The following is a 44,473-nucleotide window of genomic DNA, read 5'->3' as shown; positions in this document are numbered from 1 at the left end:
TGCTTAATAGTAAGTTTATCACCCATTGAGGTAGTAGCAGACTCTTTTAAGCCCAAATCAATTCCAACGCTGCCCTTACCACTTGCTTGCTTAGGATGGTCTTTCACGGTGATACAGGCATACCAACGATTACGACTGTCTTGTACTATCTCAAGTGTGTTGATTTGATATAGGCTTAGGTTGTAGCTATCAAATACATCTATGATGAGCTTTTGACCTTTAGATAGCGATAGCTGTAGGGTTGATTTCAGTGCTTTTTTACCGCTTTGTCTTGTGCTTAGGTATTTAATGGCTGATTTTTTAAATGGTATCCAACCTAGGCTTTTACGTTTGGCATCAGCTCTATTGGTACGCCAGTTAAGTTTGGCTTTTTTAAATTGTTTACGTGATTTAGCGTGTGTCTCATTGATAGCCTGTAAGGTCTGACTGTGTAATCCTAAATACTCACCACTACCTTTGGTGTACTGATTTAAATCATAAGCATTAAAAAACTTACCGGTACGTTTTAGATGCTCAAAGCAAAGTGCATTGACATAGTTCCACACGAAGTTTACTGAACCGCTTAGCTGATTCAGCTCTTTTATGTGTTTGTCTTTAATGCGTAGCTTGAGTGTTTTCATATGCTTAGTATGGCAAGATTAATTTTAGCTTACAACCCTTTAACGACTTCTTACGACAGTGTGTGTCGCCTTATATCCACCCCCTGAAGTGGGTGGTTTTACGGCGACTGGTGATAAATTTATGACTAAAAAATAATTAAGATAGAAATATAAAGCCTTATCCTAACTAAATCATTTTCATAAAATTAAATTAAGGAACCACAGGGACATGATTTAAGCCTAAAGACTCATCAAATCCGAACATGACGTTCATACATTGAACGGCCTGCCCCGCTGCGCCTTTGACCAAGTTATCTTGTACCACCAGAATAGTGGCAGATTTAGTGTCATTATCTTGGTGAACTGCAATTCTAAGTCTATTGCTTGCTCTTACGCTACGTGTATCAGGGAACTCACCTGCTGGTAAGATATCAATGAATTTTTCATTTTGATAGGCTTGTTCATAGATTTGCTGCAAGTCCAGATCACATCCTGCGTCGGTTAAGCTTAAGTGAATGGTGGTAAACATACCTCGAATCATAGGCACTAAGTGAGGCACAAAACGAATATTATGGGTATATTTACTTTGCAGTAACTCATGAACCCCTTGCTCAATTTCAGGGAGATGACGGTGGCCAGTCACCCCATAAGCATTAAAGTTGTCCGTGGTTTCAGCATAGTTAAGATTCAACTTGGCCTGACGCCCTGCGCCTGAAACACCAGATTTTGCATCAATGATAATACGAGGCTCTATAACTGCTTCGCCCTTATCGTTTTGAGCTTCAATAATAGGTTTTAAACCTAAAATTGCGGTGGTCGGGTAGCAACCTGGATTGCCAATAACCTTTGCAGTTTTAATGGCCTCACGGCTAATCTCTGGCAAACCATACACAGCTTGTTTCAATAACTCTGGGCAAGCATGCTTATGCTTATACCACTGCTCAAACGACTGTAAGGACTGTAGTCTAAAATCAGCGGCCAAATCGATAACCTTCACACCAGCTGCTACTAATGCTTCAGCCTGCTGCATGGCCACACCATGAGGCGTTGCGAAAAACACAACATCACAAGAAGTAAGGGCTTCTAACGTCCCTTCTCCTAAGTCACTATAGGTTAGATCAGATATGCCTCTTAAGCTTGGGAAAATACTGGCGACAGGTTTGCCTGCTTCTGTTCTCGAAGTTAACCATTTGATGGTCACTTTTGGGTGAGAAGATAACAATCTTATAAGCTCAACGCCTGTATATCCCGTTCCACCAATAATGGCTGCTTGTAACATATCCCATCCTATCTGATTGATTAAAAGCCGATTAAATAAAATCCTTCTTACTATTTAATCTAACTTAGATAAATTAAATATAATCGTTATTTTGTAAATAGTCATGCAATTTATAAAGTTTACGTTATCCGCTTCAGCTATTCAATGCATTAAACCTGACTGCATTAGTCGTATTTATTTGAGTTTAATAGATTATTAAGTCGCTCATTATAAAATAGGCTTATATTAAATAAGCCTATTTTTTATCACTTCAATTTTAAATCAGAATGCGTTTTATAGTTTGTAGTCATGCACCGCATCAATAAATACTTTGGCGTTGTCTGGGTTTACCCACTGGGTAATACCATGACCTAAGTTAGCTATATAACCTGTTTTTACACCGCCGGCATAAGCATCATCGAGCATATTTTTTACTGCTTGACGGATTGACTCTGGAGTTCCATAAAGCGTAGCTGGGTCTAGGTTACCTTGTACCGCAATTTGCTTATTGCTTTCAGCTAAGATAGCTCTGGCTTTGTCTAATGGCATGGTCCAGTCTAACCCTAAGCAATCGGCTTCAGAATCTGCTTGAATGTCTAACCACAATCCGCCGCCTTTGGTAAATACCACCACAGGAACTTCAGGATGACGCTGTTTAAGCTCAGCAACCACACGCTTATTGTACTTATGAGAAAATTCCTCAAACTGACGGTGTGCTAATGCCCCACCCCAACTGTCAAATAGCTGAACAAGCTGGGCGCCTGCAACAATCTGTGCATCTAAATAATCGATGATAGCCGTAGTAACATGGACTAAGATTTGATGTAAGAACTCAGGCTGGCTGTATAGTAGACCTTTGGTATAACGATAGTCTTTAGAGCTCCCACCCTCAATCATATAGGTCGCCAAAGTCCAAGCACTACCTGAGAATCCAAATAAAGGAACCAAACCATTTAATTCTTTACGGATACTGGTAACGGCATCCATAACATAGCTTAATGAGTCAGTGGCTTTAAAGGGTTCAAGTTGATTAAAGTCCGCTTCGGTACGTAAGGTACGCTTAAACTTTGGACCTTCCCCAGTTTCGAAGTAAAGGCCTAAACCCATCGCATCTGGAATGGTTAAAATATCACTAAATAAAATGGCCGCATCTAAATCAAAACGTCGTAAAGGCTGCATCGTAACTTCTGTCGCACGCGCAGTGTCTTTACACAGACTCATGAAATCCCCAGCTTCTGCTCGCGTAGCCTTGTATTCTGGAAGATAACGACCGGCTTGGCGCATCATCCATACAGGCGTCATGTCCACTTCTTCAAAGCGCAAGGCTTTAAGTAAGCGATCATTCTTCAACGGAGCAAAGTTGTGAGTGTTGTTAACAGAATCAGAATTCATTATAGACATTATTATCTCTTTAAAGTCCTAGATTATAATCAAAATGGATAGATGGAACCGTTTCTTACCTATCAATGGTATCAGGTTATAGCACTCTCCACACCTTATGACGCTTATTTATTTAAAATAGCCATGTCATCGCGGTGTATCATTACCACACGTTCCTCAGACTCTCCCAAGATCTTGTCAAAGCTTTGGGTTCTTTTCCGAGCTACACGTCTGGCTTCTTCCGAAGAGAAGTTCACTTGACCTACTGCAATACGCTCTTTGGTGGTCTCATCGACTACTGCAACCACATCGCCTTCATCGAAATCACCATGAATATCCACCACACCCACAGGCAATAAGCTCTTGCCTTGTACGGTAATGGCATGCACAGCTCCTGAGTCAATAAATAAAGTACCGGCCATTCTTAAATGCGCCGCTAGCCACTGTTTACGGGCAATAATTTTGTCAGCTTGATTGGTCTGCAATAGCGTACCTACAGGCTCACCTTCAACAATACGGGTAATGACTTTATCAAGGCTACCATTAGCAATGACCGTTGGACAGCCACCCATGGCCGCTAATCTACCGGCTCTAATTTTGGTCAGCATACCTCCACTGCCAAGCTTACCGCCCTCTCCCGCAATATCAAACAAATAGTCTGCCATTGCGCGCTCTTGACGAATCATTTTTGCATTGGGGTTTTCGCGAGGGTTATCGGTAAATACGCCGTCCTGGTCGGTTAATATGATATAAAGATCGGCACTTACCATCGCTGCAGCCATTGCGCCTAAGGTATCATTGTCACCAAATTTAATCTCATCAACAGTAATAGTGTCATTCTCATTAATAACCGGCAACACTCGCCATGCTAAAAGCTTATGCAAAGTGTTAGCCGTATTCAGATAACGTTCACGATTGGACAAATCATCGTGGGTCAATAGGATCTGAGCACTGCGGACTCCGCTCTGGATCAAAGCTGATGACCAAGTCTCTATCAGCCCCATTTGTCCAATGGCCGCACAGGCCTGTAACGCTTCTAATTTTTTAGGGCGCTCATCAAGCCCCATTCTGACTAAGCCTTCTGCCACTGCACCCGATGAGACCAATATCACCTCTTTGCCTTCATTATGCAGCTTAGCAATCTGGCTAGCCCATTCATAGATTGCGGTACGATCTAATCCCTTACCATTGTTGGTCAGTAAAGAGGAGCCAATTTTTACAATGACTCGTTTTAGATTAAATGATCGATTTTTGCTAACAAATCGACTGTCCTCTGGATCTGATTCAATCGGCTTGGCTATACTGCTTTTTGCTTTACTAACTTTAGAGTTTTTCTGGTTATTATTAGCACTCATAATTCTTCCCAAAATCTAATGAATAGAATAGTAATATGCTGGGTTAACACTCTGAACTATTGCGAAATATAAAAAAGCTGCTGAAGGTTTAAGCCCCCTCTCATCCTCTACCTTATTACCGAAATACAACCCACAACTCGATATAAAAAGGTTACAGAGGATGAAGGGACTGCCTTAAGGGGCATAAATTACCTCTACGCCATCGTCATCATCATCTTCATTATTGGCATTGAAAGCCGCTTCACGGGCCGCTCGACGGGCAGCACGGTAAGCCTCTTTTTGTTCTTCTGTATTGAGTCGTACTTCAGCTTCAAGACGCTCAAACCTTTCTCTTTGCTCTTCGGCAAATAAAGGATCTTCTTCTTCGCGCTCTTTTTCACGCTCAATCTCATTCATCAGATGATATTTAACATCATCTACGCCCTCACCGGTCAAGGTTGAAGTTCTGAACACAGCTCCTGTCCAACCCAGCTCTGCCACAATATGTAAGCACAACTCATCAAGTTCATCAGCATCGGGAACTTGGTCAATTTTATTTAAAATCAAAATCTGCGGTAAATTGGCAAGCTCAGGTGAGAAGCGCTCAAGTTCATTTAAGATCACTTGGCCGTTTTCGACAGGGTCACTGCCATCAATGGGCTTAATATCTAAGATATGTAACAAACGACGGGTACGTGCCACATGCTTCAAGAAGCGAATCCCTAAACCGGCCCCTTCTGAAGCTCCTTCAATTAAACCTGGAATATCAGCCATAACAAATGAGCGATGTAGGCCAACATCCACCACCCCTAAGTTAGGTACTAAAGTGGTGAAAGGATAATCGGCTACTTTTGGTTTAGCTGAAGATACTTGTCTGATAAAGGTAGACTTACCCGCGTTTGGAAGACCAATTAAGCCCACATCGGCCACAACTTTTAGCTCAAACTTAAGTTCTTTTAATTCACCTTCAAATCCTGAGGTAGCTTTACGCGGTGCTTGGTTGGTAGAGCTTTTGAAATGGGTATTACCTAGGCCACCATCTCCGCCTTTGGCTACTAATACCTCTTGACCTATTTCAGTCAAGTCACCTACCACTTCACCAGTTTCATTGTTAACAATGGTGGTGCCAATAGGCACACGCAGATAGATATTGTCCGCCCCTTTACCAGAGCAGTTCTTACTTTGGCCATTTTGGCCACGACCCGCATCATAACGACGGGTATAACGATAGTCTACTAGGGTGTTGGTATTATCATCAGCAACCACAATCACGTCGCCTCCTTTACCCCCATCACCCCCATCTGGCCCGCCACGAGGCACATATTTTTCACGGCGAAAGCTCACAATGCCGTTACCACCATCGCCTGCTTTGACAGTAACAATTGCTTCATCAATAAATCGCATTGGGCTTGCTCCCTTAACTTCTTTTAAATTAGTCTAACGAAAATCGGCTAATTGCAGTCTTCTACTAATTATTGTAGAAGGTTTGCTTCTTAGAAATATAATGTTTTAAAGAAAAAATATTTTAAATAAATAGTATTTTAGAAAAATAATACTTCAAAAAAATAACTTTCTAGAAAATAGAGTTGTTTTATAACGCCGTATTCTACAGCATTATTTTAGATTACATAGAATTAATATAGCTGGCTACTTTAATAAAAATACCCGATAACCATAACGATTATCGGGTATCGTTGCAAATCGCCTCAGTCATTACGCTATTCTTTGCCCGCATGCAATAAGCTCTTTTTTATATATTAGCCCATTGTCTGAGTCAAAAACTAACCGAGTATTTACAACCGCATTATGTCTATTATAACTTATGACATTCAATGCTTAAGGCTATAAAACTTATCTTTTATAGCCCGCTACAGCTAAGCGAAAATTACGCAGTGATGTTGGTGTAATGAACGCCAGCCATTTGCGCAGCCACTCTTAATACCTGAGTGCTATAGCCTACTTCGTTATCATACCATACATAAACAGTCGCATGGTTGTCAGTAACGATAGTCGCCTGGGCATCAACAATACCCACTTGCTTAGTACCCACGAAGTCTGTTGATACCGCTTCAGTAGAATCAGTATAAGCAATTTGTGACTGCCAAGCATCGCTTTCAGAAACTTGCTTGAAGAAAGCATTTAAGGCTTCAGCACTTTCAGGCGCTTTTTCAAGGTTTAAGTTTAAGATAGCCATACTAACGTTTGGTGTTGGAACACGAATGGCATTACCTGTTAATTTACCATTTAACTCTGGTAAAGCTTTACCTACAGCTTTAGCAGCACCTGTACTGGTAATAACCATGTTTAACACAGCACTGCGACCACGACGATCCGCTTTGTGATAGTTATCGATTAGGTTTTGGTCGTTAGTGAAAGCGTGAATAGTCTCAACGTGACCATTTACGATACCAAACTCGTCATTAAGTACTTTTAATGAAGGAGTGATGGCGTTGGTAGTACAGCTAGCAGCACTTACAATAGTGTCATCGCCGATAGTATCATTGTTTACGCCGTATACAATGTTTTTAATCTCACCTTTTGAAGGTGCAGTTAATAACACTTTCTTCACACCTTTGGCTCTTAGGTGCTTACCTAGGCCATCTTCATCTTTCCAGATACCTGTGTTATCAATAACGATAGCATCATTGATACCATAGCTGGTGTAATCAATTTCGCTTGGATCATTGGCATAGATAACTTGAATGAAGCGACCATTGACAATAATACCTTGGTTTTCTTCGTCAACGACGATTGAGCCTGCAAAAGTGCCATGAACTGAGTCACGCTCTAACAAAGAAGCACGTTTAGCGATATCACCGTCTTTACCTGGGCGAACCACAAAAGCTTTCAGTTGCAAGCCTTTATCAGTAGCCGCTTCTTCTAATAATAAGCGAGTTAAAACACGACCAATACGACCAAAACCGTAAAGCACAACGTCAGTTGCTTCACTCGCAGCAGGAGTTGATTTATCAGCTTTGGCTAGCGCATCAGCAACGCTTACTTTATTTTTTAATAGTTGACCTGCATCTACTACTGCAGTTTTGATGTCTTGGTTATCTACCACTTCTTTAACAGTAGCAACGATATCATCGATGTCCAACGCTTGACCATTGTTACGGTCAGCAGTTTGCTGGACTTTAGTCAATAGATCCGCTGTTGAAAGCCCATTAAGTGTTTCACCAAATAAGTTAACTTTTACGTCTTTATCGTTATAAAGATTATGCAGTTGGTTCACTAGCTCATAAGCCTGGTTCTCTTGTTTTTGATATTTGGCTAAATGAACTTGATGCAACTCACGGCGCGTATTAGCATTACTCACGATAATTATCCTTTGGGTAAATGAAGTGAAGGGGTTAGTGAAATCAATATAATCGCTAAATGAAAAGAAATAGGGTAGATATGTGCAAAATCTGCTTTTGATGTTCAAAAGCAGATCTAAGTCGAATTCTCTACCGTTATATTTAAGGTAGATTCTAAATCATATTGACAATTTTAGCCAGTACATCAGGCAGTAATCCTTGTTCTGAACAAGAATTAGTTACAAGAATAAGTACCAGTTGTGATTAGGATTTTCCTAGCTTTTTAATAGGGTAACAAATTCTTGAGAGTTACTCTTATACATAGCTACAGCTAGTTAGATGTTAGTTATTTAGTAACTGTAATTTAGTCAGTAACTAATTTATTCACTAACTATAGTCTTTGGCGTGCGAGTATGGGTGGTAATTTCCAACTTATTAATATCATAGCCCTGCATTTTTGCTATCTTCTTATAATCTTCAAAGACCGCCTCAGATAAAGTAGGCTTACGTGACAATACCCATAAGTATTTATTGTCTGGTGTGCCCACTAATGCGCTTTGATAGTTCTCATCAAGCTGTAAGATCCAATAATCTGCTTTACCGACGGGCAACCATCTTAACCAACTGGGCATAAAGGTAACTTTTAGCTCACTACCAGTATCATTTGCAGGTTTTGCCAACCCCTCAGCCTTCATCATCGAACCATCTTGCTTACGGCATTGGTTAATAACATCAACTGAGGTCAACTTGCCAGCCTCGTCCTTATTTAAGTTATAAGTTGCGGTTACATCAGAGACACAGTTACGCTGAAAATACATAGGCATACGGGCTATTTCATACCACTGCCCTGCATATTTATTTAAATCTACTCGGTCTACAGAAGTAGGTGCTGTCACACTCATAGGTGCGTTAGTCGAAGCCGTACCTGTTTCTGCATGGGAGAAGGTTGAGTAAGCCGCTAAAGGGACTAGTAAAGCCAAAGCTATGCCTGTGTGCTTAAGCAAAGCTTTCATGAAGGCTCTTTCTGGGATATCGTGCTTAAATTTATTCATAATAGTATCAAGGTAGTTATAAGATTAATATAAAGTGCCAAGTCATTTAATAAAAGTCATCTTGCGCCAGTGACTTAATTTTTAACTGACTAAACTTTCATTAAAGTTCTCTGTATTTTTTACTGTATTATTCGACATAGCTATCATATTACTCGACTAACTTCTTCACTATCCAAAAAGTGTAGTAATACGCTACGGTTTGTAAATCCTTTGTTCTATTTTGATTTTTACGTGAGCTTACGGTAAAAACTTACTTATTCCTGCTACTTTATCTCCTTGATAATGTCGTACTTGTCCGATATCTTCTGGCGCTATACCACCTAAAGCAATGACGGGTACTTCACTATCCCCGGCCAAAATGGAGAACTCCTCCCAGCCCAGAGCAGTCGCTTCAGTGTGAGTGTTTGTTGCTTGCACAGGGGAAATAAAAACACCCACCACAGGGGATAAGTCATGATTCAATCGATATTGGGCCAACTTATTTACTTGTTGAATACTCATTGAACTGTGAGCACTTACAGTCAGTGGTAATCCAGACAACAGCTCAATATCTGTATCAGCACAAGCCTGCTGAGTTAAATGCTGCGCGATAATTTGATCTGCTATAGCCATATTATTACGGTCATATAAGTAATTGGCCAATTCATAATCTATAATTAGCTTGATATCTGGTCGAATGGCCATCAGGGCTAACACCTGCTCTTTACGTTGAGATAAGCTCGACTGCTTTAATCTGACATAGACACAGGCCTGATGAGGTAAATTTTGCTGATAATAGTTTAACCATTGCTGTGACGACTGATCTTTGACTGCACTCTGAGTATTACAGGCTGTGCTATCTTTAATTGCTTTTACAGAGCCAACCTCCTGGGTAATCACTATGGTACTCGGCAACCTCAGCCACTGTAATATGGTTTTATTAGCATCAGGCAGTGGGTAGTTATTATTGATCAAATCCTCTTGGCTCACCCACTGTAACTGTTGACCTTCACAGCCCTCTTTTTCATGAGCAAACTGTTTAAACTGCTGTTCACTTAAGTCAACTCGAAACACATGCAAACAAACCGTCTTTGATTTACTAGGCATCTCGGTATTTGCATAATTATGACGCAACACCCCCAAAGGATTAATGACACTATGGTTGGCTATATCTAACCCTATTTCCTCAAAAACTTCACGAATAAGGGCCTGTTTAGCGCTCTCATTGGCTTCGATTTTGCCTCCAACGAACTCATAACGGTTACCTTGATGCTGCTTAGCATTACGAAACCCCAATAAGTATTGCTCACCAAACTGAATTACCGCCACAGCCACATCAATCTTTATCACAGCACCATCCTTTCTTTATTAATCACTAAAAGTTATTTATGACTAAAGGCAGCAGACCAATGCCTAAGTTAGTCCTTGCTACGTTAGCTAACGTATAAATTTATTTTGATAAAACTCTTGCAATATCCAACATAATAAACAATAATAATTAAAGTTAATGATAATCATTATCAATTAGATAATTTCGATTCGTCTATATTTCATTATAGAAACTAAAAAAACTTCTAAACTTAAGGATTAAGCTTATGGCCACTATCATTTCTCGAGCACTGTACCTTCGTGACAACCAGCTGCCTATGTTACAGTCAGAGCATTTATTTGCTTTAACCAAAGAAGTAAGAATTCAGCATGAGGGAGAAGAATACCGTTTGCGTCTAACCCGAAATAATAGACTTATCCTAACCAAATAGAGCTGCAAAAAATAAGGGGTGACTTTTAAAAAGTTACCCCTTATTTTATTGACCTTACTTTTATTAGAAGTTGAAGCTATAAACCACATCTACTGCGTTTTCGACCGCCGACGTGGCTTCGATATAAATTCGACGCGTCAACTGATAACGTAACGATAAGCTGCTTTGTGCATTGAATACCCCGACCCCATAACGAATATATAGATCTGGGGTAATATAACCAGTAACGTTGACGTTAGTATCGCTGTCTGTCCCAGAGGCATCAATGGTCAAACGTTCTAGGCCAAAAGCATCTCCAATAGTATTGGTGAGACTTCGAGTCCCTGTTAACCCTAAGCTTAAACCGGCCGCTGCCAAGTTATTGGTAACCTCAGATTTAAACCCTTCTTCACTAATCTGAGTGGCGCCTGGATTAGAGATACGTCCTGTCACCAAAGCATTCATGGCTTGCTGCTGAGTTAAACCAGCATTATTAAAGACCACGATGTTAGGCTCTGAAACTCTACCTTTCACGCGTAAACCTACAGTACGGCCTTCAATTTCTTTAGCTGCTTCGATGCTTAAGCGAGGGTTAACCACATCGCCATTAAATCGAACTTGAGCGTAGTTTAATTCAAGGTTTTGGCCAAAGATATCCACGGTGCTGCGGCGACTGACTTGAACCACCCCTAGCGCATTCATTACGCCTTGGCCTTTTTGGGTAATATGCACCGCTCCTGCCAATGGCAATACTGCACCAAAGCCGCGGAAGTTAACATTTTCACCCAAATCCACCCCGATATCGGCATTAATCGACCAAGGTTTAGAGATTGCCAATACATCCTCGATTCTATTCACTAACTGTCTATCTAAAACCACAACATCTTCAGACTTAGTGATTACTTCTTCGTTAGCCTCAGGCGGTCTAATGGTCGCAGTAGGTACGGAGACTGCCCCTACAATATTGACATACTTCTGCATCGGTTTGACGATAATATTGAAATCTGGATTGACCTCTGCATACAACAGTGGTGGCTGAGTGAGCACCAAACCTTCGCCGGTAACCCGTAACTTGGCCTGTAGCTCTTGTTTCCAGTCTACCGTTCCTGTTAGTTCACCCGCTCCCTTACCACTTAAGAAGGTTCCTTCAAGCTCAGCACTCTGTCCTCTTATCTTGGCTTTAGCATTGATATTAGTCAAGTTCACTGGCAAGTCCAACATGGCCACAGTGGCGTTTCTTAAGTTAATATCTCCATAGAATACTGGGCTGGTCAGAGTTCCGCCTAACCCCCCTGCCATAGTGATGTTACCAGCAAGTTTTCGCATACCTGGGAAGAAAGGTTTCAAAATCGCTAAGTTCAGCTCGTTAAGCACCAACGCCCCTGATATAGGTTTGTCCTCTTTATAAGGATCAATCACAACATCAGCATAGCCTTTGGCGCCACTGCCATTATCGATATCAGTACGCAGCTTTAAGCCTTCTTCAAATGATCTAACAATGACCGACACGCGCTTATAAGGAATAGTCACCGCATCATCTAGGCCTTCTTGAACTAGGCCTAACTTACCATTGTCGGAATATAAAGTGGCATTAATTACCGGCTCAACTCCCTTACCCCATTCAACGACTGCCTTACCATTTAGACTGGCTTGCCAGCTAAGGTCTTTAGGCATAATAGGGGCAAATAAGGAGGTGTCAATTTGTTGGATGGCTACGTTAACCTGACCCTTATCAGCAGAAGCAATCAAGTTCTCTCGTAGACATAGCTTACCGGTCTGACCCACGGCCTCCCAACAGTGAGCTGCCAACTGGATTTCAGGCGTATTTCCTCCAAAAGAGGCGATAAGCTGCGCTGGCTGGCTTTGAGCTAACGTCACATACTCCGTTGATACTTCACCGTCACCGACCACTCCCTGCCATCTACCATTTTTACGATCTAAGCTCCCTTTAATAGTAGCTTGGATACCGACATCGGTATTGGCATTATTGGTATCGCCTTTTAAGGTTAAGGTGTGGTCTTGTTCGGTACCATTAAATACAGCATATATATTTTCAAATTTACTGCCGGAGGCCTGTAAGCCGTCTGCCATAACCACTAAGGTGCTTGGACGTTTGGCTAAATCAACAATCTTACCTTTAATCATACCTTGTGATAACAATACGCCTGGAAGCGCTAATTTATTGCCGGTCAAGTCGACATAAATGGTCGGTAAGGCTTGGCCTTTATTCTGCATTAAAGTAAAGCCGCCTAAGACAGAGCCTGAGAAGTCTTTACTGATCTGGCTTAGATTACGAATATTCACTTTGGCTTCTAAAAGCTCTGTATTACCATTGGCAACAATTTGGTTGTCGCCCCACTGCATCATCAAGTTATTGGCATTTAAGGTTTCAACCACACTCTTAACTTGTTGAACTTGGCCGCTGGCATCTGTCGCTTTTAATCTTTCAAAATACTGATTCATATCTTTGGGCAGATGCAAAGTAGTATTTAGACTACCTTGAGCCAATAGTGGCTCACCATCTATCTCGCCTCGCAGTGCCATTTGATCAATACTAATACGCTGTACTGAGTCTTTCCATAATCCTGTGCTAGACACACGTCCTGTAATGTTACTTGGCAAATCTTTGACAAAATAGCCCAGATTAAAATCATCCATAACGGCGTCTACATTCCAAGCTACGCCATTGGTAACGTCTAACTTCCCTTTGGCGACTAGACTGCCCGCCTCGCCAACGTGACTTAAATTACGAATAGTGATGGCTTGAGCATTACCTCCAGCATCGACAATCAACTTACCTTTTGGTAATTGCGGGGTATCAATTGACCCATTAAACTTCACATTGAAGTCACGCAAATCCCCAAGCTTGGTTTGGTTATTACGCCATTTGCCTGAGGTTTGTAGATCTCCGCTAATAATGCCTTCTGTCTGAGGCGCAAAGAAGCCCACATTAAATTTATTGGTATTGGCTTTAACATTCCACCCAATACCGTCACGTAAGTTTACGTTACCAGAGGCCGTTATATCGCCTGCCTCACCTTTATGACTGAAGTTTTTGATATTGATATTTTCAGTAGTCCCATTGGCATCAACAATGAAATTGCCTTTGGGCACTCCTTGAGTGGCCAACTTGCCATTAAATCTAGCATCAAAATTTTGTAGTGACCCATTTAAGACATCAACCACGCCATCCCCATAGCCCATAACATCGACTCGGCGATTTTCAGAAGTACTCTTTCCAGTTTTTGGGTCTGTGGAAGTAACTTGCGCAGTTAGGGTTGAAGATAAATCTGATGATTTAATAGTAAAGGCATGACGCTGGCCTTTGACAACCTTGCCATTAAGACGACGGGTAATGTCTATCATTTTACCTGAAGCCTTGATATCCCCTACCAATCTAGTCACTGGAATGGTGTCACTAAAGGCTTGAGGTTTTAGCCCTTTGGTCTTGGCATCTATATCCCAAGTCAATGGGGATTTATTGGTGGCCAATAAAATATTACCGTTGCCGGCAAGATTACCCATCACCCCATCATAGTTTAGGTTTTGCAGCGCAATTTTATTATTGTACTTATTGAGCTTAACCTTATAGTCACCAGCAGGGGCAACATTTAATTTGATAATCTCAGCATCCGCGGTTACCCATAATCTATCATCACGTAACATGACATTGGCCATACCGCTAGGGCTATCTATCTCCCCAACGTCAGGCACTCCTTTGCGGCGTAAATTCTGCCAGCTGGCATCGACATACCAGGGGGCGTTAAATCTAGGATTTTTAGGTTTAACCCCTTGCACGACCTTAGCTTTAATCTGCTCGCCGTCGCGTTGCTTGAGGTCGCCATTAATCTGCATTAAGCCCTCTTTATTGCGCAGATCAAATACCACTGCTAATTGGCCATCTAGATATTCTGGAGCATAAGGCGCGGCACTCTCTGGCAGCAAGCTGCGTACTTTATAATCCTTACTATAAAGCATGGCTTTGGTAGTGAAGTCGTCTTCCCAATCAAGCACTCCGACTGCCAACAAGCTACCTTCTGGGGTTTTAGCCGTTAAGCGATGCACCAGCATTTTGCTGGTATCAATAATGTTGGCTCGCCCTTGGTAATGACCACTTGGAATGTCATTGGCCAATAGTCGACTATTAATACGAAGCTCAATATCAGAGAGCACCCCTGAAGCTGTCGCTAAACCGTTTTGCAAACGAATGTCCTGACCTTCAGCATAAGGCAGGTCAATCTCATCCCAGTTTAATTTGGCCTCAAAAGGAGCGTTGTCATCTAAGCCCTGAACGGTAAACACACCTCTGAAATTGTTATCATTATACTTACTGCGTATTTTGCCATAAGTGCGTTTAACACTCCCCACAGCCTCAACTTCAATGGGATCGATATAAACTTTATCTAAGCTTTTGACTGTGACTACCCCAGATAAATCTAAGGGATAGTTGCCCTCTAAGGTCACTATACCTTTTAAATCCTCAATCTTGACAAGATCACTATATTGTAGATTGCCTCGACCCAACTTAACTTGAGTGCCTACCCAATACAAATCATCAGCTTTGATATCAGTTACTTCTACAGGTTCTCTACCAGCCTGGTTATAGATAATTCGATTAATACGGGCTTTATCAAAGCGTAAATTAACCGGTAACTCGTACTCTTTGTATTCAAACGGATCGCCTGAGGGCGGTAAACGGTTTTCAATAACAATGGTTTCGATATCAGCATCGCGTAAATGCACTTCTTTAGAAAACAAGGCGCGCCAGCCAATCTTGACATAAGTATTTACGAAGTGTATGTCCACATCTTCTGAGGCACTCATGGTGATGTCTTTCACCTTAAGCCCGTCGCGCAGATTACCTTCTGAGTACTCTAATTTAACCCCAGTTTCTGAAATGATTCTTTCGAGTATGAACTTAGTACCCCTCTCCGTACCTGCCATTATATAAAAAGTGATACATATAATTAAAAATAGAATCAATAGTAACGCTAGAAGCTTTATCAGAAATGACAAAGGATAATGGTGCTTAACCCGCTCAGCATCACGCTGAGTAGGGTCTTTTTTTGGATTAGGCTCAGGGGTTTGCGAAGTGGTCATGGGTTAAGTAGCTTGTTTTCAATAAGGGAAGTTAAAATAAAAAATTAATAGTTAACTCAGAGCTAATCGCTAATAGTTGAAAATGTCTATTTCACTAGCGATTAACTCCTATTAAAGTTAATAACAACTTCACATATTTAAGATTAGAATGGCCTGTTTTCACAAGAGAATCGAAGTCAAGTCATAGTAAATGATATTCAATATAACGGCAACATCACAAGCTGCTTTTATTTCCCTCAGTCATTTAGATCAGGGTGTTACTGAAGGGGTGACCCAATAAAGAAGTGCAAGCGAACAGGAATGCTGTCTTCTAAAACCCCTGCTGCTAGGTCAACTCGGACCATGCCTACCGGTGAAGCCCAACGTACCCCAAAGCCCAAACCTAGCTTGGTATCAGCTTCAAAGTTAGTATCATAAGCATTCCCCACATCGGCAAATACTGCCCCTCTTAGACCCGGCTTAAATTCATAGTTGTATTCAGTACTACCGACGGCCAACACTTGACCCCCGACCAAATAGCCTTTTTCGGTGGCAGACAAACTATTGTAATCATAACCGCGGATACTGCGATCGCCCCCAGCAAAGAAGCGAAGCTTATAAGGCACATCTTCAAAATCTTTGGCCCAGATATATCCGCCATCTAGGCTGGCTACCACTTGGTGTTTATTTTGTTCCCCAAAGCTATATACTCCGCTCACACCCGCTCTAGCAATGGCCATGTCTGTGTCAGATAACACGCTGTCAGTACCCGCTTCAACTGAGTAGTATTGATGCCAACCTTTGGTCGGATTGGTAACATTGTCAGTAACCGTTTTGTCTATCTGATAACCCAGCAAGAAGGCTTCTTGATTAAACTGTGCCCCTTCTCGGTTAAAAGGAACCGGTAAGTTTTCACGATCAGGACCGGTCACACCACTTTCCAATTGATCTTGACGATAGCGTACCGAATAAGTTCTATTCCAGCCCCCTTCATTACGAATATTGCGTGTCACACCGCCTTTAATGGTGTTGGTTTCTAAATCCAAGGTACCCTCACCTTGGTTAATGGTTTCTTGCTCATAACTAATATTGGCATTAAGCGTGTCATCTAACGGATGCTTCCAAGGGCGGCTGGCATGAAGGTTCACTGATTTGTTAATCTTCGAGGCCCCCACACTAATACCGGCTTGATAACCATCACGATTAATCAAGTTGTGCTCCATACGCGCCACAGCTCGTACCCCAGTATCTGTACCATAACCAATACCTAAATCGACATCTCTAGGCCTATCTGCAGTAACGAAAACATAGAGAGGGACTGACTTACTTTCAGCCACCTCTTGTGGGGTTTTACGATTTGCCAATACGGTCTTACTCAAATCATCAGGCAAAGCGCTGGTATCGGAATAAGGATCTCTTTCATCCGGGAAAACTTGCTTTACTACATCACTAACAGCATTGGATATTTTACCCAACAAGCTTTTTGCTTTCTCTTCAGATTCATCTAAAACCCTATCATCCGGCAATCTCGATAATCGCTCAGCTTTTGTAGTGATATTCTCCAGCTTGGCTGAAGTCTCTTGATCCACTGTGTATTCAATGGGAGCAAACTCATCATCCCAAGCAGGGTTAGTCATGGCTTTAGTATCTAAAGGCTTGCCGTTTTCATCAAACTGTATGGCATCTGAGCTCTGGCCATTGGCTTGTCCATTTAATTGAGCTTCATCACCGTTTGTTAGGAGATCTTCCTCATCATCGTTTTCAAAACCCAAGGTAGCCCCAGTGGTGTTGGGTCTAATTGTCTCAACGTTTACTGAGTTAAAGTAGCGCGTGGCAGATAAGTCGTTGGTAAACCTTGTAACATCAGGGGCATAGAAGTCATCACCCACCTCAAACCTGTGTAATTGATGGAGCAGCTCTGCTTTAACAGGCAGTTTGTCAGGATCTGTGGTGAGCTGACCGGTCTCTTTGTCCACGGTGAAAAATACTACTTTGTCAAAATGATAACGCTCCCCAGTATCGTAGACCAAATCCACGTCTGCAGTGTTATCGGGTAAGATAATATCTACTGATTTATTCAGCCACTGTCCATCAAAGAAACCAAACTGATCTCTTGTGGTTTCAATTCTTTGTTTGGTTTGTTTATATTCGCCGTGGTTAAAAATCTCACCTTCTTTAAGCGGTGAGTCTTCTTGAATGACTTTAAACTCTGGCAGATCTTCGCCTCCGCCCCGTATATCAATAATGGGGGACGTATTGATTCTTACAGGATCACCTAGACGTTCGATGATTACCGCTATCTCATCAGAGTCAACCCGCTTAAAGCTTAGCTTAATGTCATAGTAGCCCACGGCTTGAGCTGCATTTAAAGCTTCTTGATGTAGCTTTGGCGTAACTGCTGTGAAATCTGAGATAGACTCAACGGTAATGTTTTCCATCGCCGCCTTAATATTAGTGGCAGGCTGAGTCCCTTTGTCGACTTTAACCAGTTGTGGCTCAGACCCTGCTGTGGCGGGTGATTGTTGTAAATAAATTTTTGCCTTAATTCTTGGTAATGCGGCATAACCATCATTAAAAAAACGGTTATAAAGACCTTTGATGAAACCAGGCTTGGCTTTAGAGTCATCCTCGTCTTGATACTGCTCCTCAATAACCGTAGCTGTTAAATCATTATTAGGGTCCTCTTGATATTCTGGTAAATAATCCTCTGGATTAATACCGGAGTCTGCAGCACCGTTTTGTTGTGCCTCAGCCACCATATCACCAGTGACTTCTGTATCAGCGTTTTTAACTTTATTATCAACCTTACCGATAGTTGTGTTTTTAACCGCCTGATGCGCAGCATTTTCCGCCGACTTTGCCTGTTCGCTATCAGGATTTACCGTAACATCCTTTGCCTCATATACTGGCTTGGTACCCTCTAATTGTTCTTCAGTAACCCCCTCATCAATAATACCTAAAGTCTCTTTATTGGAAGGATTAATCTGAGCTGAAGCATCTAAGGCGGTATCAAAGCCTAAAGGAGGCTCTGTGGCGTCTAAGCGAGCCACGGGTTTATTAAAATCGCGAGAAACTTGGGGAGTGATTTGCGATAAGGCCTGTTCAATCTGCTGTGGGGATTGCATGACGGGTGCATTGGCCAAGCGGTTACCGGCATCTTCATTGGTTTGTAAGCTTCTGTCAGAGAAGACCCTATCAAAGACAGCCTCACTGCTCTCATTCGCTTCACGGTTGGGTGTCTCTTGGCTACTAGCTACCTTGTCCACTTGACTCTGCGTTCCAGGTCGGGGCACAGGAGAGTTGAGCGTTTCGCGTTGGTAATCTTCAAGCACACTGGGATCAATCATCCCCTGCTCAACTGCTCTTTTTAGTTTAAGCGCAATAAGCGCTTCTTCTAATTCATCTTGCGACTGTATTTGAGACCTGCCTAGGTTGGGATCATACGACTGACTGTCTTTAGTCAGCCCTTCAGGCTTAGTCGGCTCAATAGCATGGGCTGCTGTTGTCATAAAAGCTTGAGCCATCAAACATACTGATAATCCACACGCAAGTTTAGAGGGGCGAAAAGGCAACTTTCGACCTCCGCAGCGACTGTCAAAGAAATGACCCTGAGAAAACTGAGTATCAGTTGACTGCTTAGCCAACAACAAAGAAGCGTCTAAATTCGGCATTGCTGCTCTCTTATCCATATTAACTTGCTATAAGTAGTTCTATTAGCGAAAGATTAACGTTTAAGTTGTCTCTCTGCAAATGCGATTTTAACCAACCAAAAAAACAAATTTAATTTAGTTGTGATAAATTGTGGCTATTATACTTGCTGACTTAGCATATTTTAGAAGGCTTATTTTAAAATACTTAGCCAGGTTTGGTGTTAAATCAAACTTTGCTACATTTAATCGAGCTGTAAAAACCATAACAATTAAATGGCATTAACATTATATTAGGAAGCCGGTTTATGGCATCACAATTCACACTATTTCGTAGTCGTCGTTTCACCCCTATGTTTTTTACTCAATTCTTGGGGGCTTTTAACGACAACTTTTTTAAACAAGCTTTATTACTACTACTGACCTATAGTGCCGCTGCAAAGCTAGGATCATCAGTTAGTTTACTGAATAACTTAGCGGCCATGTTATTTATTTTACCTTTTTTCCTATTTTCAGCCTTGGCCGGTCAGCTGGCTGATAAATATGAAAAATCCAGGCTGACGGTTTATATCAAAGTCTTAGAGATCGTCATCATGATATTGGCTGCATTTGGCCTTATATTTGAAATATATTGGTTATTATTTGTGGCTTTATTCTTGTTAGGCGCCCAGTCCACTTTTTTTGGTCCTATCAAATACGCCTACCTACCCCAAGCAATGCATAAAGATGAGTTAGTCGGTGCCAATGCGCTTTTTCAAACAGGCACCTCTTTGTCTATTCTACTGGGTATGATAGTAGCAGGCGTGTTTACCCAATTAGACAATCACTTGTATTGGGTCAGTGCCATGGCGCTTCTCATTGCAGGGTTAGGCTTACTTTCTAGTAAATTCGTTCCCCACACGCCGGCCGTTGAACCGGATATGAAAATCAACTGGAATATCTTTAGCACCAGTATGGATACCATTAAGTATCTATACTCCTTACCTCTACTATTCTTTATCATCCTTGGTAACAGCTGGTTTTGGTTCTATGGCGCCACTTTTTTAACTCAGACGCCCGAGTTTAGTAAAGTTATATTAAATGGTAATGAATCAGTGGTTATCTTTTTACTAACTCTATTCTCTGTCGGTGTCTCAGCAGGCTCTCTAATTTGTAAAACCCTAACCAAAAATCAGGTCAGCTTTAAACTTCTGCCTTTTGGTATTGCTGGGCTAAGTATTTTTGCCATTGATTTATACTTCTCACTTTCTGCTCTAAATATTAACTCAAGTGCCCTGCTTGGCATAAGTGAGCTGTCCCAGATGAGTGGCAGCTGGCGTGTTTTTGCTGATCTTTTCTTCTTAGGCTTTAGTGGCGGTCTTTATATTGTGCCTTTATATGCAGCTATGCAGGCTTACTCACCCATTACTCATAGAGCACGGGTTATCGGCGCCAATAACATTTTTAACGCCATATTTATGGTGACATCCGCTATCTTTGCCATTGTCATCCTTAACTTACTAAAACTCTCCTTACCTCAGCTGTTTTTGGTAACAGGAGTGCTGAATATCGTGTTTGGCGTATTTTTATATTTTAAACTAAAAAGATATAAAGACACCATGCAGATTCAGCAAGATGCGTTGATTATGTAACGTTTTCAGTAGCAAAAAACAAAAAGCCAACTTCAGAAGTTGGCTTTTTTATTTTATGGTCTATTTTATTTTTATTAAATTATCAAACCCTTAAACTGACAGTTTTAAAGACAAGCTAAATTCATAGCGATGTTAATTCATGAATAGCTCATTTGTATACAAAGACAGATACAAAGAAATATAATCGAATCGTCAAACTAGCTAATACGATTGACTTTCTTAGTCACCACCACTGAGATTGGAATAGCTACTAGAGCCCCTACCACAGCAGCACTAATAATATGAGGGATATCATCGAAACCAACCACCAAAGCGACAATCATAAAGACGCCGATAAGAACAGTTGCTGCCATACCCCATATCATACTAAGTAGTTGCCAGTTCATAATTAATTCCTCACTTAAAAAAAAGATTACCAATTAATAATTAATAACTATAGTTATACACTAAATCCTTAGATTCTTTAAGGGTTTTTACAAAAAATTTTATCACATCGTCAGTCGCCCTATTTTAAAGACCATCAGACGCTTAAGTGATATACTCAAAGAAGCTACCTTTACGGCGATAAATAAGCCTAATTTGGCTTATTTAGCTTTACCGCAACTTTATTTTATTCATCTTTATTCATCGACAATTAAGCTTTAATCATTATTTTTATTGACTTAGTTTTTATTGGCTTAGTACAGGTTAATTCATGCCACATGCTTCCTACATTCCAGTGCCCTATTTCCAGTTTATTCCTAAGGTAGCCATTTTTGATTTAACCCAGAGCTTATTTACCACCGTCCCCAATAAAAAAATACACCGTCACTGCCCTTTTATTATTATAGATGCAGATTACATTAACGCCCCTTTAATGGATGTGGCTGTGGCCATTTGTGAAGAGGAAAATCCTGAATCCTCTTCTTCATCAATAGCAGATGAGCCACAACAAAACAATACGGCAGACGAGCAAGCTCTAAAAAAAGAACAACTAGACTACTTAGCCAAACAAGAAGCCAATCCCATTCACGCTAAAGCCTACCAAAATCAAGCCGCTGATTCAGATGATTTAGAGGCGGTTGACTTGCCTCTAGACAATCAAAATAAAATAAATGCTGATCAAGATAGTGAAATTGCAGATAACACTTTAGAAGCAGAGTCATCAATAAAAGATAGCACAAACCCTATACCTACTCAGCAGAAACAAGCTGAACCAGAGAAACAGAGCCTAAATGAAGAACAAAGCTCTTTAGTAGATGAGGGTCCAATGGACTCTGAACCGCCTCAATTTCAAGAGGCTGAACCTCTTCCCCAGTATGAAGAATATATAGCCAAAGATAGCGAAGAGGATAGTGAGGATGAAGATGAAGAGCTTAGCGAAGATGAAAAACAGAAAATTAAAAAAGAGTCGCAGCTGGAATCTTATAAGCAATTTTTGGCTGAACAAAAAAGCAAAGTAAAAATTGATTACCCTGGTGTTCGGGTAGATATTGAAGCCAATGCCCTACCCAGTCGCATGTATTTTATTATGAATGCGTTATCTGCAATCATTGCTAGCTATGGCTTGGTTGTCAACTCGGCTGCTGTAGTAATCGGGGCTATGTTGGTCGCAATGATGCTTGGGCCTATTAGTGGGGCAGCACTGGCTATTATTGACTATCGTATCCCTTTTTTACGCAAATCCTTACTAACAGTGCTTGCTGGGGCGACCATGGTGGTGGTCATCGGCTTCATCGTGGGCTGGATGCACCAAGACTCTCCGCTTACCAATGAAATCTTATCTCGCACCCAGCCTACTTCTATGGATTTAATGATTGCATTGGCAGGCGGAACTGCTGGTGCCTACGCCATGATCTCCCCGCAACTCTCTGTTGCCGTGGTCGGAGTCGCGGTAGCCACAGCCTTGGTTCCCCCTTTAGCTGCTAGTGGGATACTGTTTGCTCATGGTGAGAGTTCATTGGGATTTGGCGCCTTATTGTTAGCGCTAACCAACATTATCGCCATTCAGTTTACCAATGCGTTGGTTCTGTGGTCGGCCGGTTTTCGGCGTTTGGTTGAAGATGACTATAAAAGCAGCCCTCTCATCGCTTTCTTCCGTCGCAACGCCGTCCCTCTGATGTTGCTAGTAGGCATTGGCGCTTATTTAACCTATAACTTTAACACCATTACTAAGAAGCAAAAGTTTGAAAACGAGGTGAAGGAAAGTCTTGACGACTACTTCATCGATAAAGGTAACGCGTTAACCACCACTCAGTTTGTGCCAAGAGAAGACTATCAGACCGTCAGAGCTGTGATACGGGGAGAAACTCGACCCTCTTCTGACGAGGCTAGGTATCTAGAACAACAAATTAATAAAACTATTGAACAAGAGTACCCCAAATATCAGCCGGTACGCCTGCAACTACGATATATACCCGTCATTGTTATTGAATCAAGCCCTTATCATAAAGATGAAATTGACAAGACAGATGCTGCCATCTTAGCCAATGAATAATAGGCCTACCAATAACCTATGAATAACAACCGTTAATTGCGTTAAAGTTACGGCCCATAGTGACACTATATGAAGTGAATAGTCATGTTTTCGCTATAAATATGCTAAACTTTGACCCAATTATTTATAGCTGCACATTTACAATAAATTCGTAACATGTTTGACAGCTATAAAATCTGATTTTTATTGCAACCTATTTTAATAAACCTTTAGCTTATCAGCCATTCTTTAAGGAGTTCATGTGACTCAGTCTGCGCCCACATCATCAAATTCAGTATCTCCTGCTTCAAGCAAATTCTTAAGCACAGCCGAGCTGCGTAAATCTTTTATCGATTTCTTCGTGAGTAAGCAGCACACTCATGTCCCTTCATCAAGCTTAGTGCCTTACAACGATCCCACTTTATTGTTCACTAACGCGGGTATGAACCAGTTTAAAGACTGCTTTTTAGGTATCGATAAGCGAGATTACAGTCGCGCCGTTACTTCACAAAAATGTGTGCGTGCTGGTGGTAAACACAACGACTTAGATAATGTGGGCTATACCGCTCGCCACCATACTTTCTTTGAAATGTTAGGTAACTTCTCTTTTGGTGATTATTTCAAAAAATCTGCCATTGCTTATGCTTGGGAATTTCTAACCTCAGCAGAATGGTTGGCTTTAGATGCTGATCGTCTGTATGTCACCATCTATGAGACGGATGATGAGGCCTTTGATATCTGGCACAAAGACATTGGCCTGCCAGCTGAGCGTATTATTCGTATTGGTGATAACAAAGGGGCTCCTTATGCTTCAGATAACTTCTGGGCTATGGGCGATACGGGCCCTTGTGGACCTTGTTCAGAGGTCTTCTATGATCATGGCGCGCACGTAGAGGGTGGTCTGCCAGGGACACCAGAAGAAGATGGCGACCGCTATATTGAAGTTTGGAACTGTGTTTTCATGCAGTTCAACCGTCAGCCTGATGGCACCATGGAGCCCTTACCTGCACCAAGTGTAGATACCGGTATGGGGCTTGAGCGTATCAGTGCTATCCTGCAAGGCGTACACAGTAACTATGAAATCGACCTATTCGTTAATTTAATCAATAGTGCTGCGGACTTGCTAGGCATTAAAAATGAAGACCAAGCTTCATTAAAAGTAATTGCTGATCACATCCGCGCGGTAAGTTTCTTAATTGCAGATGGTGTGTTGCCAAGTAATGAAGGCCGTGGCTATGTGCTACGTCGTATCATTCGCCGTGCGGTAAGACATGGTAATAAGTTAGGCGCTGAAGACAGCTTCTTCTATAAGATGGTAGCGCCGTTAGTAGCCGAGATGGGCGAAGCTTATCCGCAACTGGTTGAAAAACAAGCCTTTATCGAAGCAGCTATTGAAAAAGAAGAAGTACAATTTGCTAAGACACTTGCTCAAGGTCTACGTCTATTAGACAGTGAATTAAGTAGCTTAAAATCGGGTGATGTTTTATCCGGTGAAGCCGCCTTTAAGTTATATGACACTTATGGCTTCCCAGTAGATTTAACCGCTGACATCACTCGTGAGCGTGGTATTAGTATTGATGAAGCAGGCTTTGATGAGCAAATGAACATTCAGCGTCAACGTGCTCGTGATGCGGGTAAATTTGACGTGGATTACTCAGCTGCTATTAAGGTCGAAACCCCGACTGAATTCGTCGGTTATGAAAAGCTAGATGAGACTCAAGTTAATATCATCGGCCTATATCAAGATGGTAAAGAAGTTGACCAGCTAAACGAAGGTGACGAAGGCGTTATCGTACTAGACCGCACTCCCTTTTATGCTGAGGGCGGTGGTCAAGTAGGCGAGATGGGCGAAATCCGTACCACTTCAGGTGTGTTTAATGTAGAAGACACTAAGAAATCGGGTCAAGCCATTATCCATCATGGTGTGGTCAATATGGGCAGCTTAAAGACCAAACAAACTGCTGAAGCCCAAGTTGTTTCTGCCATTCGCTCGGCCAGCGCCAGAAACCACTCAGCCACTCACTTATTACATGCCGCTTTACGCAAAGTATTGGGAGATAAAGTTTCCCAAAAAGGCTCACTGGTTAGCAGCGAAGTCCTGCGTTTTGACTTCTCTTACGACAACGCTGTGTCAGCAAAAGATTTGGCTACTATCGAACGCTTAGTTAATGAACAAATTCAAGCCAACGTTGAGACTCAAATTGAACTCATGGGTATTGATGAAGCTATGGCCAAAGGCGCAGCGGCTTTATTTGGTGAAAAATACGGAGAAACCGTTCGCGTATTAACCATGGGCACCAGCGAAATTGAAGATGGCATTGAAAAGCCCTTCTCTATCGAGCTATGTGGTGGCCTACATGTGAAGCGTACTGGTGACATTGGTCTATTCAAAATCACCTCAGAGTCAGGTATTGCTGCTGGAGTTCGCCGCATTGAAGCTTTAACCGGTATGGGGGCATTACGCTATGTACAGCAAGCTGACAGCCAGTTAACTGCCCTAGCCAATCAGCTAAAAGCAAAACGTCCAGAGGTGGCTGATCGTGTCCAATCTATGGCGGACAAACAGCGTGAACTAGAAAAAGAGATTGAGCGCCTGAATCAAAAAATCGCCAGCGCTCAAGCTGCTACCTTGGTTGATCAAGTACAAACCATTGCCGATAAAAAAGTGCTAATCGCTCAAGTGGCCGGTATTGACGGCAAAGCGATGCGCGGATTGATCGACGATATGAAGTCCAAACTTCAAGACACCATCATTGTGTTAGTGGGTGAAAAAGGCGATCAACTGGCCTTAGCTGCTTCGGTAAGTAAATCTTTAACTGCTGATATTAAAGCTGGTGATATCATTCGTCACTTGGCGACTGAGCTTGGTGGAAAAGGTGGGGGTAAGCCTGATTATGCTCAAGGCGGGGCTCCTAATAGTGATAAGCTGGCCTCTGTTATGGCGCAGTTGCCCACTTGGTTAGCAGGCCAACTAAGCCAATAACCTAACACCTTATAGTCTCTATTTATATTTTTAGGATTTTATAGGGTCCTCTTATATAGAGGGCCCAATTAAGATATTTTGCGGGGCTAATAATCAATATTGCAATAAGTTTAGTTACCCATAACTATTTACCATCATTAATTTTCCTGCTTTCTTTGATGGTAACGCTCTGTTGTGATATAAAGTACGTTTGTCTGAATAGTTTTTTGACGATTAAAACAGATTCATTTAATAAAATGATTAGATGTCTCTATCAGGGTTATCAATCTCATTACACGTACAGACAAATTCAAATAAACCAAGGGATTACCGTTTTTTATTATTATTTTCTCTTACTACTTATGTCGTAGTGACTGTATATCAACAGCGTTTCTCATTTAAGGCATAAGTTTGGGCGATAGTAGTAGAGATAATGGTGAAAACCAAACTTTCAATTCAAAGGGTTTCACATGGCATTGATTGTACAAAAATATGGTGGTACGTCGATGGGCAGTATCGACCGTATCAAAAATGTTGCAAAGCGAATTAAGCGCTGGCATGACCATGGACATCAAGTAATCGTTGTCGTATCAGCCATGAGCGGTGAGACTAACCGATTAATCGACCTTGCCAATCAAATCAGCAGCACTCCAGATCCTCGTGAATACGACCAAATGGTCTCTACGGGTGAGCAAGTTTCTATCTCCTTGTTATCTATGGCTATCAAAGAGCTTGGTATTGGTGCCCGCTCTTTTACTGGTGGTCAAGTCGCTATTCGTACTGATAACAAGCACAATAAAGCCCGTATCGAAGCCATCGATGCTGAAAAAATTCAGGCACAGCTTGATGCAGGTAATGTGGTAGTGGTTGCGGGCTTCCAAGGTGTTGATGCTGAAGGCAATATTACCACTTTAGGCCGTGGTGGTTCAGACACTACAGGGGTGGCCCTTGCTGCTGCTTTAGGCGCTGATGAGTGTCAAATCTATACGGATGTCGATGGTGTATATACCACGGACCCACGCGTTACCGCCAAAGCGCGTAAGCTTGATAAAATAACTTTTGAAGAAATGCTAGAAATGGCCAGCTTAGGCTCGAAAGTATTGCAAATTCGTGCCGTTGAGTTCGCTGGTAAATACCAAGTACCTTTAAGAGTTCTGTCTAGTTTTGATGAAGGTCAAGACGGCAGCTTTGATGAAGAATTCCGCCAAAATGTTGGCACACTGATCACAGTAGACGAAGGAGACGACATGGAACAGCCGGTCATTTCAAGTATCGCATTTAACAGAGACGAAGCAAAGATTGTGGTACGTGGTGTGCCTGATCATCCTGGCGTTGCCTCTTCAATTTTGACCCCTATTAGCGATGCTAATATCGAAATTGATATGATTTTACAGAACCTATCCGATCAAGGTTTAACTGACTTCAGCTTTACTGTGAATCGTCCTGACTTTGATAAAGCAGTAAAAATCTTAGAAAATATTAAACAAGATATCGATGCCAAAGAAATTCATGGCAACACAGATGTGGTTAAAGTATCTTTGGTAGGTGTGGGTATGCGCTCACATGCTGGCGTGGCGAGCAAAATGTTCCAAGTATTGGCTGAGAACAACATCAACATCCAAATGATTTCTACCAGTGAAATCAAAATCTCTGTTTTGATCAAAGAACAACACTTAGAAAAAGCAGTTAAATCTCTACATACTGCATTTGGTTTAGACCGTGCTGATGGTGAAAGCAAAGTTGCTGGACTATAATCTTTAACACCTGGCTAGCTAAATAGTAAGACAGGTAATAAGGTTAATAACAGGTAATTTAATTTCACATTAATTAGCTGGAATTTTATTAACAAACTTTGCTATGTTAAAAGAGTCTTCGGGCTCTTTTAATTTATATAAGGCTTAAAAATCGGACTGTATGTTAAAAATAGTGAATATTAATGACAGTGCCGCTATAAAGTCTTATAATGTTCTGTTCGAATATGGTCTATGCTGGTGTAATTAAAAGGATATCTGATCCTTAGGGCAAATATATCAGCAATAGCAATGCTATTTTGAACACTTTATATTCCCTTGAAAAGTTGATTGTTGGTTAGCTATATTTTGGGCATTCCATTATTTAATTGGATACTCTTAAATTTAGCGAATAACTTCAAAATAGCGTTGGACAATCAAAGTCGCCTTTCTTAAAGGGCAAACTTAATGGGCAGCGTTATGACTATTTCATCATTTGGCATTTGCCAATTTTTTCAATTGCGACATAAGGAGTGTGACGCATGTTAATTTTAACTCGCCGTGTTGGTGAAACTTTAATGGTTGGTGACGAGGTAAGTGTCACTGTTTTGGGTGTGAAAGGCAATCAAGTTCGTATTGGCGTAAATGCACCGAAAGATATTGCTGTGCATCGTGAAGAAATTTATCAACGTATTCAGCATGAACGGGTAATGCAGTCTCAAATGCAGCACTTAGAGCAAAGCAACTTTCCTACCTCATTTGACGATGACGACTTTTTTAATAGATAACTAATCATTTTTAACGTATTGTCCTAAAGAGGCATCAGTTTTATGAGGATGCCTCTGACAATATACTAAATATTAGTAGCTAATAATCAGTTCTGATTTAATAATGAGGCCATTATGAGTATCCGATATTCTGACGTATCTGCACTACTAAACGGACTAGATAAAAAAGCCATTGGCTTTAATGACGTCATTAATTTTATCGACGATTTTTATCGTTACACCCCTGTTAAATTTAGCAATGGGGATAGCGTTAATGAGCCTGGTGTCAATGAAGGCAGTGCTAAGATTTTTGGTTTTGCCAAACATCATGGCTTAAATAAAGTTGATACCCTAAAGTTGTTTGGTGAGCATTACCAGTCGGTACTGGCCACTCCAAATGGTACGGATCACGCTAATATCCGTAACTTTCTACATTGGGGTTGGAATGCCTTTTTAATGGAAAAAAACCCATTAACACCTCGTCCAGAGGTTGATGTAAAAAACCTCTAGTTGCTTATTACTTGGCAATAAAAAAAGACTAACCTAGGTTAGTCTTTTTTTTGCTTTAAATTTCTGTTTTATCTATTGAAGATAGCTATGATAAGTTAGCGGAACTTGACTGGCTGAATATCCCCTTTAGGATTTGGCATATTGGGATAATGATGCTCATGCTCTACATCACACTCCTCACCAACCACAGTACCATCTTTTTTCACAGGCTTATGGATGTAGCCCACACGCTCTTGAGGTGGCAGATTTTCGTGCTCCCAAATCATCACTGCTTGCATACAAGTCTCACGTTGCTCTGGGGTTATCTTATTGCCATCAGGCCATTTGCCTAACTCAATTGCTGTTCGAAAACAAGCCACTAATTCAGGAGTCATTGCTGCAAATACATCTTCTTTATTCATGTAATACCTCATATTTAATACCAACAAAGCTAAAATTTATACCACTTAGTGACTATAAATCCTCTTCACCATCTAAAGCAAACTCTTCAGCATGTACGTTCCAGTTTAGCTTAGTGCGACACGCTTCATAAAAATCAAAACCTGGAGGGTGTAATAAAGTTAACTTATCAGGATGCTTACGAATAAATAATCTGTGATGCTGCTCTAGAGCAATACTAGGCTTCCCATCTGCGCTTACCATTGGCTGAGTACGATTGTCCTTATGGATCCGGATCATGATCTCACTTTTATCGCTCACCACGATAGGACGACTCGATAAGGTATGCGGATGCATAGGCACTAAGCAAATCGCATCCAAACTAGGGTGAATAATAGGGCCACCACCGGATAAGGCATAAGCAGTTGATCCTGTGGGTGTGGCCACAATAAGACCATCGCTGTGTTGACGATAAACATCTAGACCATCAATCTTTAATTGAAAATCTATCATGTGCACTGATTTACCAGCGTGCAATACCACATCGTTTAGGGCCATATCTTGATGGATAATCTCATGATTTTCTTGAATCTCCATCATCAATAAGAATCTTTGATCCAATTGATAATCGCCCATCAACACTTGCTGTAATTTAACTCCGACCTCATCAGGATTCACATCTGTTAAGAATCCTAATCTACCTCGGTTCACACCCAATACGGGCACCCGGTAGCGCGCTAAAGCTTGGGCGGCATGAAGAATGGATCCATCCCCTCCCACCACAATTACTAGGTCACAAATCTCACCCAGTAAACTACGTTTAACTATCTGTAATTGATTCAGCTTCTCAAGCTCAAGATCAGGCAAAGTGGCGGTTTCTGAATCCACATAAAGACTCAACCCCATCTCATTAATACGTTGACCAATCTCATGGATGGTAGTGATTACCCCTCTTTTACGAGCACGACCCATCAAGCCTATGCGTCTAAAAGCGGGGTTTTTTATAGAATGAAAATGAGGAGACTCTGATAAGTGTGGGAGCTTATCGGACTGCGCGGAGCTTTCCATAGGCTTAAGCTTCATCAAATAGGTCATTTAATTTTGATAATTTATTAAGTTATTCAAAGTTTAATAGGCTTACTAGCAGTTTGTATCGCTTTAAATAGAGTGGCTAAGCGTACCACATTATCAGATTCACTGCATTAACCTATTGTCCAATTCTCACTAAGAGCCTCGATGAAAAGCGACTTAATAACCGTTACACCCCATACAATAAAAAAAAGTCGATATTGAAAATGGGCTTAATCGTGACCATTAACTACTTAAATGTGCTCACATTTTTTCCTGATTTGAGTTAACTTTAGCCTCAAGTAAGATAACTTTACCTCACTTGTAGAATTACGTTATTATAGCCGATAACTAACCGTAATAAATTGAAGCTAAAATTAAGTTTTAAAAAATCTAGGTAACATGTGAATAGCTAGTATATTCATAACTAAATACTAAAGGAATAAATCAATATGGCAAACCCTATTGTCAGTCGTACAGAACTTGCCGTTGGCGGCAAATCAATGACCGTTAAGGGCGTTGTGCATAAAACCAGCTTTTTATTGGGTCTAAGCGCTGTTGCCGCTTTGGGCTTTTTCTTCTTCATTATCAGTGGTGGCATCAGCGGCGGTATGGCTCAGATGATCACCTTCGGCAGTATGTTTGCCGCTTTTGGTTTGGCACTGTTTATTACTTTTAAACCTCAAAAAGCCAAATCTTTAGCAGCTCCGTATGCCATCTTAGAAGGTCTATTTTTAGGCGGCGTGTCAATTATGTTTATGGGCATTGACCCTAGTATTCCCGCTAACGCCCTAGCCGCTACCTTCGTTACCGCTGCAGTAATGTTAGGACTTTATCGTTCAGGCATGATCAAGGTAAATGAAAAGTTTCGCTCAGTCATGATGTCCGCTATTTTTGCTATTCTGCTAATTTATATTGTGCAATGGGGCTTCGTTCTATTTGGCTCCTCTCTGCCTTTCTTATTCCAAACTGGCGGCCTAGTAGCCATTGGCTTTAGCTTATTTGTGGTAGTAATCGCCTCATTTAGCCTACTGCTTGATTTCGATAACGTTGAGCGTGCTGTAGCTGCCGGCGTATCAGAAGACTATGAATGGGTATTCGGCATCGGTATCTTAGCCACTCTGGTTTGGATGTACTTCGAATTCATGCGCTTATTAAGCCACTTCCAAGACTAAACGGTCTAAGTTTAAAACTAACGATCTTATCAACTTATCAAAAAGAAGGGGTTCCAATTGGAACCCCTTTTTTATGTCTCTATTTAGCTTTATTCATCAACTTTCATCAGTATTGCCTTATTCTAAGCTCTTTTTAGGCGTAAGGCATTTAACACCACAACCAGTGAGCTTAGTGACATGCCAATGGCCGCCAACCAAGGGGGCACATAGCCAAAAGCCGCAGGCAGTAGCACCACTGAGTTATAGGTTAATGCCCAGCGTAAGTTTTGTTTAATAATATGCTGCGCTTTATCCGCCACACGCTTCGCGTCATATACTGCAGGCACTTTGCCGTTTAAGATGACACTGTCACTTGAGACCTGAGCCAAATCAGCAGCACCTGCAATGGCAGTTGAGATATTTGCGGCGGCCAATACTGGAGCATCGTTAATACCGTCCCCAACCATCATCACCACATGACCTTGCTGTTGTAACTCTTTGATATGGTCGACTTTATCACTTGGCGATAAGCCGAAGTAGACCTTATCAACCCCCAACTCTTTGGCCACTGTTTGGGCATGCTCACTAGGGTCCCCGGTCAAGATTACTGTTTCTATATTCTCAGCTTGCAAGGCAGCGATCATCTCTGCCACCCCTTCTCTAACGCTATCATTGAAATAGTACAGCGCCATGGCCTTCCAAACTTCACCCGCCGTCTCACCCTCTGAAGCTAGGCGACATCGAGTCAACATTACCGCAGTACTGGCATTATGTTTTTGTAGCTGTATTTGTAGCTTGTCTTTAGCAGCCACCGATTCTGAATCTGTATGATTTAAGGCAAAGTCAACATGACCCAAACGGTATTTATAACCGCCTCCGATATCATTGACCACAGCCTCAACACCGCCAGCAGTATGATGGACCAAATCGGTCACAGACGGCAAATGAAGCTGGTAAGCAGCATCAAGCAAGGCACTGGCTATAGGGTGTCTACTGCCCACTTCTAAAGCGGCAGCAATGGCCAACAGCTGTTCTTGATCCATACGCGTAGCTGAATCTTTCTCTGTACTTTCTGACTCAACAAGTGACTGAAGTGGCTCAATGTAGAGAAGATTAGGCTTACCATACGTCAAGGTACCCGTTTTATCAAAAGCCACATGGGTAACTTCGGCCAAGGTTTGAATGGTATGACCCCGCGTGGTTAAGAAGCCATAACTTGCCAGCCTATTAGTTGAAACCGTTAAGGCAATCGGCGTGGCAAGTGACAACGCACAAGGACAAGTGGCCACTAATACCGCAACAGTGGCCCAAAGCGCCTGAGAGGGATCAACGAAGTACCAAGCAATAAAGACAAACACGGCCAATACCAGAATTCTGGCCACAAACCAACGTGCCCATTTATCCGCTTGCTCAGCCACTTTCGGCTTCTCACTAAGAGCTCGGTTCATTAGACGGTCAATCAGGGCAATCTGGCTGTTCTCGGGTAGTTCAGTTACGATCATCACAAAAGGCTGGCTGTCATTCTGTGACCCGCCAATGACCCTATCGCCTCTGTGCTTAACTATCAGTAGACTCTCCCCAGTCAACAGACTTTGAGATACGGTCGCAGTTTCACTACACAATATGCCGTCCGCGACCACCTCACTACCCGCGTCAATCATAATGACATCGCCGATATTTAAAGTGTGAGCGGTTACTGTCTCATATTTTTGTGGTTGTGAATTTAAGTCTGTTTCGCCAGTTACGACATTCTGCTTTTGAACACCTTGAGCTTGTACTTGTAGCGCTGCCTGCTGTTCAGACTGTTTGCTACGCTTAGCAGCATGGATCAGCTCGCCTAATTGTGCCAGTTTCTGGTGCTCAGCATCCGTTAATACCAAAGCATGTTCGGCCATTTCAATTTTTTGCTCTACCGACTGATTGGGAGTGATATTGGCCTGATCTATCTGCTGTATTAGCGCCAATTCATTGCCCAAGCGTTGTACCAAGGTGGGCTCAACCACCACCAAGTCATTGGCCATATTAGCCGCTTTGAGCCGCGCATTATGCTCGATATAACGCCCTGCCAATAAGAAGAATACAAACATGCTGACCGAGTCGTAATAGGTCTCACCTGTTCCGGAGATGGTGGCATATAAACTGGCAAAGAAGGTCACTATTAAAGCAATACTGACCGGCACATCCATATTCACCTGACGGATTTTTATTGCCGACCAAGCCGAGGTGAAAAATGGCACTGCACAGTAGAAAAAGACGGGAATACTAACGAACAGCGATACCCAACGTAGAAAATCCCTTTGTTCAACCAACATCCCACTAAAGCTGGTGTAGTTACCAAAATACATGCCGACCGCGAACATCATAGCTTGCATCGCCCCGAGGGCAGCAATACCTAGACGAATCATCATCTTTTTATTGTTACGCTCTAGCATCGCCTCATGGGTATCTTGACGATACGGTTTGGCGTCATAGCCTATTTGGTTGATGGTGGCCAAAATATCACTAATGGGCAGTTTGTCCTCATCCCAAATCACTCGCATCCGCTGATTGGTTAAGTTCACCTGACATTTATCGACCCCAGGCATTTCATACAACCGGGTTTCAATTAGCCAAGTACAAGCAGCACAGCGTAGGTTATTTACTGAAAGCTCAGCCACTGATTTCCCATCAGCGGCGTAGACAAATTGAGCTTGAATGTCCTCATGGTCATAAGCTCTTAAGCGCTCTAGCTCTGTCGGCATGCTCGCCGTGCGGTTGATTTCTGAGCGATCGAGGTAATACTGTTCAAGCCCCGCCTCAACAATACTTTCAGCGGCCAATTGACAGCCCATACAGCACATCAATCGATCTTCACCTAGGATATGAGCGGTAAACGGAGGCTCTGGCACAGGCTCAGCACAATGAAAGCAGCACCCATCAGGGGGCAGTATTAAATTATCAATGTCCTCGGCCAAATAGTTAATGGGCATCTGCTGGTTCACCCCTGTTTCTGACTTAGTGTCAGAATAGGCTGAATTAGAGGAGCTACTAGTACTAGAGTTGGTAGGCTGGATAGAACTATTTTTAGGATGGGTCATAACATTATTCACAACAAATTGTCGCAGTAAAGATACTGTCTATTGTATCAGGTCTTAACAACTAAGCACTGTTATCTGAATATAAGCGATCAATATTTAATCCATCTTTGAGTTGGGTTATGGAAAAGCAATGAAAACCTAGTTTTAATGTACAATAGCCGAGTATTAAATAGCATTTACATTGAAAAAAAGGCGGTTTTCCGTCATTATAATCAGGTCTTTTTTATGTTGGTAAAACTATCGTGCATCATAAACCTTCTTTAGCAAAATCCCCCATTTCTAAATCATCAGCCTCCTCTTTAAATACTTTTACAGGCAAGACGCCAAATCCTGAACAACAAAGAGGCTCAGTGCTTGGTTTTTTATTACTGATTATCATCATTGTCGGTATGGTGATTCTTGCTATGTATTTAATTAAGCAAGATAGAGTCATTACCGCTAAATTTGAAGGTAAGCGCTGGAATATCCCCGCCAAAGTCTATTCGCAACCTCTTGAGCTCTACCAAGGCGCTACCCTAACCACCAAAAACTTAGACTCGTGGTTAGAGATGCTAAACTACAAATCCAGCTCAAACTATGATCGTACCGGTACTTATAATAAATCCTCTGGTCAGTATGTGATTCATACTCGGGGATTCCAGTATAGCGCCAGTGATGTTGATCCTGAGCAGGTTATCAAGATCAAAATTCAAGACTCAAAGATCACTAGCATTCAAAGCACCCAGCCTAGTGATACCGGAATTGTACGCATTGAACCAGTAACTATTGGCGGTATTTATCCAGATAATAATGAAGATCGCATCGTACTACCGATCTCTGAGATTCCACAGCCGCTTATTGATGCCTTAATCTCTACTGAGGATAGAGGGTTTTATCAGCATAAAGGGGTGTCTTTAAAAGGCATTGGCCGAGCTTTTTATAATAACTTGCAAGGCGGTTCTATGCAGGGTGGCTCGACCATCACTCAGCAGTTGGTTAAAAACTTCTACCTTAGCTCAGACCGTACTTTAAAGCGCAAAGCCAATGAAGCGGTTATGGCGTTATTGCTAGAGATGCACTACAGCAAAGATGAGATTTTACAAACCTATTTGAATGAGATTAACTTAGGTCAAAATGGCAATCGCTCTATTAATGGCTTTGGGTTAGCCGCGCAGTTTTATTTTAATCAACCGTTAAAAGAGTTAAGAATTGATCAGCAAGCCTTACTGGTTGGCTTAGCGAAAGGTACCAGTTACTACAACCCTCGTCGTAACCCTGAGCGGGCCTTAGACAGACGAAATACGGTCTTAGCTAATATGTTAGCTACTGGAAAAATCGACCAAGAAACTTATGAAGAGGCCATAGCAAAACCGCTTGATGTCGTCGAAAAGCCTAGTGTAGGTAAAAGCCGTTTTCCAGACTTTTTAGATATTGTAAAACGTGAGCTGCAGTCAAACTATCATCCCGAAGATCTAAAGAACGAAGGGCTTCGAGTTTTTAGTACCTTAGATCCTATTGCTCAGTTTGCGGCTGATAATGCGGTACAAAAGCAGCTGTCAGTGCTACGAAAAAAAAGCAGTAAGACCAAACCTTTACAAGCAGCCTTATTGAGTGCCAATCCCGCTTCAGGTGAGCTGGTGGCTGCCATTGGTAGTGGTAGTGAATTTACTGGATTTAACCGTGCGGTAGATGCTAAGCGTCAAGTCGGCTCACTGTTAAAGCCTTTTATCTATATGACGGCTCTTGAAAGTGGCAAGTACAATCTTGCCAGCTCGGTCAATGACAGTCCTGTCACCTTAAACCTATCTGATGGTAGCAGCTGGACTCCCAAAAACTATGATGGGGTGGATCATGGTTATGTGCCTTTAACCACGGCGCTGGCGAAGTCTTACAACCAGGCAGCTGTTAATACTGGGGTAGAATTCGGGGTGGGAACCCTTGTCAATCAGATGCATCGCTTGGGTATCAATGAAAAAATTCCCACTTACCCCTCTTTGTTCTTAGGCTCTGTCGAGCTGAGTCCTATGGACATGTTGGGCATGTATCAAGTTGTGGCAGCCGGTGGATTCCGCACTCCCATTATCAGTATCCGTACTGTGGTAGATGATAGAGGCAGTATTTTACAGCGCTCTGGATTTGATACCAAACGCAGTGTCCCCCCTGATGTTAACTATCTAACCAACTATGCGCTGCAAGAAGTGGTTAGAAATGGCACAGCGAGCTCATTGAAGTCTTTAGGTAGCGATCTTAATTTAGCGGGTAAAACAGGGACCACCAATGATTACCGAGATGCTTGGTTTGCAGGCTACAGTGGTAACTACGTCAGTGTGGTCTGGGTCGGCCGAGATGACAACAAACCTATTGGTCTAAGTGGTGGCAGTGGCGCCCTGCCCTTATGGAAAGACTTTATGGGCCGCTTGCGTCTAACGCCTGTCGAATTGGTACAGCCTGATAGTGTTGAGTGGCTCTGGTTAGAAAACGGTACTGGTAAGCTGTCTCATGAAAGCTGTCCAGGCGCAAGATACCTGCCTGTACTATCAAGGAGTTTACCGGAAGATGCCAGTGACTGCGCCTTAGAGCTTTATCAACAAGAACAATCCCGCCAACAAATGCGCTGGCTCAACGATCAACGTAAAGCGCTATTGAATCGCAGTCGTGAGTTAGATAGTGTCCAAGAAGGCATGCCCTCCGGCGCTTCAAACGGTGAAAATAATGAGGGCGGTATGGGTTCTCAAAATGACGAAGGCGGGGCTTCAAACAACAATAACAGTGAGAATTCGGGCGACACTTGGTATGATAAAGCTCTAGAATGGTTTTAATCTTCCTGCTAAGTTTAACTTTTTTAACATCTAGTTTTTAGAGTGCCAAAGCTGACTCATCATTATTAATGAGTCGGCTTTACTTAATGGTCTGCCCCCAACTTACCAATTTGGATTGAAATTATGTCTCTGCAATCCCAAGTACCTATTGCAAAAGCTACAACAACTGCAACAGCGGCTAGAACTTCTGCCAAAGTTAGCCCCTTAAAATCTTTACTAGCGAGTTCAGCGCTTGGCTTACTTATGCTGGGTGCTGTGACGGGCTGTCAAAGTACTGATGGCTTATCAACCCCTTCTTCAGTGACTGTGACCCAGCCCACCAGTCAAACTAGCCCAAATCCAACTGCTGCTTCAGATTCTTCTCCTGTTTACCAAGGCATTGAAGAGGACTACCCAATTTTGGAGGTGGATGACAATACTGAAGCTGTGGCACAAGAGTCAGGTTTTGATCACCAGCCTTCCTATCCGGTAGAGCCTCCCACAGAAAGTAGCCAGGAGCCTGAGGCTACTAAAGACAGCACTCCTAGCGATAACCCTAATGCTGTGGGCCAAACTAGACCCGCCTCTCCTATCCCCTCTAGCCCTATTGCCACCAATGAAGCTCCGGTAGTTAAGCTTCCCGTAGCAGATGCCAAAACAGTACAGCAAAGCCTACTGGAGCAGGCGCGTCAGAACTCAAAAAAATCGACTAATAGACCAACCTCTATCCAAGATGGTAGTACTATTCCTGCTTTTCAAAAACTAATGGACACTGGGGTTGAGCAATTACGTCAAGGCCAAGTCTCTGCCGCTCAAGCTACTTTCACCCGAGCGCAGCGCTTAGCCCCTCAATCCTCAGCAGTTTACTTCTATTTGGGTCAAGTGGCTTTAAAACAGAACCAACCTTTGAAGGCCGAAGCCATGGCCCGTCGTGGGTTGGTGGTGGCTCAGACTGAAGCCAGAAAAAGAGCCTTGTGGCAAATTATTTTGATAGCTGGTCAGGCTCAAGGCAACAGCCGAGTCATTAAGGAAGCAAAAGCTGCCCTCTCAAGATAAAGGCTATCAACCTAAGTAGTATCACGTTAAAATATACCATTTTATAAAGTTTATTTACCCTAAGGATCATTATGGATTGGCAGCAATTACACCTGCAGTGTGCAAAGCAAGATGTGGACTTGGCCGAAAGCCTATTGTTAGAAGAAGGCGCACTTTCAATTAGCTTAGAAGATGCTGGAGATCAGCCGTTATTTGAGCCATTGCCGGGTCAGTCTCCTTTGTGGGACGAAGTTATCCTAACGGGACTTTTCACCGCAGATAATGCACAAGACATTGAGTCGGCAGCACAGACCATTGCTGTGCAAGTTAATGCCCGACGCGTCTGGACCACTGCCCTTGCCGATACGGATTGGGAACGCGAGTGGATGTCACATTACGCCCCTATTGAATGTACCAATAACTTATGGATTGTTCCTAAGTGGATGACCCCTCCTAATCCAGAGGCGATAAACATTATGATGGATCCGGGCTTAGCCTTTGGTACCGGCTATCATGCAACTACTCGCCTATGCCTAGACTGGCTAACTGACCAAGATTTATCAGATAAAGTTGTTATTGACTATGGGTGTGGCTCAGGCATCTTAGGCATTGCTGCTCTTTTGCTAGGTGCGAAGCAAGTCTATAGTGTTGATATTGACCCTCAGGCCGTTTTAGCCACCAAGCAAAATGCTGAGCGTAATGATGTGGATCAGCAATTACAGGCGTTCTTACCTGAAGACTTTGCCAAAGCTTTTGAAGCTGGAGATATTCCTAAAGCAGATATTATTGTTGCGAATATCTTAGCCAAACCTTTAATGGAGTTGGCTCCTTATCTGGCGACTCTAATCAAACCTCAAGGCGGCATTGTACTGGCAGGCCTAATCTCCGAGCAGCTAGAAGATGTCATCAGCACCTATCAGCCTTGGTTTAATCTAGATACCCGTCACTCGTATGAGAAAAATGACAATCATGACGATTCTCATTGGCACCGCTTATCAGGTACTTTTAAGGGTTAATTGCACGGCTCTAGTTAACTAAAAACGCTCTTAAAATTAAAGTTTAAACCCACCTTTTATTCACTATTAGATTTATTATAAAGCTATGGATAACCAAATCTCTTCTTTAAGTGACGCAAGCCCTTTAGCGAACGGTAGCGAAGGTCGTATGCCGCTTCGTTTTCATGTGCAGCAAGCGGTTGAGCAGTATTTTATAGAACTTGAAGGAGAAACAGCCACCAATCTATACCAGACCATACTGCAAGAAGTTGAAAAACCGCTATTGGAAGTCGTTCTTGAGCAAACCCAGGGCAACCAGTCTAAAACTGCTCTAATATTGGGATTAAATCGAGGCACTTTGCGCAAGAAGATGCAGCAGTATGGTTTGATGTGATTTTTTATTTTGCTTTTATTTTTATATAAAAGTTAACGCTTTATGTTAGGGGCAAAACAGATAATGGGCTAGCGAACTTTACTCCTAGTGAGCTAAAGTTTTGTCATATTTTCAGTTTTGCACTAATATACCCGGGTCTTAGCCTGACAGGGTTAAGACAATTACTTAAAACCCACGATGATTTCAGAATCTAATCACCCTTTTTATCGTATACACTATGGGAAAAACTATGTCTGATAAGCCGTACGCTCTTATTTCTGTTTCTGATAAAGCTCAAATCGAAAGCTTTGCCAAAGGCCTAATCGAAGCAGGATATGATTTATTATCAACAGGTGGTACTTATCGCCTATTGTCTGACAATGGCATCGCAGTGACTGAAGTAGCAGACTATACCGGCTTCGCTGAGATGATGGATGGCCGTGTGAAAACTCTACATCCAAAAATTCATGGGGGCATTTTAGGCCGCCGTGGTCAAGATGATGCCGTCATGAGCGAGCACGGTATTCGCCCTATCGACTTGGTCGTGGTCAACTTATATCCATTCGCCCAAACCGTTGCAAAACCAGATGTCACCAAAGCAGATGCTATTGAAAACATTGACATTGGTGGGCCAACAATGGTTCGCTCTGCTGCTAAAAACCATGAGCACGTGGCTATCATTACCAATCCTGCAGACTACGATTCTATTTTAACAGAGCTAAAAGAAGCGGGTAGCCTATCCCAAAAGACACGTTTTGATTTGGCCGTTAAAGCCTTTGAACACACTGCTCATTACGACGGCATGATTGCTAACTTCTTAGGCAGCCGTTTACAGTCGTTTGAAGAGCCAGATAACTTTGCTCGTACTTTCAACGTACAGTTGAAAAAAGCTCAAGATTTACGCTATGGCGAAAACCCACATCAGCAAGCGGCTTTCTACGTGGAAGAGAACGGCTCGGGCGAAGGCAGCATCTCTACTGTCAAACAGCATCAAGGTAAAGAGTTATCTTACAACAACATCGCCGACACCGATGCTGCTTTAGAGTGTGTAAAATCATTCTCTGAGTCTGCATGTGTGATCGTTAAGCATGCTAACCCTTGTGGCGTGGCAATCAATGCGGATCAAACTGAAGCTTATAAGACTGCCTTTAGTACCGACCCTGAGTCATCTTTTGGTGGCATCATTGCTTTCAACCGTCCGCTAACTAAGCAAACTGCTAAAGCTATCGTTGATAATCAATTTGCTGAAGTTATTATTGCTCCAAGCTTAGAGAAAGGCGTCCTTGAAATTACAGCTGCGAAGAAAAACGTCCGTGTTTTAACCTGTGGTGAGTTACCTAACCCACAAAACCGTGCTGCTCAATTTGACTATAAACGTGTGACGGGCGGTTTATTGATTCAAAACCAAGACTTGGGCTTAATCACTGCAGATGATTTACAAGTAGTTACTGACTTACAGCCTACTGCTGAGCAGTTAGAAGATCTTCTATTTACTTGGACTGTGGCCAAATATGTGAAATCTAATGCTATCGTCTATGGTAAAGATAAGCGCACAATCGGTGTTGGTGCTGGTCAAATGAGCCGTGTTAATTCAGCTCGTATTGCGGCTATCAAAGCAGAGCATGCTAACCTTAAGACTGAAGGTGCAGTTATGGCATCAGATGCCTTCTTCCCATTCAGAGACGGCATTGATAACGCTGCTGAAGTGGGTATTAAAGCTATTATTCAACCAGGGGGTTCAATCCGTGATGATGAAACCATTGCTGCCGCTAATGAGCACGGTATCGCTATGGTGTTCACTGGCATGCGCCATTTCCGTCACTAATTAAACTTGTTTTATCTGTTCTATAAGTGAACAACTTGCTGTATTACTTAGATAGAAACAAAAATACCGCCTCATTTGAGGCGGTATTTTTTTGGTCTCCTAAACTTAAAGGACTTAAATTAACCATGATAAGGTGAGTCTTATACTCCCCCTACCTCATTAATCACTTTTTCGTTCTTCTCGATTTTGGTAGCGCCTTTTAAGTACTCAACATAATCACTAAAGTACTCTTGGCCACGGATACTTCTCATATCAAACATTGCTTGAGAAAGCTCAGCAGCAGGGACATCCTTCATAGACCCCTTAGTGATAGGACCCAATACCAGAACCGTTGCCCCCTCTTTAGTCTTCTCAGACACAGCCACTTGCTTACCATTGGCACTGTCTTTACTAAAGGCAATAGCTTGTTCATCAACCGTTAGCAATGAGCTCTGACGATTGACATTTCCTAAAGACTGGAATTTAGCTTGGGCAGCCTGCATGCCTTTATTATTAACTGTTTTACTGATATTTTGAGCTGCAGCCAAAGCTTGAGCGCTGGCTTTTTGCTTCACTAGAACGTTTTTAATTTGCGCAGTAGCTTGCTTCAGCGTTAAAGGCTTAACGGGACGATAGTTGGTAGGCTGTACCCACAATGTTCCATTATTATTAACTTTAATGCTGGCGCTCACTGACTCATCTTGGATAGCGTAGTCATCAAAGGCCGCCTCAATAACCGCTGGCTGAGCCAAAGCTGTTTTATTGTCCTTTTTAGTGTAGTCTTTAATTTTCTGTACACTTAACTCTTCTTGTTGGGCAATATCTTCAATACTCACCCCATCAATGGCCATCTCATTAATACGGGTAATCTTATCCGCAATTAGTTCTTCACGTTTTTGACGTTTGGCTTGCGCTACAAGCTCCTCGCGTACACTGTCTAAACTTGGCACACCCGCACCCGACATTTCAGTAACTTTAAATAACTGATAACCGAAGCTGGTTTTAACTGGAGCTGAAACCTGACCTTTGTTTAAGCCTTCAATGGCTTGGGCAACTTTTGAGCCATCTGCGCCAAACACTTCAGGATTAAAGGTACCGATATCACCGCCTTTGGCAGCACTTACTGGGTCTTCGGAAAGCTCCTTAGCCAATTTCTCAAAGCTTTCACCCTTTTTCAAACGACTTTCAATTTGCTGTATGGTTTTTTGGGCATTGTCACCTGTCACTAAAATTTGACTGAGCTTTTGGCTGTAATCGCCCCCATAGTTAGCTTTAAAGGCATCATACTGAGCTTGAATTTCTTCATCAGTCACTTCTGCAACGGCTACTTTGCTTGAATCCAGTTGAATGTACGCCAGATCAACCATAGCCACACTGTTCAACTCATTTTTATGCTCATTGTAATAGTCTTCAATCTCTTTATTCGACACAGACACTTTGTCTTTGTATTGCTCCCAAGGCAAGCGATATACCCAAACATCTCTAGTTTCTAGCTGTAGCGCCAATAGGTCATTAATCTCAGCTTCTGGGTACAGCGCTGTTTGTGCCACACTGGCATAAAGCTGCATTAGGTTTAGCTGTTGACGATACTGCGCAAATAACTGGTCTTTAGTAATGCCCTGCTGCTGCAATGAAAAAGCAAAGCGATCGTTTGAAAACTGACTATTTTCGTCTAAAAACTGAGGGTCTTGTAGCAGCAAGTTGTTGATAACCTGATCTGATACGTGCATGCCCAACTGATCCGCTTGGTTTCTAAGTAAGGCTCGGTTGATTAGACTGTCTAGAACTTCACGATTTAAAGCATTGGTATTAATCGCACTGGCTTCTACCCCATTTTGTAGCAGTTCATTTCTGCGATTATTAATAGCGTCTTGGTATTCAGCGCGGCTAATCGTCTGATCGCCTACTTTAGCCACATCATTTGCATTGGCTGACCCAGTGAAATAGCTCTCAAGCCCTAGGATTACCAAAGGCGATAAACAAAGCATTAAGAAAATTCTACCAGGCCAACTTTTAAGAAATTTACGTATCGATTCCATAGTACATATCAGTCATAGGTTAATAAGAGGTTAACGCAATATCATACGCGAAAATAAGGTCCGACACAAAAAAAACGCACCCTAAGGTGTAATGCCAGTCAGTTAACGCTGACTGGTATTTTTTTTGGGATATTTTTGTGGTTTCCCCTTAACCACCCTCGGGCAAGATCGCTTTCTACGTTCAGGAATAACAAACAACTTTCCTTCCTCTAAAACTGCATCTAACAACTTAGGGAAGAGTCCTGCAGCCTGTAAAGGTGCAAACCGTAACAGATCAACAATCGTAATAGACGCCATATGAAAGCTAATTCTTAGAGGGCTAACCTTAGCTCTAAGGGCCATATAGCGCATC

General features: G+C 42.2%; 28 protein-coding genes and 1 pseudogene. 13 read left to right on the top strand and 16 right to left on the bottom strand.

The features are described from left to right. From A1019T_RS07220 to A1019T_RS07185, 8 genes are all read right to left on the bottom strand, one after another. Positions 1-620: transposase (locus A1019T_RS07220; protein WP_279626174.1), on the bottom strand; the 620-nt coding region annotated here is incomplete at its 3' end. Between the two features lie 190 nt (positions 621-810). Then, positions 811-1,878 carry an N-acetyl-gamma-glutamyl-phosphate reductase gene (gene argC / locus A1019T_RS07215; RefSeq protein WP_077451052.1) on the bottom strand — a complete coding sequence of 356 codons (1,068 nt, stop codon included), beginning with the start codon at positions 1,876-1,878 and terminating at the stop codon, positions 811-813. 273 nt (positions 1,879-2,151) lie between these two features. Further along, a complete protein-coding gene (gene hemE, locus A1019T_RS07210; RefSeq protein ID WP_077451051.1) occupies positions 2,152-3,258 on the bottom strand; it encodes a uroporphyrinogen decarboxylase in 1,107 nt (368 codons plus the stop codon). Between the two features lie 104 nt (positions 3,259-3,362). Continuing rightward, the gene (gene proB / locus A1019T_RS07205) at positions 3,363-4,592 is read right to left on the bottom strand and encodes a glutamate 5-kinase (protein WP_425271939.1); all 1,230 of its coding nucleotides are present in this window, start codon (positions 4,590-4,592) and stop codon (positions 3,363-3,365) included. 174 nt (positions 4,593-4,766) lie between these two features. Next, a complete protein-coding gene (obgE, locus tag A1019T_RS07200) occupies positions 4,767-5,975 on the bottom strand; it encodes a GTPase ObgE (RefSeq protein WP_077451050.1) in 1,209 nt (402 codons plus the stop codon). Between the two features lie 481 nt (positions 5,976-6,456). After that, positions 6,457-7,899 carry a glyceraldehyde-3-phosphate dehydrogenase gene (locus A1019T_RS07195; RefSeq protein ID WP_077451053.1) on the bottom strand — a complete coding sequence of 481 codons (1,443 nt, stop codon included), beginning with the start codon at positions 7,897-7,899 and terminating at the stop codon, positions 6,457-6,459. A gap of 351 nt (positions 7,900-8,250) precedes the next feature. After that, positions 8,251-8,883 carry a lipocalin family protein gene (locus tag A1019T_RS07190; protein ID WP_341864624.1) on the bottom strand — a complete coding sequence of 211 codons (633 nt, stop codon included), beginning with the start codon at positions 8,881-8,883 and terminating at the stop codon, positions 8,251-8,253. A gap of 276 nt (positions 8,884-9,159) precedes the next feature. After that, positions 9,160-10,251 carry an NUDIX domain-containing protein gene (locus tag A1019T_RS07185; protein WP_077451048.1) on the bottom strand — a complete coding sequence of 364 codons (1,092 nt, stop codon included), beginning with the start codon at positions 10,249-10,251 and terminating at the stop codon, positions 9,160-9,162. A 245-nt stretch (positions 10,252-10,496) separates the two neighbouring features. Between A1019T_RS07185 and hemP the strand changes: the two genes are divergently transcribed. Then, the gene (gene hemP / locus A1019T_RS07180; protein ID WP_077451047.1) at positions 10,497-10,661 is read left to right on the top strand and encodes a hemin uptake protein HemP; all 165 of its coding nucleotides are present in this window, start codon (positions 10,497-10,499) and stop codon (positions 10,659-10,661) included. A gap of 63 nt (positions 10,662-10,724) precedes the next feature. On the opposite strand, the gene A1019T_RS07175 is transcribed toward hemP, so the two are convergent. Next, positions 10,725-15,740, bottom strand: coding sequence for a translocation/assembly module TamB domain-containing protein (locus A1019T_RS07175; RefSeq protein WP_077451046.1), 5,016 nt, complete (start codon positions 15,738-15,740; stop codon positions 10,725-10,727). Positions 15,741-15,997: 257 nt separating this feature from the next. Further along, complete coding sequence (locus A1019T_RS07170; RefSeq protein ID WP_077451045.1) at positions 15,998-19,408, bottom strand: autotransporter assembly complex protein TamA; 3,411 nt, start codon at positions 19,406-19,408, stop codon at positions 15,998-16,000. 266 nt (positions 19,409-19,674) lie between these two features. Between A1019T_RS07170 and A1019T_RS07165 the strand changes: the two genes are divergently transcribed. Further along, the gene (locus tag A1019T_RS07165) at positions 19,675-20,997 is read left to right on the top strand and encodes an MFS transporter (protein ID WP_077451044.1); all 1,323 of its coding nucleotides are present in this window, start codon (positions 19,675-19,677) and stop codon (positions 20,995-20,997) included. A 197-nt stretch (positions 20,998-21,194) separates the two neighbouring features. On the opposite strand, the gene A1019T_RS07160 is transcribed toward A1019T_RS07165, so the two are convergent. After that, positions 21,195-21,383: a hypothetical protein gene (locus A1019T_RS07160; RefSeq protein ID WP_077451043.1), complete on the bottom strand. Its 189-nt coding sequence runs from the start codon at positions 21,381-21,383 to the stop codon at positions 21,195-21,197. A 308-nt stretch (positions 21,384-21,691) separates the two neighbouring features. Between A1019T_RS07160 and A1019T_RS07155 the strand changes: the two genes are divergently transcribed. The 5 genes from A1019T_RS07155 (at position 21,692) to A1019T_RS07135 (ending at position 29,421) form a co-directional block, all read left to right on the top strand. Continuing rightward, on the top strand, positions 21,692-23,473 hold the full coding sequence (locus A1019T_RS07155) for a DUF389 domain-containing protein (protein ID WP_077451042.1): 1,782 nt from the start codon (positions 21,692-21,694) through the stop codon (positions 23,471-23,473). Between the two features lie 241 nt (positions 23,474-23,714). After that, on the top strand, positions 23,715-26,435 hold the full coding sequence (gene alaS / locus A1019T_RS07150; protein ID WP_077451041.1) for an alanine--tRNA ligase: 2,721 nt from the start codon (positions 23,715-23,717) through the stop codon (positions 26,433-26,435). Between the two features lie 449 nt (positions 26,436-26,884). Next, a complete protein-coding gene (locus A1019T_RS07145; RefSeq protein ID WP_077451040.1) occupies positions 26,885-28,168 on the top strand; it encodes an aspartate kinase in 1,284 nt (427 codons plus the stop codon). A 518-nt stretch (positions 28,169-28,686) separates the two neighbouring features. Further along, entirely contained in the window at positions 28,687-28,932 is a 246-nt protein-coding gene (gene csrA, locus A1019T_RS07140) for a carbon storage regulator CsrA (protein ID WP_077451039.1), read from the top strand. Positions 28,933-29,046: 114 nt separating this feature from the next. Then, the gene (locus A1019T_RS07135; protein ID WP_077451038.1) at positions 29,047-29,421 is read left to right on the top strand and encodes a HopJ type III effector protein; all 375 of its coding nucleotides are present in this window, start codon (positions 29,047-29,049) and stop codon (positions 29,419-29,421) included. 95 nt (positions 29,422-29,516) lie between these two features. Here A1019T_RS07135 and A1019T_RS07130 read toward each other — a convergent pair whose 3' ends face one another. Together A1019T_RS07130 and A1019T_RS07125 are read right to left on the bottom strand one after the other, a co-directional pair. Continuing rightward, the gene (locus tag A1019T_RS07130) at positions 29,517-29,822 is read right to left on the bottom strand and encodes a YeaC family protein (RefSeq protein WP_077451037.1); all 306 of its coding nucleotides are present in this window, start codon (positions 29,820-29,822) and stop codon (positions 29,517-29,519) included. A gap of 52 nt (positions 29,823-29,874) precedes the next feature. Continuing rightward, on the bottom strand, positions 29,875-30,894 hold the full coding sequence (locus A1019T_RS07125) for an NAD(+) kinase (RefSeq protein WP_208608048.1): 1,020 nt from the start codon (positions 30,892-30,894) through the stop codon (positions 29,875-29,877). Between the two features lie 425 nt (positions 30,895-31,319). On the opposite strand from A1019T_RS07125, the gene A1019T_RS07120 reads away from it, so the two are divergent. Beyond that, positions 31,320-32,042 carry a Bax inhibitor-1/YccA family protein gene (locus A1019T_RS07120; RefSeq protein WP_077451035.1) on the top strand — a complete coding sequence of 241 codons (723 nt, stop codon included), beginning with the start codon at positions 31,320-31,322 and terminating at the stop codon, positions 32,040-32,042. 122 nt (positions 32,043-32,164) lie between these two features. Here A1019T_RS07120 and A1019T_RS07115 read toward each other — a convergent pair whose 3' ends face one another. Beyond that, positions 32,165-35,098 (bottom strand): heavy metal translocating P-type ATPase, encoded by a 2,934-nt coding sequence (locus A1019T_RS07115; protein WP_077451034.1) that lies wholly within the window; start codon positions 35,096-35,098, stop codon positions 32,165-32,167. A 389-nt stretch (positions 35,099-35,487) separates the two neighbouring features. On the opposite strand from A1019T_RS07115, the gene mrcB reads away from it, so the two are divergent. The 5 genes from mrcB (at position 35,488) to purH (ending at position 42,103) form a co-directional block, all read left to right on the top strand. Then, positions 35,488-37,896, top strand: coding sequence for a penicillin-binding protein 1B (gene mrcB / locus A1019T_RS07110; protein ID WP_425271940.1), 2,409 nt, complete (start codon positions 35,488-35,490; stop codon positions 37,894-37,896). 123 nt (positions 37,897-38,019) lie between these two features. Continuing rightward, on the top strand, positions 38,020-38,931 hold the full coding sequence (locus tag A1019T_RS07105) for a tetratricopeptide repeat protein (RefSeq protein WP_077451032.1): 912 nt from the start codon (positions 38,020-38,022) through the stop codon (positions 38,929-38,931). Between the two features lie 71 nt (positions 38,932-39,002). Beyond that, the gene (prmA, locus tag A1019T_RS07100; RefSeq protein WP_077451031.1) at positions 39,003-39,926 is read left to right on the top strand and encodes a 50S ribosomal protein L11 methyltransferase; all 924 of its coding nucleotides are present in this window, start codon (positions 39,003-39,005) and stop codon (positions 39,924-39,926) included. An 85-nt stretch (positions 39,927-40,011) separates the two neighbouring features. Further along, the gene (fis, locus tag A1019T_RS07095) at positions 40,012-40,299 is read left to right on the top strand and encodes a DNA-binding transcriptional regulator Fis (protein WP_077451030.1); all 288 of its coding nucleotides are present in this window, start codon (positions 40,012-40,014) and stop codon (positions 40,297-40,299) included. Between the two features lie 229 nt (positions 40,300-40,528). Next, positions 40,529-42,103 carry a bifunctional phosphoribosylaminoimidazolecarboxamide formyltransferase/IMP cyclohydrolase gene (gene purH, locus A1019T_RS07090; RefSeq protein WP_077451029.1) on the top strand — a complete coding sequence of 525 codons (1,575 nt, stop codon included), beginning with the start codon at positions 40,529-40,531 and terminating at the stop codon, positions 42,101-42,103. Between the two features lie 140 nt (positions 42,104-42,243). On the opposite strand, the gene A1019T_RS07085 is transcribed toward purH, so the two are convergent. Next, positions 42,244-44,121 carry a SurA N-terminal domain-containing protein gene (locus tag A1019T_RS07085; protein ID WP_077451028.1) on the bottom strand — a complete coding sequence of 626 codons (1,878 nt, stop codon included), beginning with the start codon at positions 44,119-44,121 and terminating at the stop codon, positions 42,244-42,246. 102 nt (positions 44,122-44,223) lie between these two features. Further along, positions 44,224-44,473 (bottom strand): annotated as a pseudogene (locus A1019T_RS07080) (IS4 family transposase); the annotation flags it as partial.

This window comes from Psychrobacter piechaudii (genome assembly GCF_900162825.1).
Taxonomy (GTDB): domain Bacteria; phylum Pseudomonadota; class Gammaproteobacteria; order Pseudomonadales; family Moraxellaceae; genus Psychrobacter; species Psychrobacter piechaudii.
Note: the sequence above shows the minus strand (reverse complement) of the source record. Positions and strands in the feature narration are given on the sequence as shown.

Bases quoted from the DNA above. Each gene is read 5' to 3' on its own strand.
- argC (WP_077451052.1), bottom strand. From the start codon at position 1,878: ATGTTACAAGCAGCCATTATTGGTGGAACGGGATATACAGGCGTTGAG.
- hemE (WP_077451051.1), bottom strand. From the start codon at position 3,258: ATGTCTATAATGAATTCTGATTCTGTTAACAACACTCACAACTTTGCT.
- proB (WP_425271939.1), bottom strand. From the start codon at position 4,592: ATGAGTGCTAATAATAACCAGAAAAACTCTAAAGTTAGTAAAGCAAAA.
- obgE (WP_077451050.1), bottom strand. From the start codon at position 5,975: ATGCGATTTATTGATGAAGCAATTGTTACTGTCAAAGCAGGCGATGGT.
- A1019T_RS07190 (WP_341864624.1), bottom strand. From the start codon at position 8,883: ATGAAAGCTTTGCTTAAGCACACAGGCATAGCTTTGGCTTTACTAGTC.
- hemP (WP_077451047.1), top strand. From the start codon at position 10,497: ATGGCCACTATCATTTCTCGAGCACTGTACCTTCGTGACAACCAGCTG.
- A1019T_RS07175 (WP_077451046.1), bottom strand. From the start codon at position 15,740: ATGACCACTTCGCAAACCCCTGAGCCTAATCCAAAAAAAGACCCTACT.
- A1019T_RS07170 (WP_077451045.1), bottom strand. From the start codon at position 19,408: ATGGATAAGAGAGCAGCAATGCCGAATTTAGACGCTTCTTTGTTGTTG.
- A1019T_RS07165 (WP_077451044.1), top strand. From the start codon at position 19,675: ATGGCATCACAATTCACACTATTTCGTAGTCGTCGTTTCACCCCTATG.
- A1019T_RS07160 (WP_077451043.1), bottom strand. From the start codon at position 21,383: ATGAACTGGCAACTACTTAGTATGATATGGGGTATGGCAGCAACTGTT.
- A1019T_RS07155 (WP_077451042.1), top strand. From the start codon at position 21,692: ATGCCACATGCTTCCTACATTCCAGTGCCCTATTTCCAGTTTATTCCT.
- A1019T_RS07145 (WP_077451040.1), top strand. From the start codon at position 26,885: ATGGCATTGATTGTACAAAAATATGGTGGTACGTCGATGGGCAGTATC.
- csrA (WP_077451039.1), top strand. From the start codon at position 28,687: ATGTTAATTTTAACTCGCCGTGTTGGTGAAACTTTAATGGTTGGTGAC.
- A1019T_RS07135 (WP_077451038.1), top strand. From the start codon at position 29,047: ATGAGTATCCGATATTCTGACGTATCTGCACTACTAAACGGACTAGAT.
- A1019T_RS07130 (WP_077451037.1), bottom strand. From the start codon at position 29,822: ATGAATAAAGAAGATGTATTTGCAGCAATGACTCCTGAATTAGTGGCT.
- A1019T_RS07125 (WP_208608048.1), bottom strand. From the start codon at position 30,894: ATGACCTATTTGATGAAGCTTAAGCCTATGGAAAGCTCCGCGCAGTCC.
- A1019T_RS07120 (WP_077451035.1), top strand. From the start codon at position 31,320: ATGGCAAACCCTATTGTCAGTCGTACAGAACTTGCCGTTGGCGGCAAA.
- A1019T_RS07115 (WP_077451034.1), bottom strand. From the start codon at position 35,098: ATGACCCATCCTAAAAATAGTTCTATCCAGCCTACCAACTCTAGTACT.
- mrcB (WP_425271940.1), top strand. From the start codon at position 35,488: ATGGTGATTCTTGCTATGTATTTAATTAAGCAAGATAGAGTCATTACC.
- A1019T_RS07105 (WP_077451032.1), top strand. From the start codon at position 38,020: ATGTCTCTGCAATCCCAAGTACCTATTGCAAAAGCTACAACAACTGCA.
- prmA (WP_077451031.1), top strand. From the start codon at position 39,003: ATGGATTGGCAGCAATTACACCTGCAGTGTGCAAAGCAAGATGTGGAC.
- fis (WP_077451030.1), top strand. From the start codon at position 40,012: ATGGATAACCAAATCTCTTCTTTAAGTGACGCAAGCCCTTTAGCGAAC.
- purH (WP_077451029.1), top strand. From the start codon at position 40,529: ATGTCTGATAAGCCGTACGCTCTTATTTCTGTTTCTGATAAAGCTCAA.
- A1019T_RS07085 (WP_077451028.1), bottom strand. From the start codon at position 44,121: ATGGAATCGATACGTAAATTTCTTAAAAGTTGGCCTGGTAGAATTTTC.